Source organism: Rhodoferax sp. U2-2l (genome assembly GCF_020594515.1).
Lineage (GTDB): Bacteria > Pseudomonadota > Gammaproteobacteria > Burkholderiales > Burkholderiaceae_C > Rhodoferax.
The window spans coordinates 172,534-230,204 of sequence record NZ_JAJCTH010000003.1 but is presented as its reverse complement, the minus strand read 5'-3'; the positions used below and the strand labels follow the sequence as shown (position 1 = coordinate 230,204).

41 protein-coding genes (2 of these 41 only partly in view) are annotated in these 57,671 nt (G+C 64.1%); 16 read left to right on the top strand and 25 right to left on the bottom strand.

The features are described from left to right. From LHU53_RS04190 to LHU53_RS04155, 8 genes are all read right to left on the bottom strand, one after another. A protein-coding gene (locus LHU53_RS04190) for a metal-sensing transcriptional repressor (RefSeq protein WP_227330828.1) crosses the window boundary here: on the bottom strand, positions 1 to 264 show its 5' portion. Its footprint begins 27 nt before the window's first position; only the first 264 of its 291 coding nucleotides appear in the window; it begins with the start codon at positions 262 to 264; its stop codon lies beyond the left edge, outside the window. A gap of 81 nt (positions 265 to 345) precedes the next feature. Continuing rightward, complete coding sequence (locus LHU53_RS04185) at positions 346 to 570, bottom strand: DUF2892 domain-containing protein (protein WP_227330827.1); 225 nt, start codon at positions 568 to 570, stop codon at positions 346 to 348. Between the two features lie 19 nt (positions 571 to 589). Further along, on the bottom strand, positions 590 to 1,876 hold the full coding sequence (locus LHU53_RS04180) for an NAD(P)/FAD-dependent oxidoreductase (RefSeq protein ID WP_227330826.1): 1,287 nt from the start codon (positions 1,874 to 1,876) through the stop codon (positions 590 to 592). 26 nt (positions 1,877 to 1,902) lie between these two features. Further along, positions 1,903 to 5,199, bottom strand: coding sequence for an efflux RND transporter permease subunit (locus LHU53_RS04175; RefSeq protein ID WP_227330825.1), 3,297 nt, complete (start codon positions 5,197 to 5,199; stop codon positions 1,903 to 1,905). A gap of 1 nt (position 5,200) precedes the next feature. After that, positions 5,201 to 6,301 (bottom strand): efflux RND transporter periplasmic adaptor subunit, encoded by a 1,101-nt coding sequence (locus tag LHU53_RS04170; RefSeq protein WP_227330824.1) that lies wholly within the window; start codon positions 6,299 to 6,301, stop codon positions 5,201 to 5,203. Positions 6,302 to 6,433: 132 nt separating this feature from the next. Further along, positions 6,434 to 6,946: a single-stranded DNA-binding protein gene (gene ssb / locus LHU53_RS04165; RefSeq protein WP_227330823.1), complete on the bottom strand. Its 513-nt coding sequence runs from the start codon at positions 6,944 to 6,946 to the stop codon at positions 6,434 to 6,436. Positions 6,947 to 7,000: 54 nt separating this feature from the next. Next, positions 7,001 to 8,191, bottom strand: a complete 1,191-nt coding sequence (locus tag LHU53_RS04160) for an MFS transporter (RefSeq protein WP_227330909.1) — start codon at positions 8,189 to 8,191, stop codon at positions 7,001 to 7,003. Between the two features lie 11 nt (positions 8,192 to 8,202). After that, positions 8,203 to 10,713, bottom strand: coding sequence for an EAL domain-containing protein (locus tag LHU53_RS04155; RefSeq protein ID WP_227330822.1), 2,511 nt, complete (start codon positions 10,711 to 10,713; stop codon positions 8,203 to 8,205). 595 nt (positions 10,714 to 11,308) lie between these two features. On the opposite strand from LHU53_RS04155, the gene LHU53_RS04150 reads away from it, so the two are divergent. The 3 genes from LHU53_RS04150 to LHU53_RS19795 all read left to right on the top strand — a co-directional run bounded on the left by LHU53_RS04150 (position 11,309) and on the right by LHU53_RS19795 (position 18,813). Beyond that, on the top strand, positions 11,309 to 14,461 hold the full coding sequence (locus tag LHU53_RS04150) for an excinuclease ABC subunit UvrA (protein WP_370632217.1): 3,153 nt from the start codon (positions 11,309 to 11,311) through the stop codon (positions 14,459 to 14,461). A 286-nt stretch (positions 14,462 to 14,747) separates the two neighbouring features. Beyond that, on the top strand, positions 14,748 to 16,700 hold the full coding sequence (locus LHU53_RS04145) for an acyl CoA:acetate/3-ketoacid CoA transferase (RefSeq protein WP_227330821.1): 1,953 nt from the start codon (positions 14,748 to 14,750) through the stop codon (positions 16,698 to 16,700). 190 nt (positions 16,701 to 16,890) lie between these two features. Continuing rightward, positions 16,891 to 18,813, top strand: coding sequence for a methyl-accepting chemotaxis protein (locus LHU53_RS19795; RefSeq protein ID WP_304621921.1), 1,923 nt, complete (start codon positions 16,891 to 16,893; stop codon positions 18,811 to 18,813). Between the two features lie 99 nt (positions 18,814 to 18,912). Here LHU53_RS19795 and pyrF read toward each other — a convergent pair whose 3' ends face one another. Beyond that, positions 18,913 to 19,773, bottom strand: a complete 861-nt coding sequence (pyrF, locus tag LHU53_RS04135) for an orotidine-5'-phosphate decarboxylase (protein ID WP_227330820.1) — start codon at positions 19,771 to 19,773, stop codon at positions 18,913 to 18,915. Positions 19,774 to 19,890: 117 nt separating this feature from the next. Between pyrF and LHU53_RS04130 the strand changes: the two genes are divergently transcribed. Continuing rightward, positions 19,891 to 20,841 (top strand): cation diffusion facilitator family transporter, encoded by a 951-nt coding sequence (locus LHU53_RS04130; protein WP_227330819.1) that lies wholly within the window; start codon positions 19,891 to 19,893, stop codon positions 20,839 to 20,841. A 113-nt stretch (positions 20,842 to 20,954) separates the two neighbouring features. Here LHU53_RS04130 and LHU53_RS04125 read toward each other — a convergent pair whose 3' ends face one another. Genes LHU53_RS04125 through LHU53_RS04110 form a run of 4 tightly spaced genes read right to left on the bottom strand, consistent with a single transcriptional unit; the run spans position 20,955 to position 24,279 of the window. Further along, positions 20,955 to 21,989: a uracil-DNA glycosylase gene (locus tag LHU53_RS04125; RefSeq protein WP_227330818.1), complete on the bottom strand. Its 1,035-nt coding sequence runs from the start codon at positions 21,987 to 21,989 to the stop codon at positions 20,955 to 20,957. 45 nt (positions 21,990 to 22,034) lie between these two features. After that, complete coding sequence (rimI, locus tag LHU53_RS04120) at positions 22,035 to 22,514, bottom strand: ribosomal protein S18-alanine N-acetyltransferase (protein ID WP_227330817.1); 480 nt, start codon at positions 22,512 to 22,514, stop codon at positions 22,035 to 22,037. Beyond that, a complete protein-coding gene (gene tsaB / locus LHU53_RS04115; RefSeq protein ID WP_227330907.1) occupies positions 22,511 to 23,209 on the bottom strand; it encodes a tRNA (adenosine(37)-N6)-threonylcarbamoyltransferase complex dimerization subunit type 1 TsaB in 699 nt (232 codons plus the stop codon). Before tsaB ends, rimI begins: the two co-directional genes overlap by 4 nt. Before the next feature lie 56 nt (positions 23,210 to 23,265). After that, on the bottom strand, positions 23,266 to 24,279 hold the full coding sequence (locus LHU53_RS04110) for a DMT family transporter (RefSeq protein WP_227330816.1): 1,014 nt from the start codon (positions 24,277 to 24,279) through the stop codon (positions 23,266 to 23,268). Positions 24,280 to 24,368: 89 nt separating this feature from the next. On the opposite strand from LHU53_RS04110, the gene dacB reads away from it, so the two are divergent. Both dacB and LHU53_RS04100 read left to right on the top strand, forming a co-directional pair. Then, positions 24,369 to 25,838: a D-alanyl-D-alanine carboxypeptidase/D-alanyl-D-alanine-endopeptidase gene (gene dacB / locus LHU53_RS04105; protein ID WP_227330815.1), complete on the top strand. Its 1,470-nt coding sequence runs from the start codon at positions 24,369 to 24,371 to the stop codon at positions 25,836 to 25,838. A gap of 66 nt (positions 25,839 to 25,904) precedes the next feature. Beyond that, entirely contained in the window at positions 25,905 to 26,159 is a 255-nt protein-coding gene (locus LHU53_RS04100; RefSeq protein WP_227330814.1) for a SemiSWEET transporter, read from the top strand. A 14-nt stretch (positions 26,160 to 26,173) separates the two neighbouring features. Here LHU53_RS04100 and LHU53_RS04095 read toward each other — a convergent pair whose 3' ends face one another. The 3 genes from LHU53_RS04095 to purE are packed head-to-tail and all read right to left on the bottom strand — an operon-like array spanning position 26,174 to position 29,044. After that, a complete protein-coding gene (locus LHU53_RS04095; protein ID WP_227330813.1) occupies positions 26,174 to 27,319 on the bottom strand; it encodes an L-threonylcarbamoyladenylate synthase in 1,146 nt (381 codons plus the stop codon). A gap of 28 nt (positions 27,320 to 27,347) precedes the next feature. Beyond that, the gene (locus tag LHU53_RS04090; protein ID WP_227330812.1) at positions 27,348 to 28,553 is read right to left on the bottom strand and encodes a 5-(carboxyamino)imidazole ribonucleotide synthase; all 1,206 of its coding nucleotides are present in this window, start codon (positions 28,551 to 28,553) and stop codon (positions 27,348 to 27,350) included. Continuing rightward, positions 28,550 to 29,044, bottom strand: a complete 495-nt coding sequence (gene purE, locus LHU53_RS04085) for a 5-(carboxyamino)imidazole ribonucleotide mutase (RefSeq protein WP_227330811.1) — start codon at positions 29,042 to 29,044, stop codon at positions 28,550 to 28,552. Before purE ends, LHU53_RS04090 begins: the two co-directional genes overlap by 4 nt. A 49-nt stretch (positions 29,045 to 29,093) precedes the next feature. Here purE and trxA point away from each other — a divergent pair, with 49 nt between their 5' ends. Next, positions 29,094 to 30,050 carry a thioredoxin gene (gene trxA, locus LHU53_RS04080; protein WP_227330810.1) on the top strand — a complete coding sequence of 319 codons (957 nt, stop codon included), beginning with the start codon at positions 29,094 to 29,096 and terminating at the stop codon, positions 30,048 to 30,050. An 88-nt stretch (positions 30,051 to 30,138) separates the two neighbouring features. Further along, on the top strand, positions 30,139 to 30,600 hold the full coding sequence (locus LHU53_RS04075; protein ID WP_227330809.1) for a PAS domain-containing protein: 462 nt from the start codon (positions 30,139 to 30,141) through the stop codon (positions 30,598 to 30,600). 19 nt (positions 30,601 to 30,619) lie between these two features. Here LHU53_RS04075 and LHU53_RS04070 read toward each other — a convergent pair whose 3' ends face one another. Then, positions 30,620 to 31,540, bottom strand: a complete 921-nt coding sequence (locus LHU53_RS04070; protein ID WP_227330808.1) for a phosphoribosylaminoimidazolesuccinocarboxamide synthase — start codon at positions 31,538 to 31,540, stop codon at positions 30,620 to 30,622. Between the two features lie 120 nt (positions 31,541 to 31,660). Here LHU53_RS04070 and LHU53_RS04065 point away from each other — a divergent pair, with 120 nt between their 5' ends. Further along, on the top strand, positions 31,661 to 32,863 hold the full coding sequence (locus LHU53_RS04065) for a two-component system response regulator (protein WP_227330807.1): 1,203 nt from the start codon (positions 31,661 to 31,663) through the stop codon (positions 32,861 to 32,863). Between the two features lie 33 nt (positions 32,864 to 32,896). Here LHU53_RS04065 and fba read toward each other — a convergent pair whose 3' ends face one another. Next, positions 32,897 to 33,961, bottom strand: coding sequence for a class II fructose-bisphosphate aldolase (gene fba, locus LHU53_RS04060; RefSeq protein ID WP_227330806.1), 1,065 nt, complete (start codon positions 33,959 to 33,961; stop codon positions 32,897 to 32,899). A 229-nt stretch (positions 33,962 to 34,190) separates the two neighbouring features. Here fba and LHU53_RS04055 point away from each other — a divergent pair, with 229 nt between their 5' ends. Beyond that, entirely contained in the window at positions 34,191 to 35,852 is a 1,662-nt protein-coding gene (locus tag LHU53_RS04055) for a putative transporter (protein ID WP_227330805.1), read from the top strand. A 122-nt stretch (positions 35,853 to 35,974) separates the two neighbouring features. On the opposite strand, the gene fbaA is transcribed toward LHU53_RS04055, so the two are convergent. The 3 genes from fbaA to pyk form a co-directional block, all read right to left on the bottom strand. Then, complete coding sequence (fbaA, locus tag LHU53_RS04050; protein WP_227330804.1) at positions 35,975 to 37,054, bottom strand: class II fructose-bisphosphate aldolase; 1,080 nt, start codon at positions 37,052 to 37,054, stop codon at positions 35,975 to 35,977. Between the two features lie 241 nt (positions 37,055 to 37,295). Then, entirely contained in the window at positions 37,296 to 39,191 is a 1,896-nt protein-coding gene (locus tag LHU53_RS04045) for a phosphoenolpyruvate carboxykinase (GTP) (protein WP_227330803.1), read from the bottom strand. Positions 39,192 to 39,291: 100 nt separating this feature from the next. Further along, complete coding sequence (gene pyk / locus LHU53_RS04040; RefSeq protein WP_227330802.1) at positions 39,292 to 40,722, bottom strand: pyruvate kinase; 1,431 nt, start codon at positions 40,720 to 40,722, stop codon at positions 39,292 to 39,294. A 164-nt stretch (positions 40,723 to 40,886) separates the two neighbouring features. Here pyk and LHU53_RS04035 point away from each other — a divergent pair, with 164 nt between their 5' ends. Beyond that, positions 40,887 to 41,837, top strand: a complete 951-nt coding sequence (locus LHU53_RS04035; RefSeq protein ID WP_227330801.1) for a diguanylate cyclase — start codon at positions 40,887 to 40,889, stop codon at positions 41,835 to 41,837. Positions 41,838 to 41,868: 31 nt separating this feature from the next. Continuing rightward, positions 41,869 to 45,375, top strand: a complete 3,507-nt coding sequence (locus tag LHU53_RS04030) for a response regulator (protein ID WP_227330800.1) — start codon at positions 41,869 to 41,871, stop codon at positions 45,373 to 45,375. A gap of 88 nt (positions 45,376 to 45,463) precedes the next feature. Here the strand turns inward: LHU53_RS04030 and LHU53_RS04025 are convergent, their stop codons facing one another. Continuing rightward, positions 45,464 to 45,868 (bottom strand): response regulator, encoded by a 405-nt coding sequence (locus LHU53_RS04025; protein WP_227330799.1) that lies wholly within the window; start codon positions 45,866 to 45,868, stop codon positions 45,464 to 45,466. Positions 45,869 to 45,981: 113 nt separating this feature from the next. On the opposite strand from LHU53_RS04025, the gene LHU53_RS04020 reads away from it, so the two are divergent. From LHU53_RS04020 to LHU53_RS04010, 3 genes are read left to right on the top strand one after another with little or no spacing between them, the layout of a single operon-like run. Beyond that, positions 45,982 to 49,956 carry an ATP-binding protein gene (locus tag LHU53_RS04020; RefSeq protein WP_227330798.1) on the top strand — a complete coding sequence of 1,325 codons (3,975 nt, stop codon included), beginning with the start codon at positions 45,982 to 45,984 and terminating at the stop codon, positions 49,954 to 49,956. Between the two features lie 38 nt (positions 49,957 to 49,994). Continuing rightward, a complete protein-coding gene (locus tag LHU53_RS04015) occupies positions 49,995 to 53,594 on the top strand; it encodes an ATP-binding protein (RefSeq protein ID WP_227330797.1) in 3,600 nt (1,199 codons plus the stop codon). Positions 53,595 to 53,648: 54 nt separating this feature from the next. After that, on the top strand, positions 53,649 to 54,050 hold the full coding sequence (locus LHU53_RS04010; protein WP_227330796.1) for a response regulator: 402 nt from the start codon (positions 53,649 to 53,651) through the stop codon (positions 54,048 to 54,050). Positions 54,051 to 54,118: 68 nt separating this feature from the next. On the opposite strand, the gene LHU53_RS04005 is transcribed toward LHU53_RS04010, so the two are convergent. Next, complete coding sequence (locus LHU53_RS04005; RefSeq protein WP_227330795.1) at positions 54,119 to 54,541, bottom strand: ABC transporter substrate-binding protein; 423 nt, start codon at positions 54,539 to 54,541, stop codon at positions 54,119 to 54,121. 353 nt (positions 54,542 to 54,894) lie between these two features. Between LHU53_RS04005 and LHU53_RS04000 the strand changes: the two genes are divergently transcribed. Further along, a complete protein-coding gene (locus LHU53_RS04000) occupies positions 54,895 to 55,857 on the top strand; it encodes a TerC family protein (protein WP_227330794.1) in 963 nt (320 codons plus the stop codon). Positions 55,858 to 55,990: 133 nt separating this feature from the next. Here LHU53_RS04000 and LHU53_RS03995 read toward each other — a convergent pair whose 3' ends face one another. Both LHU53_RS03995 and LHU53_RS03990 read right to left on the bottom strand, forming a co-directional pair. After that, positions 55,991 to 57,517 carry a methyl-accepting chemotaxis protein gene (locus LHU53_RS03995; RefSeq protein ID WP_227330793.1) on the bottom strand — a complete coding sequence of 509 codons (1,527 nt, stop codon included), beginning with the start codon at positions 57,515 to 57,517 and terminating at the stop codon, positions 55,991 to 55,993. 46 nt (positions 57,518 to 57,563) lie between these two features. After that, positions 57,564 to 57,671, bottom strand: the 3' portion of a protein-coding gene (locus LHU53_RS03990) for a response regulator (protein ID WP_227330792.1). It continues 276 nt past the right edge of the window; 108 of the gene's 384 nt are visible here — the last part of the coding sequence; its start codon lies off the right edge, out of view; it ends in the stop codon at positions 57,564 to 57,566.

Below are 57,671 nucleotides of genomic sequence, written 5' to 3'. Positions count from 1 at the left end.
CATGTCCTTGAGCATGGTTTCCACACCCTGCGCCTGCAGTTGATCAGGCGACAAGCACTGTTGGAGTTCCTGCTCCATGAAACACATGGTCATGCGCAGGTAGGTGCTGTCCAGCGCCTTGCGCACGGCCGAGAACTGTTGGCTGACTTTCAGGCAGCTCTCGCCCTCCTCGATCATGCGCTGCACGCCGCGGATTTGCCCTTCGGCCCGGCGCAGCCGGTTGAGCACATCGGTGCGTGCCGCTTCGTTTGTCAAGACCGTCATGACACAAATTTCCTTTTCTCAGGTCGATGCTGTTGGCCCTCAAACAGGGCGACAAACCCATTTTGAGGGCAAACGCCCAGTCTAGCGCGCGCAGCCGACCTGATCTTCGGGCACACCCAGCTTCTTCAACAGGATGCCCAGCGGGCAGAAGTTGGTGAAGCCCGATTGGAACAGGTTGGCACCGACAAAAGCCGTGAAAGCCAGCGCCCATTTGCTGACAAACAGCGGGCTGCCTTCCACCCCCAAAGCCAGCGACAGCATCACAAACAGGCCCGCAAACACCAAGATATAACGTTGTACCGTCATGTCAAAACTCCTTTAAAGATCAGTTGTCCAGCCGGTTGATGCCCAGCAAACCCATGATGTATTTCTCGTAAATAGGCTCTGAGGTGCCTTTTTTAAGCTTGCGCATGAAATATTTCTCATACGCAATCTTGGCCAGGTGCACCCACTTGCCCTTCTTGAACCAGTTCACGTTGCGCGGCGGAATCTGCGGCAGCGCCACAAAGGCGGCGCCGGTGTCGCCCATGTCGGCCAGACACACCGCGTTCCAGGTGCCTTTGCCGGTGACCGGTTTGCCCGCCAGTTCGTTGGCAATGTTGTGGCAGATGGCGGTCATCATGCTCTCGATCATGTAACCGGTCTTGGGACAGCCGGTGGGCACGGGCGTCACCTCCACCGGCGGAATCGCCACACAGACACCGGCCGAGAAGATGTTGCGATAGGCCTTGCTGCGCTGGAATTCGTCAATGAGCACCATGCCACGCGGGTTGCACAGCTTGGGCACGGCGGCTACCGCATCCACGCCTTTGAAGGCGGGCAGCATCATCGCCAGCTTGAAAGCGATTTCATGCTCTTTGAGCACGTTGCCCTGGTCGTCGATCTGGGTGACAAACATCTTGCCTTCTTCCACCTTGGTGGTTTTGGCGTTGGTGACCCATTTGATGTCGCGGTTGCGGAACTCCGACTCCAGCATCGATTTGCTGTCGCCCACACCGCCCAGGCCCAGATGGCCCACATACGGCTCGCTGCTGACGTAGGTCATCGGCACCTTGCTGCGTAACTTGCGCCGACGCAAATCGGTGTCGAGCACCATGGCAAATTCGTAGGCCGGGCCAAAACAGCTGGCGCCGGGCATGGCGCCCACCACGATCGGGCCGGGGTTCTTCAGAAACTGCTCATACTCGGCAAAAAACGCCTGGGCGTGGTCCACATGGCAGATCGAGTGGGTGAAGCCACCGCCGCCGGACGCCGCTGGGCCCGCGCCGGGCACCTCGTCAAACGCCAACTTGGGGCCCGTGGCGATCAGCAGGTAGTCGTAGGCCAGCATGTCACCGTCGACCAGCGTGAGTTGGCTGGCGTCGGCGTCAATGTGCGTCACGGCTTTCGGGATGAAGGCGATCTTCTTGCGTGTCAGGTACGGCTCAATCGGCAGGGTGACCTCGTCGCGGCCCCGCCAGCCCACCGCCACCCAGGGGTTGCTGGGCACAAACTGGAAGTAGTCCGTGCTGTTGACCACGGTGATGCGATGCTCTGCGGGAAGCATTTCACGCATCTCGTACGCGGCGGGCATGCCGCCGATACCCGCCCCCATGATGACGATATGAGCCATTTTTGTCTCCTGTTGGAAAAAGTTGTTTACCCCTCTTCAAAAACACCCGCCGCATCTGGGCGCGGCTTGATACGGCGCCAATACAGCGCGTAATACAGGACAGGAATCACCACCAGCGTGAGCACGGTAGACACCAAAATGCCAAAAATCAGGGAGATGGCCAGGCCGTTGAAGATCGGGTCGTCCAGAATGAAAAACGCGCCGATCATGGCCGCCAGGCCGGTCAACGCAATCGGCTGGGCGCGCACTGCGGCCGACTGCACCACGGCCTGCTTGAAGTCCAGCCCGCGGGCCACCTGCAAGTCGATGAAGTCCACCAGCAAGATGGAGTTACGCACGATGATGCCCGCCAGCGCAATCATGCCAATCATCGACGTGGCGGTGAACTGCGCGTTCAGCAGCGCGTGACCCGGCATGACACCGATGACGGTCAGCGGAATCGGCGCCATGATCACCAGCGGCGTCAGGTAACTCTTGAATTGCGCCACCACCAGCAGGTAGATCAGGATCAGGCCCACCCCGTAGGCGGCACCCATGTCGCGGAAGGTCTCGTAGGTGATCTGCGACTCGCCGTCCCACTTGATGGCGTATTGCCGGAACGGGTCGCTCGGCTGGCTGATCCAATATTCACCAACTTCCCCGGTGCCCGGCAGCGCGGCCTGCTGGAGCTTGTCGCGGATGGCAAACAGGCCGTACAGCGACGAATCGAGCTTGCCCGCCATGTCACCAAACACATAACTCAGCGGCTGCAGGTCTTTGGTGAACAGCGGTTTGTCGATCACGCCGCGCTCCACATCCACCAGTTCAGACAGCGGCACCATCTGGCCGTTGGCGGCACGCAGCGGCATGGCCAGGATGGCGTCCAGATCCACCTGGTCTGGCAGCGGCAACTGCAGGCGCACCGGCACCGGGTACTTGGTGTGGCCATCGTGCAGGTAGGCGGCATCGGCGCCAGTCAGGGCGATGGCCGCAGTTTGCGCCACCGCCGCCACCGAGATACCGAGCGACTCGGCGCGCTGACGGCGTACCCGCAGGTAAGCGCGCGGCGCGTTTTCTTCCAGCGAGGTGTCCACACCCACAATGTCAGGCGTGGCTTCAAAAGCTTGGGCCAGGCGTTCGGCCAGCGCCTGGCGGCCCGCTTCATCGGGGCCATACACCTCGGCCACCAGCGGTGACATCACGGGCGGGCCGGGTGGCACTTCCACCACCTTGATGCGGGCCTGGTGGCGCTTGCCGATGTCTTCAAGCGCCGGGCGCAGCCGCTGCGCAATCGCGTGGCTTTGGTCATCGCGGTGGTGTTTGTCCACCAGATTGACTTGCAAATCACCCTGCTCGGCATCCGCACGCAGGTAATACTGGCGCACCAGCCCGTTGAAGGTGATCGGCGAGGCGGTGCCGGCATAGGCTTGCAAGTTCAGCACCTCGGGCTGCTGCGCCAGAAAGGCACCCAGTTCGTGCAGAGTGGCGGCGGTTTCTTCCAGCGGCGTGCCCGCCGGCATGTCCACCACCACCTGAAACTCGCTCTTGTTGTCAAACGGCAGCATCTTCAACACCACCCACTGCACCAGGGCCAGCCCAACCGACAGCGCCAGCGCCACCAGAATGCCCGCCAACAGCAACCAGCGCTTGGAGGCACTGTCCAGAAACGGCGTCAACACCCGCGCAAAAAAGGCTTGCAATTTGGCGTCTTTGCCGGAGCTGGCACCATGATCCGCGCCATGACCCGGGCCGTGTGAGCGCATCAGCTTCAAGGCCAACCAGGGCGTGACGGTGAAGGCAATCCCCAGCGAGATGGCCATGCCCAGGCTGGCGTTGATCGGGATCGGGCTCATGTAGGGGCCCATCAAACCGCTGACAAACGCCATCGGCAGCAACGCGGCAATCACCGTGAAGGTGGCCAGGATCGTCGGGCCGCCGACCTCATCCACCGCCTGCGGAATGATCTGGCGCAAGCTCAAATCGGGATGCAACTGCTGGTGCCGGTGGATGTTTTCCACCACCACAATCGCGTCGTCCACCAGAATGCCGATCGAGAAAATCAGCGCAAACAGCGACACCCGGTTCAGTGTGAAGCCCCAGGCCCAGGAGGCAAACAAGGTGGCGGTCAGGGTCAGGATCACCGCCGCACCCACGATCACCGCCTCACGTCGGCCCAGCGCAAACCCCACCAGCAGAATCACCGAACCGGTGGCAAACGCCAGCTTCTGGATCAGCTTGTTGGCTTTTTCGGCGGCGGTTTCACCGTAGTCACGGGTGATGCTGGTCTGGATATTGGCCGGGATGACCGTGTTCTGCAGCTCAGTGATCCGCGCCCGCACCGCGCTGGACACATCGACCGCATTGGTGCCGGGCTTTTTGGTGACCGTGACGGTCAGGGCCGGGTACACCCCCCCAGCCGCCGGGGCAGTTGCGCCGGACGCCGCCACCGCAGCTTGCGCCACACCGGGTGTGAACCACACATACCGCTGCGGCAACTGGGCACCGGCCTCGATGCGTGCCACTTCGCGCAGGTACACCGGGCTGCCCTTGCTGGTGCCCACAATCAGCTCACCGACATCCTCGGCCGAGCGCAAAAATTCGCCGGTTTCCACCTGGAGCATTTGCCCGTCCAAGCTGCCGCCCTGGATCACCGCGCCGGACGGCATGCTGACATTGGCCGCTGCCAGAATCGATTTGAGCGACAACACGTCCACACCGCGTTCACGCAGGCGCACCGGGTCGAGCCAGACATGCACCGCACGTGCCGGGCCGCCCAGGGTGGAGACTTCACGGGTACCCGGCACGCGCTTGAGTTCAGCTTCCATGGCGTGGGCCACGCGCTCCAGGTCCACGGCGGGCGTGGCCTCATCGCTCCACAGGGTGACGGCCAACACCGGCACGTCGTCGATGCCTTTGGGTTTGACGATCGGCGGCAGGGTGCCCAGTTCGCGCGGCAACCAGTCCTGGTTGGCATTGAGCACGTCGTACAGGCGCACCAGCGCCTCGGTGCGCGGCACCCCCACCTTGAACTGCACCGTCATCACCGCCATGCCCGGGCGCGCCACCGAGTACGTGTGTTCCACGTCGGCGATCTGGCTCAGCACCTGCTCGGCGGGCCGGGCCACCATGTTTTGCACGTCGACACTGCTGGCCCCGGGGAACGGGATCAGCACGTTGGCCATGGTCACGTTGATCTGCGGTTCTTCTTCGCGTGGTGTCACCAGCACCGCAAAAACGCCCAGCAGCAAGGCCACCAGCGCCAGCAAGGGCGTGATGGCGTTGCGCTGGAACGCTTTCGCCAGTCGGCCCGAGATGCCCAACTCAGCGTCAGCCTGGGTACCCATGTCACTGCACCGCCGTACCGGAAGCCGCCGCCTGGGCGCCGCTCAGGCCCGCCTTGATCGGGTCCAGCGCCACCTGGTCTTTCTCATCCAGACCAGCCAGCACTTCAAATCCCTGCGCACCGTGGTCGGCACCGAGCCGGATCGCCTTCAGCACAAACCCCCTGGGGCTGGCAACATACACCGCCGTCAACTCACCCCGGCGCAACACGGCTGCCGCCGGAATCACCAGCCGCTGCTTTTGCCCGGCGGCGGCGAACCGCACGCGAATCTGCTGGCCCGGCATCAGTCGGGACGCCGCTGCCGTGGGCAGTTCCAAGCGCCATTCGATGGTTTGCGACACCGGGTCGACGCCGGGCATCGGGCTGGCGTTCACCGGGCGAATCCAGGTCTTGGCACCATCCGCAGCAGGCACCTCGACGTCGATCACGCTGGTAGCCGTCAGCAGGGTTGAGCGCGACACCGGCATCTGCACCACCGCGCGCAAGGGCGTGGGGGCATAAATCGTCAACAAAGGGGTGCCGGGCATGGCCAGGTCGCCAACCTCGGCCAGGGTTTGCAACACGGAGCCGTCAAACGGCGCCGTCACCCGGGTGAAACCTTGCGACAAACTCGCCTGGCGGGCACCGGCTGTGGCCTGATCACGGCTCGCCTGCGCGGACTTGAGCTGTGCCTCGGCGGTGTCCATGGCCGCCGAGCTGATGAAACCCTTGCTCAGCAAATCACGCGTGCGCTCGAAATTGGCGCGTGCGTTACGCAACTCGGCATCGGCCTGCGCCACTTGCGCCTGGCTGCGTTGCACGCCGGTCTGGGTTTCGCTGTCGTTGATGGTGGCCAGCAGCTGCCCGGACTTGACCTGGTCACCCGCCTTCACGGCCAGCGACAGCAAACGTCCACCCGCCTGCGCCGAGATGGTGCTTTGTTTCACCGGCTGAACCACGCCGTCGATCTCAAAGCCTTGGCCCACAGCCTGCAACTGCACCGCCACAACAGGAACCTGGATTTGCGCCATGGCCGAGGCGCCCGCCAGCAGTCCGACAGCGCACACCGCACCTCGCCCCCACAAGGAGAAGTCAACCCAACGGGACAAACAAGTACCTGCCATGACGCTTCCTTAAAAATACAGTGGGGAGTATAAAAGAACGCCATTTTTTGTGTGGTGATTTTCAAAAACACACAAAAAAAGGGCCGTGGCATTGAAGCCACGGCCCTTTTTTCGAAAATCAAAACGTTCTATTTAGAACGGAATGTCGTCATCCATATCGTCAAAGCCGCTGGCCGGACGCGCGGGCGCGGGTGCCGGCGCGGGACGGGCCGCCGGGGCGCTGGGGCGGGGCGGCGGAGCCGAGCGCGGCGTGTAATGGCTGCCGTCATCACCACCGTAGCCCTGGTCGTCACCGGAAGGCGCACCCCGGCCTTCGCGACCACCAAGCAACTGCATCTCGCTGGCGATGATGTCGGTGGCGTATTTTTCAATGCCGTCCTTGTCGGTGTATTTGCGGGTTTTGATGCGCCCTTCGACATACACCGGGTTGCCCTTTTTCAGGTATTGGCTGGCAATCTCGGCCAGGCGGCCAAAGAAAGTCACCCGGTGCCATTCGGTTTCGTCGACCATTTCACCGGCTTTGTTCTTGTAGCGGCTGCTGGTGGCGATGGTGATGTTGGCGATCGGGTCCCCGCTGGGCATGTAGCGTACCTCCGGGTCGCGGCCCAGATTGCCTAACAAAATCACTTTATTTACCGAAGCCATACATTTCTTTCAGGTTGAGGCGCAAGCGGGTCTTGCTTGCAAACGGACACTTTATCAGGCTTTAACCTGCGCCTGCAGCGCCTGGACCTGCGGTATTTGCATGCGCCAGGCCAGCAGCAGCCAGATCGCCATGAAAACGCCGCAGCCGGCAAAAAGCGCCTGGGCGCCACCCCACTGCATGGCCCAGCCACCCAGCAGACCACCGGCAAAAAAACCCAGCGATTGCAGCGTGTTATAGACGCCCAGCGCTGCACCGCGCGTCTGCAGCGGGGCCAGCCTGGAGACCATGCTGGGCAGGCAGGCTTCCAGCACATTGAAGCCATAAAAGAACAAGAACAACAGCGCGCCAACCAGGTAAACGGGGGGCTGGCGCTCGACTTGCCACCACAAACCCAACTGCACCAGGCCCATCAAGGCCACCGAAGTCAAAAAGGCCCCGCGCACCCACCCGCGCTTTTCCAGCTGGAAAAAGCTGCCGCCCATCACCACAAACGAGCCCACCAGCACCGGCAGATAGACCTGCCAATGCGCACTTGGCGGCAAACCCGCCTGCACCAGCATCGCAGGCACGGCCAGCCACATGGCCAACTGCACCCCGTGCAGCACAAAAGCGCCATAGTTCAGGCGCAACAGATCCGGCAAACGCAGCACCGCCAGCACCCCACCCGGCTGCTGGCGGTGCAGGGCAGGCTCGGGCGGCACCCACCAAATCACGGCCGCAATGCCCAGCAGCGCCAGCACACCGGTCAAGCCAAAAATGGCCGCCAGACCGCCCCACGCGGCCAGCACTGGCGCCACCACCAGCGAGAGTGCAAAGGTCAGCCCCATGCTGACCCCCAACAGCGCCATGGACTTTGTGCGCACCCCATCGCGCGTCTGATCGGCCAGCAAAGCCGTCACCGCGGCCGACACCGCACCGGCACCCTGCAGCGCCCGCCCGACCGTGAGCCACAGCAGCGACGGCGCGACAGCGGCCACCAGACTGCCGAAGGCAAACACCAGCAGTCCCGCCACGATGACCGGCTTGCGGCCAAAGCGGTCGGAAGCCAGGCCATAGACAAACTGCAGCGCGGCCTGTGTCAGACCGTAGATGCCCATCGCCAGCCCGATCAGGCGGGTGTTGTCACCGCCCGGGTAGTGCGCCGCCTCTTGGGCAAACACCGGCACGATCATGAACAGGCCCAACATGCGCAGGCCAAAAATCGAGGCCAGCGAGAGGTTGGCGCGCAGCTCCAGGCGCGTCATCGTGCCGGGCATCATGACCGGACAGCCTGCAGCAGCTCACCCAATTCTGACGCCGGCATCGCCTTGGCATACAGCCAGCCCTGGTAGGCCTCGCAGCCGTGCTGGCGCAAAAAGGCCAGTTGCGCATCGGTTTCCACGCCTTCGGCAATCAATGTCATGCCCAGGCTCTTGGCCAGCGCAATGATGGCGCGCGAAATGGCGGCATCACTGGCATCGTCGGGAATGCCATCCATGAAACTCTTGTCAATTTTCAGCTTGTGAATCGGCAGCAGCTTGAGGTAAGCCAAGGACGAATAGCCGGTACCGAAGTCATCCAGCGCCACGCTGCAGCCCATGGCCGCCAGGGCCTCGAACTGTTCGCGCGCCTGGTCGGGTCGGGTCATGGCCACCGATTCGGTGATTTCAATGGTCAGCCATTGCGCCAGGGCACCGGTGCGCTCAAGCACCCGGCGCACCTGCTCAGGCAAATCACGCTGGCGAAACTGTTGCGCCGAAAAGTTCACCGCCACCTGGATCGGTGTGCCCGCCTGCGTCCACGCGGCAATTTGCCGACAAGCGGTTTCCAGCACCCACTCCGACAGCGGCAGGATCAAGCCCGTGGCCTCCGCCACCGGAATGAAACGGGCCGGCGAGATGGGGCCCAGCTCCGGGTCAAACCAACGCAACAAGGCCTCGGCCCCCACCACCTCGCCCGTTGCCACGTCCACTTGCGGTTGGTAGTGCAGCTGCAGACCTTGGCGGGCGATGGCGGCCTTCAAATCGGTGTGCAGTTGCATGTTGTGATGCGCCAACTGGTCCATCTCCTTGGAATAGAAGGCGCACCCACCGCGACCGTTGGCCTTGGCTTGGTACATGGCCATGTCGGCGTTACGCAGCAGGGTTTCGCTGGTGTCGGCATCGCCGGGGTAAAACGCCAAGCCTAAGCTGGCCCCCGAATACACCTCCTGATCTTTCAGGACATAGGCCGTTTTGAGGATGGCAAGCAGCTTGTTGGCGACACCCAGTGCGTCCTCAGGGCTGTCCAGATCGGCCAGCAGCACGGCAAATTCATCCCCACCCTGGCGCGCCAGCGTGTCATGTTCACGCAGCACGCTGCGCAGGCGCGCACCGGCCTGCACCAGCAGCATGTCGCCGGTGCTGTGGCCAAAACCGTCGTTGATGTTCTTGAAAAAATCCAGGTCGATGAACATCACCGCCACATGCTTGCCTGAACGCGCCGCGCGCGCCAGCGCCTGGTCAAGCTGCAGGCGAAACAGCCAGCGGTTGGGCAAGCCGGTGAGGTTGTCGTGGGTGGCCTGGTGTCTGAGCGAATCTTCAAACTGCTTGCGCTCGGTGAGGTCGCGGATGTAGGCAATGGCGTAGGGCGTGCCACCATCCTCCCAGTGCCCCAGGGAGATGTCCACGGGCAGCTTCTGGCCATCACGGCGCATGAGGGTCAAGTCCATCATGCCCATGGCCCTGTTGCGCGGTGCCAGGAAATGCGCCTTGATCGACGCCGCGTGGCGCCCGCGCAGGTGGGCGGGCAAGAAAATGTCAACGTTTTGCCCCCGCAACTCGTCTGCCGTGTAACCCGACAAGGTGGTCATGGCGGGGTTGGCCAGCAGAATTTTGCCGCTGTGGTCAACCCACAAAATGCCGTCCGGGGCCACGCTCAACACCTGTTTCTCGCGCAATTGCTGCACTTCCAGGCGTTGCAAAGGGCGCTTCAGGGCCTCGTTGAAGATGGCGTGAAACACATACAGATAAGCGGCCACTTTGTAGACATGGCCGATGGCACTCGCCGCATCGTGGCCCACCTGGGTCAGCAAGGTGAGAAACAACGCTGACACCGCCGACAAGCCCGCAGCGAAGACCATCGCCATGAAAAATTCGTGCTGCAACGCCCGGCGGCGCTGCCAAAGCACCCCGATGGTGCTCAAGTGGATGGCCATGATCAGCCATTCCAGACCCATTTTCAGCGGCGTCAAACCAGCGTCGGGCACCAACAGCGCAGGCACCTGCTGCGGCCATCTCCAGCCAAGGGCCGCCAGCAAGCCAACCACCCCCAGCATCCCAAGCAACGCGACGCGCCTGCGCCGACGGCTGACCGCGGCAGCCTCCCCCTGCCAGACGTACATCAGCAAGGCAACGGCAGCCAGCAAACGCGCCGCCAAACAGAACAACATGGCTTGGTGCTGGCTGTCGGGACGGATGGCATCGGGCATCCCCACAAAGCTCATCAGGTGGAAAAAATCGAGCAGGCCAACCCCCAGGAACAGGATGCCCAGCAGCATCGCCGCAGGGGCCCGATTCGACACGATGGCGCGATAACCGGTGACAAAAACCAGCATCGCCACCACCACGGCAAAAAGCTCCACGGCCATGTGAAAAAAAACAAAGCTGCGCGACGCCATCACCGGCTGCGGCACAGACTGTGACACCCACCACCACAACGGGATCGCCAACCCCAGCAGGGCCAGGCCAAACGCGTTCGGGTAGGGGTGAGCGTGCCGCGCCAAGGTCATGGCCTGACCTGGTTGCAAGGGGCTGGCCTCTTCCTTCAAACGGAAACGACCTTCACGACATCAACCAGCCGCGAGCCGACGGCCGCCTGGCTGACCCAGCTGTCCATCAACGCCTGGCTTTCCTTGGCAACCACCGCCGGGCGCCCCGGACTGCGGCGGGCTGCCGACCTTTGACCGGACAAGCCGGTGGGTGTTTTCGGGTAGTTTGGACACATGAACGCAGATTTCAACAAAGGCCAGCGCGTGCAGCGGTTGCACCGGGCAGCACGACCAGGCGGGACCAGGGCCTGACGAACGGGTTGCCGGGGGTGCGGGCAAACACGCCCAGTTTGAAAATGAGTTTACATCAGTGACTTGGACAACAGACGGGCAACCACACCGCCCATCCTGGGCCCAACACCGCTTGGGGTGCCCGGTATTGAGGGCTTGCGCCGCCGCAATGATGCACTGCGCTGCCCAGTCAGTTTGCGACGTCAGCAAGTCATTGTCAGGTTTTTGCCGGGCAGGCGCACGTCCAGAATCACCGGTTGCAGCCGTTGACACCCCTGGGAATGACTATCATGGCAGGTTTTCTGGTGCATTTTCACCGGCCCTCTTAGAAGCCCCCAACGCCTTGAATACCCCGACCGACGGCCTTCCTTTTGAACACGCGGAAGACGGCAAGTACCTCGCCCGTGCGCTGCAACACCAGCACATCAGCATCCGCGGTGCGCGCACGCACAACCTGAAAAACATCGACCTCGACATCCCTCGCAACCAGCTGGTGGTGATCACCGGCCTCTCGGGCTCGGGCAAGTCCAGCCTGGCGTTTGACACCCTCTACGCCGAGGGCCAGCGCCGGTATGTGGAGAGCCTGTCCACCTACGCGCGCCAGTTTTTGCAACTGATGGACAAGCCCGATGTGGATGTGATCGAAGGCCTGTCGCCGGCGATTTCCATCGAGCAAAAGGCCACCAGCCACAACCCGCGTTCCACTGTGGGCACGGTGACCGAGATCCACGACTACCTGCGCCTGCTGTTTGCCCGCGCTGGCACACCGTATTGCCCGGACCACCAGCTGCCGCTGCAATCGCAGACCGTGAGCCAGATGGTGGACACCACGCTGGCGCTGCCTTCAGAAACACGGCTGATGATCCTGGCCCCACTGGCGCGCGAGAAAAAAGGCGAGTTTCTGGACGTGTTTGCCGACATGCAGGCGCAGGGTTATGTGCGCTTCAGGATCAACGGTGTGGCGTATGAGTTTGACCAGTTGCCCGCGCTCAAAAAAACCGAAAAACACGACATCGACGTGGTGATTGACCGCATCAAGGTGCGCCACGCGCCCCTGGCCAGCGCAGCAGCCGACAAAACGGTGGATGGTGAAGATGCGGTGATTGACCCCGACACACTGGCCGCCCACGCCGACTACACCGCCCTGAAACAGCGCCTGGCCGAGAGTTTCGAGGCCGCGCTGCGGCTCGCCAACGGTCGCGCCATTGTTGTTGAAATGCCAGGCAGCGCAAGCCATCAGGACACGAGCGACAAGCCCAACGAGCACCTGTTCAACGCGAAATTCGCCTGCCCAGTCTGCAGCTATTCGATTGCCGAACTGGAGCCACGGCTGTTCTCGTTCAACTCGCCGGTGGGCGCCTGCCCCAGCTGTGACGGCCTGGGCCAGCAGGACTACTTCGACCCGGCGCGGGTGGTGGCCTTCCCCAGCCTGAGCCTGGCCAGCGGCGCCATCAAGGGCTGGGACCGGCGCAACGCCTATTACTTTGCCATGCTGGAAAGCCTGGCCGCGCATTACAAGTTTGACATTGACGCGGCGTTTGAGTCGCTGCCCCAAGCCATCCAGCACGCGGTGTTGTTTGGCTCGGGTGAGGAAGAGATCAAATTTGCCTACGCCATGGACGCCAGCGCGGCGGGCAAGAAGGTCAGCAAAAAACACCCGTTCGAGGGCATCATCCCCAACATGCAGCGGCGCTACCACGAGACCGACTCCAGTGTGGTGCGCGAAGACCTGGCGCGCTACCGCGGGACCCAGCCCTGCCCGGACTGCGCTGGCAGCCGCCTGCGCAGGGAAGCACGCCACGTGAAAATTGGCGAGGCCACGCAAGCGCGCGCCATCTTTGAGCTGAACCACCTGACGCTGGCCGAGTGTTTTGGCTATTTCAGCGCCTTGAAAATGGCCGGCGCCAAAGGCGACATCGCCGCCAAGATCGTGCGTGAAATCAGCCTGCGCCTGAAATTTTTGAACGACGTGGGCCTGACCTACCTGAGCCTGGACCGCAGCGCCGAAACGCTGAGCGGCGGTGAGAGCCAGCGCATCCGCCTGGCCAGCCAGATCGGCAGCGGACTGACCGGTGTCATGTATGTGCTCGACGAACCCAGCATCGGCCTGCACCAGCGCGACAACGACCGCCTGATCAGCACCCTGCAGCACCTGCGCGACATCGGCAACAGCGTGCTGGTGGTGGAGCATGACGAAGACATGATGCGCGCCGCCGACCAGATCATCGACCTCGGTCCCGGTGCCGGCGTGCACGGCGGGCGCGTCATGGCACAGGGCACGTTTGATGAAGTCCTGGCCAATCCCAACTCGCTGACCGGCCAGTATCTGGCGCAAACGCTCAAGATTGAGGTGCCGGACAAACGCACCGCCTGGTTACCCACCCAGGCGCCCAAAGCCTTCAACGGTGGCAAAGCCAGCCGCTTCGCGCCCAGCCCGGCAGCGGTGCGGCGCGCCGAGCGGGAAGCGTTACACAACGCCACACTGGGTGACATGCAGGCGCTGAAAGTCATTGGCGCCAGCGGGCACAACCTGAAAAACGTGGACGTGGCGTTTCCAGTTGGCCTGTTCACCTGTGTCACCGGTGTGTCGGGCTCAGGCAAGTCCACGCTGGTCAACGACACGCTCTACAAAGCCGTGGCGCGCACCATCTACCGCGCGCATGACGAGCCGTCCGAACACGTCGCCATCGAAGGCATCGAGTATTTCGACAAGGTGATCAACGTCGACCAGTCGCCGATTGGCCGTACACCGCGCTCCAACCCAGCCACCTACACCGGCCTGTTCACCCCGATCCGCGAGCTGATGGCCGAGGTGCCGACCGCCCGTGAACGTGGCTATGGCCCGGGTCGCTTTAGCTTCAACGTCAGCCAGGCCAGCGGCGGCGGGCGCTGTGAGGCCTGCGAGGGCGACGGCATGGTCAAGGTGGAAATGCACTTTTTGCCCGACGTGTATGTGCCCTGCGACGTGTGTGCGGGCAAACGCTACAACCGCGAAACCCTGGAAGTGCTCTACAAGGGCAAAAACATCGCGCAAATCCTGGACCTGACGGTGGAAGCCGCGCACGAGTTCTTCAAAGCCGTGCCCACCATCGCGCGCAAGCTGCACACCCTGCTGGACGTGGGCCTCTCTTACATCCGCCTGGGGCAGGCCGCCACCACGCTGTCAGGCGGTGAGGCGCAGCGCGTCAAACTGGCCCTTGAATTGTCCAAACGCGACACCGGCCGCACGCTCTACATCCTGGACGAACCCACGACGGGTTTGCACTTTGCCGACATCGCCCTGCTGCTCCAAGTCTTGCACCAGCTGCGCGACGCGGGCAACACAATCGTGGTGATCGAACACAACCTGGACGTGATCAAAACCGCCGACTGGTTGATCGACATGGGCCCCGAAGGTGGCAGCGGCGGTGGCACCGTGGTGGGTGTGGGCACGCCCGAAGCCCTGGCGGCAAACCCCGCCAGCCACACCGGGCGGTATCTGGCGCGGCTGTTGTGACACCGCGCAGCGTTTGGATGTTTGACGCAACACCACCAAGCTGTCGTCCCGGTCATCAACTGTGACGCAGGTAGTCGGGGCATGGAGGGCGGGTCGGAGACCGCCGTGACAGCCGGGTTTCATGCGTCGGGTGGTTGGGCCGCCATGACGGACTGGCCGGATGCGCCGCCCAAGGATTAGACTGCGGCCAGAGCGACCGCCAGCACATCGGGGCCAGCGTGTGCCGCGTGCCACAGGCTGCATCGGCCGGCGCTCTGCAGGATGTCGACTTTTTTAGGAGCTGCCTGTGCACACCCAGATCGATGACCTCCACCACCCCGGCGCGCGGCGCAACAAAGTGGTCAGCGCGGCAGAAGCCGTGCGCCTCATCCACGACGGCGACACGGTGGCCACCGGCGGCTTTGTTGGCATCGGTTTTGCCGAAGAAATTGCCGTGGCGCTGGAAGAACGTTTTTTGCAAACCCAGATTGAAACTGGCCTGGGTGCCCCGCGTGACTTGACGCTGATCTACGCCGCCGGTCAAGGCGACGGCAAAACCCGCGGCCTCAACCATCTGGGCCATCAGGGCCTGGTGGCACGGGTCATTGGCGGGCACTGGGGGCTGGTGCCGGCGCTGCAGCAGCTGGCCATCGACAACCAGATCGAGGCCTACAACCTGCCACAAGGCGTGATCACCCACCTGTTTCGTGACATCGCGGCGGGCAAGCCCGGCACGCTGACCCACGTGGGGCTGGACACCTTTGTCGACCCGCGCCATGGCGGCGGCAAGATCAACGCGCGCACCACGGTCGACCTGGTGCAGCGCATGACCATCGACGGGCGCGACTACCTGTTCTACAAGGCGCTGCCGATCCAGGTGGGCATCATCCGCGCCACCACTGCCGACCCCGACGGCAACCTGAGCATGGAGCGCGAAGCCCTCACACTGGAAGCGCTGGCGATTGCCATGGCGGCGCGCAACAGCGGCGGCATTGTGATTGCGCAGGTGGAACGGCTGGCCGAGCGCAACACCCTGCACCCGCGCAGTGTCAAGGTGCCCGGCGTGCTGGTGGATGCGGTGGTGGTGGCCAGCAACCCGGCTTACCACATGCAGACCTTTGTCGAGGCCTACAACCCGGCCTATTCGGGCGAGATCCGTGTGCCGATCGACCTGATGGCGTCGATGCCGCTGAGTGAACGCAAGGTGATTGCCCGCCGCGCCGCGCTCGAATTACGCCCCAACAGCGTGGTGAACCTGGGCATCGGCATGCCCGAGGGCGTGGCGGCGGTGGCGGCGGAAGAAAAGGTGTTTGAGCTGCTCACGCTCACCGCCGAGCCCGGCGTGATTGGCGGCATACCCGCCGGTGGCCTGAGTTTTGGCGCCGCCATCAACGCCCAGGCCATCATTGACCAGCCGAACCAGTTTGACTTTTACGACGGCGGCGGGCTGGACATTGCCTACCTCGGGCTGGCGCAGGCCGACGCGCAGGGCAATCTGAACGTCAGCAAGTTCGGTGGCCGCCTCTCCGGTGCGGGCGGCTTCATCAACATCAGCCAGAACGCCAAAACGGTGGTGTTTGTGGGCACCTTCACGGCGGGCGACCTGGTCACCCGCGTGGCGGAGGGTCACCTGCACATTGATGCAGAAGGCAGCCAGCACAAGTTTGTGCAGCAGGTGGAGCACCGCACCTTCAGCGCGCGTGAGGCCCTGCGCCGCGGCCAGCGGGTGCTGTATGTGACCGAGCGCTGCGTGCTGCGCCTGATCGGCACGGTGGAGGCGCCCGCGCTGGAACTGATCGAGATCGCGCCCGGCGTGGACCTGCAGCGCGACGTGCTGGCGCAAATGGATTTCGCCCCCGCCATCAGCCCCCACCTGAAACTGATGGACGCCGCCCTGTTCCAACCCGAACCGCTGGGCCTGCGCGAGCGGCTGCTCAGCACCCCGCTGGCGCAGCGCCTGGAGCTGGACCGTGCGCAACGCCTGCTGTTCGTCAATTTTGAGGGCCTGGCCATCGACAGCCTGGAGGACATCAGCGCCATCGAGACGGCTGTTACCGAGCTGCTGCAGCCGCTGGGCCACCGGGTGGCGGTGGTGGTCAATTACGACAGCTTCACCATCCTGCCGCCGCTGCTGGAAGCGTATTCCGCCATGGTGCAGGGCCTCAAACGCCGCTTTTACAGCCGGGTCACGCGTTATGGCACGGGCGGTTTTTTGAAGGCGCGACTCGAAGTGGGTGGCGGACCGGTACCCTTGCCCTGAGCTGGTCTGCGCCGCGTTCGCGCCCTGAACCGTCGTCAATTTTTATAGCTCGTTACCCTTTAAATTCGAGGATCAGGGCCAGATTTTTGTCGTGTTTTGACAGCTTTTCAAATGCCGCATGGCGACCGGGGCGGTTGTCGATATCATGCGAACAAGCCACCCCAAAAAAATGTCCCCAGGAGGATTTTCCATGCCGCTGCTGCACCATATGAAGCTCGCCCACAAGTTCCTGATTCTGGGTCTGGTGGCCCTGGTGATGATCGCCATCCCGTCGGGGCTGTACTTCAAGGGCTCGCTCGCCGACATCACCGTGGCGCAGCGTGAGCTGCAAGGCACCGCGCCGCTGGTGGCGCTGAACAAGGTCATCCAGTTCAGCCAGACCCACCGCGGCATGTCGGCCAGCATGCTCAGTGGCAACGAGGCGCTGGCCGCGCGCCGCCCGGCCCTGCGCGACAAGCTCAACACCGCCATCAGCGCCATGGAGGGTGAATTCAGCACCGCCGGGGTGTCACCCGGCCTGCAAAAACGCTGGAGCGACCTCAAGGCGCTATGGATGGCGCTGGAGCAAAACGTGGCCAACCAGGGCATCACGGCGGCTGAGAGCACCCAGCGGCACACGCAAATCATCACCGGCCAGCTGCAACTGGGCGAAGAGCTGCTGGACGAATTCGGCCTGAGTCTGGAGCCCCAGGCCGACACCTATGCGCTGATTCGCGCCACCATGGCCGACATGCCCTGGCTGGCCGAAAATATGGGCATCATGCGCGCCATGGGCAGCGGTTTCCTGACCAAGCGGGAGGCCCCGCCCGAAGGCAAAGCCACGCTGGCGGCGCTGCGCAAACGCGCCACCGAATTGCAGGCCAGCATGTTTCGCCAGGTGGCGATGGCCACCCAGGCCAATCAGCGCATGAGGGCCGCCCTGGAGGCCGCCGCCGAGTCCAACCGTCTGGCGGTGGACAAGACGCTGGCCTTGGCCCATGACAACATCATCCTGGCTAACGAGCTGACCCTGCCTGCGGTGGACTATTTCGACACCTTCACCCGCACCATCGACGGGCTGTTCGAGTTCAATGCCCTGGCCATGACGACCCTGGTGGACGAGCTCAACGCGCGTTTGCACAACGAATACCGGACCGCGATCATCGTGGCGCTGGTGCAGCTGAGCGGTCTGATGGCCGCGCTGTGGCTGTCCTGGGTGTTCATCCGCAGCGTGACCGAGCCGGTGGCCCAGGCGCTGCAAGTGGCCCACGCCGTGGCCGAGGGCGACCTGCGCATCCGGGTGCAGGCGCACGGTGACAACGAACTGGGCCAGCTGATGCAGGCGCTGGCCACCATGCGCGACAAGCTGGCGGGCGTGGTGCAGCAGGTGCGCCAGGGCTCGGAGAGCGTGGCCACCGCCAGCGCCGAGATCGCCCAGGGCGACAACGACCTGAGCAGCCGCACCGAATCCCAGGCCAGCGCGCTGGAGCAAACCTCGGCCAGCATGGAAGAACTGGGCTCCACCGTGCAGCAAAACGCCGCCAACGCGCAGCGCGCCAACCAGCTGGCACAAACCGCCAGCGCGGTGGCGCTCAAAGGTGGCGAGGTGGTGGGCCAGGTGGTGCACACCATGAAGGACATCAACGAGTCCTCCAAACGCATTGCCGACATCATCGGCGTGATCGACGGCATTGCCTTCCAGACCAACATCCTGGCGCTCAATGCCGCCGTGGAAGCGGCGCGCGCCGGTGACCAGGGGCGCGGTTTTGCGGTGGTGGCAGCTGAAGTGCGCTCGCTGGCCGGGCGCAGTGCCGAGGCCGCCAAAGAGATCAAGGGCCTGATCAGCGCCAGCGTGCAGCGCGTGGCACAAGGCACGGCGCTGGTCGATCAGGCCGGCAGCACCATGGATGAGGTGGTCAGCAGCATCCGCCAGGTGACCGACCTTGTGGGCGAAATCAGCACCTCCAGCAACGAGCAGGCCTCGGGCGTGGCGCAGGTGGTGGAAGCGGTGGCGCACATGGACCAGGCGACCCAGCAAAACGCCGCGCTGGTGGAAGAAATTGCCGCCGCCGCCAGCAGTATGGAGCAGCAGGCGAAAAGCCTGGTGGACACCGTGTCCGTCTTCAAATTGTGAGACTTTTCAGCCCCCAGCCCCGCTTGCTAGGGGGCGCACAGCAATCTATTCAAAAGCTGCCAGCCACCTCGCCCGACATGGATCCGTCGGCGCTGACGCTCAGGCTGCCAGACGCGCCGCCTGCAACAGCTCGCGGGTGGCCAGTGCTTCGGCCCGCGCCGCATCGGCAAAGTTGTCGCCGCTGGACGCATACAGAATCGCCCGCGACGAGTTGACGATGATGGCACCCGTGGTCTCGCTGGTGCCATCGGCCCCGACCCGGCTGCGCCAACCGGCTTTGACGGTGGCCAGCGCGTCGCCGCCCTGCGCGCCTACACCGGGAATCAGCAGCGGCAGCGTGGGTGCGAGTTCCCGCACACGCTCAATCTCCGCCGGGTAAGTCGCCCCGACCACCAGGCCCAGCTGGCCGTTCAGGTTCCACGGACCCTGCGCCAGTTGCGCGATGTGTTCGTACAACCGTGGCTCACCGGCCACGCTGGCCAGGCGCTGGTTCTGGAAATCGTCACCCCCCGGGTTGGAGGTGCGGCACAGCAAAAACGCGCCCTTGCCGTGGTGTTTCAGGTAGGGCTGCACCGAGTCAAACCCCATGAAGGGTGACAGCGTGACCGCATCGGCCCCAAAACGCTCAAACGCCTCGACGGCGTATTGCTCGGCGGTGCTGCCGATGTCGCCGCGTTTGGCGTCCAGAATCACCGGCACCTGGGGTGCGGCGCGGCGGATGTGCGCAATCAGCTGCTCCAGCTGCGCTTCGGCGCGGTGGGCGGCAAAGTAGGCAATTTGGGGCTTGAAGGCGATCGCCAGGTCCGCCGTGGCGTCAACGATGGCTGCGCAGAAGTCGTAAATCTTGCTGGCATCGCCCTTGAAATGGGCGGGAAAGCGCGCTGGATCGGGGTCCAGGCCCACGCACAACAAAGACTGGTTTTGGCGCTCGGCGCGCTGGAGCATGTGGGTGAAGTTCATGACCAGATTGTAAGAATCAGCGCAGGTCGGTGCGCATGGCCCGCCCCAGGTCAACCCGCCAGCCCGTCAAAACACCTAAACTGCCCTGCCTTTCCCTGTAGCGCCACGATGTCACCCATGCAGCACGACCCACTCTCTGATCACCAGAACCACCCGCAGTTCACCTCTGCCGAGCGCGCTCGCGCCGCGTCGCGCAGCACCTGGGTGAGCGTGGGGGTGAATCTGGTGCTGACCGTGCTGCAGCTGGTGGTGGGGGTGTTTTCCAAATCGCAGGCGCTGATTGCCGACGGCGTGCATTCGCTGTCCGACCTGATCGCCGATTTTGTGGTGCTGTTTGCCAACCACCACAGCCAGAAAGCCGCCGACGACGACCACCCGTACGGGCACCAGCGGTTCGAGACCGCTGCCTCGCTGGTGCTGGGCCTGCTGCTGCTGGTGGTGGGGCTGGGCATGTTGTGGTCGGCGGTGAGCAAACTTCAGACGCCCGAGACGATTGCGATCGTGCATATCTCTGCGCTGTGGGTGGCGGGCGGCACGCTGGTGGCCAAGGAGCTGCTGTTTCGCTACATGCTGATGGTGGCCAAAAAGGTCAAGAGCAGCATGCTGGTGGCCAACGCCTGGCATGCGCGCTCTGACGCGGCCTCGTCGCTGGTGGTGGGCGTGGGCATCATCGGCAACCTGATGGGTTACCCGATCCTGGACCCGATTGCGGCCGCGCTGGTGGGTTTCATGGTGACGCGCATGGGCTGGAGCTTTGGCTGGAACGCGCTGCATGACCTGACCGACCGCGCGGTAGACGACGCCGAGGTGCAGGCCATTCGCCAGACCATTCTGGAAACCCCCGGGGTGAGCGGCGTGCACGATGTGCGCACGCGCAAGATGGGCGACATGATTGTGGTGGACGCGCACCTGGAGGTGCTGGCCACCCTGACCGTGGAGCAGGCCCATGACATCACCGTGGCGGCGCAACAGCGGGTCACGCAACACCACCGGGTGTTGCACCTGCTGACCCACATCGATCCCTACCATCGCCCGGACCGGGACCACCTGACACCTGCCCGGCCTTGAGCCGCCGACGGTCTCAGCCGTTAAAGAGAAAGCACAGGGTTGTCATCCCGGGCGACAACCCGGCATCCATGCCTTCTTCCATCAGGGTCCGGGGTGCTTGGAGGCCGCGTCAGTTAACCTGGCCGGGCCGCGCCCCGCGCCACATCGGCCGCCAGACACAAATCTGCCCAGGCGCGGGCCTTGTCGGGCGCGTTACGCAGCAGGTAGGCGCTTGGATACGTCACCACCACCGGCACGCCCTGGTAGTGCCAGACCTGGCCACGCAGCTTGCCCAGCGGCAGCCGCAATCCTTGGGGATGGTCTTCACTGAGCAACACCTGCATGGCCAGGCGGCCCATGGCCAGAATCACTTTGGGCCGAACCAGCGCGATTTCGCGCCGCAAATAATGGGCGCAGGCCGCCAACGCTGGTGCGTCCGGCGTGGTGGGCAGGGCCGGGCGGCATTTCAGCACCAGGCTCAGGTAGGCGGTGTGGGCCGGGTCGGGTAGGTCTGCGGCGTGTGGCTCGGCATCGGGCGCGACGGCGGGCAAAACACGTTGGACACCCACCGCTTTGAGCATGTTGTCCAGCAACAGCCCCGCGTCGTCGACAAAGGGTTCGGCGGCGCGCTCCTGGGCGTCATCCGGCGGCTCACCCAGTACCAGCCAGTCAGCGCGCAGATCGGCCCGAGTCGCCGCCAGCACCGGTGTGCGCCGCCCCAGGCACATGCGGCAGGCCTGGCAGGTGGCAACGCTGGCGTGCAGCGCAGGCCAGTCCATCTGCGCGATACCGGGGGCCAGCTGGGTGACCAGGGTCGGCGCAGGTCCGCGAACTGTCGCACGGCGGGTTGTTTGCGCTGGCGGTTGCAGCGGCAGGGGTTCGGCGGGCGCAGCCGGGGCCGGTGTGGGCGCCGGGGTCACCTCTGCGGCGGCGGATGGCGCAAGCGCCCTGGCAGACGCCGGGTCTTGGCGAGCTTGATCTGCCGCCGCCACGGCATCCAGGTGACTTGCCACAGCCACCGAAGCGGGTCGAGGGTCGCTGTCAACCGGCGGGTCAACGGTGAGCACAGGCGCCAGCGCCGCCTGCGGTGCCGCGCTGGCGGGCCGCCAGACGTGCACTCCCATCTCGGCCAGCATGGCGCGTTGACGGGAATCGAGGTCGAGGTTCATGGCTTGATTTTCACCCACCGGGCGGGCGGCATTTGTCAGCGTGTATCAGGCTGCGGCGTCCAGCTTGAGGCTCATCACCAGCGCGTCCTCACGCTGGCCCAGGCTGGCCGGGTAGTACTGCTTGCGCGTGCCCACACAACGAAAGCCGTGCGCCTGGTACACCTGCACCGCGCGGGTGTTGCTGACCCGCGCTTCCAGCCAGACCCACTGCAGACCCTGGCCGCGCGCCCACAGCACCAGCGCGTCCAGCATCACCTGGGCCCAACCCTGGCGTTGGTGCTCGGGTGCCACCGCCAAATTGAGCAGATGCACCTCTTCAAAACCGGGCATGGCGACAAAATAGCCGAGCAAGGTGTCACCCGCCATCAAGCGCTGCGCCTGGTAGCCACCCGCCAGGCAGTCGGCAAAGTGGCGCCGCTGCCACGGGTGTGGGTAGACCTGCCGCTCCACCACCAGCACGGCGTCCAGGTCGGACTCGCACATCGGCTCAAAACGCGCCTCCAGGGGTGAGAGTTGGGCGTTCATGCACCCGCCTTGGCCGCCGCACGCTCCAGCGTGGTTTGCGCCACCTTGTCGCGGATGTAGGTGGGCAGGGCCTCGGCGGCGCTGACCGCGGCACCGGCGGCCAGCAAAGCCGGTGCGAGGCGCAGCATGGCGCTGGCCGTCGGTAGCGCCAGCAGCCGCTGGCCCGGGCCATCGGGCAGCCGCGCGCCGTAGGCGGCAAACACATTGCCAGCCAGCACACCGCGGCCGTCCCAGGCCAGGGCTTCCGGCTTGATCAGGCGGTAACCCTGGTGCTGCGTCCATGAACCACTGCCAAAGTCGTAGCTGGCGGCATACAACTCGTCCATGCGCGCGTCCAGCAGCGCGGTGACGCGCAAGCCGCCTGCGCGGCCCAGTTGCCACCGCGCGTCTTCGGCCACGGCCAGCAGCGTGTCCACCGGCAGCACCGGCACCCCCGCGCCAAACGCGAGGCCCTGCGCCACCGAGCAGGCGGTGCGCAGGCCGGTGAACGAGCCCGGCCCGGCGCCAAACACGATGGCATCGAGTTGGTCAAACCGCAGGTCGGCTTGCACCATCAGGCGCTGGATCTCTGGAATCAGGTGCGTGGAGCTGTGCGCGCCACCCGCCGCCGTGTGCTGCCAGGGCGCTGCCACACCGCGGCGCTGCACCGCCATCGACATCTGCTCGGTGCTGGTGTCCAGCGCCAGCAGATTCATGACCAGCACCTGGCCGACAAATAAACATGACACATCACATCGGTCTCCAACGTTATCTAAGCGGCAGTGGCAGCTACTTTTTTCGAAGCAACCGGCACGCCTGCCCGCACGCCAAACAATATGCCCGCCGTGACCAGCAGCAGGCCCACGGCCAGGTTCCAGTGCAGCGGCTCGCCCAGCAGCAGCACCGCACCCAGGGCGGAGAGGCCCGGCACCACGGCGGTGATCATGGTCGAGCGCACCGGGCCAAAGTGGCGGATCATCTGGGTGAACGTCACCCCGGAGATCACCACCGAGCCCCAGCCCTGGAACATGGCCTGAAACGCGATATCCGCCAGCGGGGCATGGAACAGGCTGGACTGGATGATGCCGGTCAACGCCAGCGCGGTGTACATCGGCAAAAAGGTGACTGCGGCCAGGGTGGTGATGGCGATGGTGGCGCGCACCGCGTCAAGCTTGTAGTGCCGCGCCAGCACGCTGTAAACCGCCCAGCACATGGCTGCCGTCATGAACAACACGTCACCCAGCCAGACCGAACCGCCGTCAAACGCCCCGAGCAGGCTCAAACCACCCACCAGCAGATCGCCCAGCACAATCAGCGCCAAACCCAGCGCCCGGGCCGGGGTGATGCGTTCACGCAGCAGCCACAGCGCCAGCAGCGCCGTCCACAGCGGCAGGCTGCCCGGCATCAACACCGAGGCGTGCAGCGCCGGTGCGTGCGCAAACCCGCTGTACGCCAGCAGGGCATACAGCAACCCACCAAAAAAACCCAGCTTGACGGTGATGTGGGCAGGCAAAGGCGACACCCGCAGCCAGGACGCACCCAGAACGCCACGCGCACGGTCCTGGCGCACCAGCCAGGCGCCCCAGGGCAGCAGGATCAGGCTGGCGCCCAGAATGCGGCAGTAGGCGATGTCAAACGGGGTCAGCACACCGCCGCGCGCCGGGTCACTGGATGCGCGGGCGACCAAAATAAACGAGGTCCAGATCAGCACCGTGACCACAGCCGCGGCGATGCCCACCGTGCGGGGTGAAAAACGCGCAAGAACGGGGTGTCGGACATCAGGCATGCCCCGCATTATCCGTGGGCGCGCCACAACCCGGCCAGCCGCCACGTCACAGCTGCAGAACCGCCTGCCTGGCCTCGCATAATCCAGCCATGACCCCCTTTTTGAACCGACCTCTGCGCCAACTTCTTCCCTGGTCCACGGCGCTGGGCCTGACCCTGTTCAGCCTGATGACGCTGGCTCAGCCGCTGCCAGACAGCTTTCAAAGCGCTTTGGCGCGCGCGCAGGTGCCGCCAGAAGCCGTCAGCCTGCTGCTGGTGGACGCCGATGGGCTGAGCCCCCCTCGCCTGAGCCACCGTGCCGACGTGCTGGCCAACCCTGCCTCGGTGATGAAACTGCTGACCACCACCGCCGCGCTGGACCTGCTCGGCCCGGCCTACACTTGGCGCACCCCGGTGTGGGTTGACGGCCAGGTCAAGAACGGCACGCTGTACGGCAACCTGGTGATCGCGGGCCAGGGCGACCCGGCTTTGAGTGTGGAAAAACTCTGGCTGCTGCTGCGCCGGGTGCAGGGGCTGGGCATTCGCCGCATCCAGGGCGACATTCTGCTGGACCACAGCGCCTTTGCCCCGCCCGCGCTGCAGCCGGGCGACTTTGACGGCGAGCCGCTGCGCCCTTACAACGCCACGCCCGAGGCGCTGCTGGTCAACTTCAAGTCGCTGGTGATGCACTTTGTGCCCGACGCGGCGCAGCGGGTGGCGCACATCCACACCGAGCCACCGCTGGCCCACCTGCGCCTGCCAAGCCGCGTGCCGTTGGCTGACAAGCCGGAGGCACCCTGCGGCGATTACCGCGCAGGCCTGCAGGCCGACTTTTCGGATCCGAGCCGCGTCGTGCTCAAGGGCAGCTACCCGGCCAGCTGCGGTGAAAAGTCCTGGCCGGTGGCTTATGTCGACCCGGCCAGCTACGCGGCGCGCGCCGTGGCGGGCATGTGGCTGGACCTGGGTGGCCAGCTCAGTGGCGAGGTGCGCGCGGGCAACGCACCGGCCACACCACCCACGCTGGAAGCCACCTCGCCCCCACTGGCTGACGTGCTGCGCGACATCAACAAATTCAGCAACAACGTCATGACCCAGCAGCTGTTTTTGACGCTGGCGCGTGAGGCCACACCGGGCAGCCCAGCTACCTTTGAGGGCGCGCGCGACGTGCTGCAGCAGTGGTGGGGGCGGCGCGTCGGCACCCTGCCCCCACCGGTGCTGGACAACGGCGCCGGTCTGTCGCGCCAGGAGCGTATCAGCGCAGCCGGTCTGGCGCGGCTGTTGCAGGTGGCCTATGCGTCGCCCTTCATGCCCGAGCTGATGGCCTCGCTGCCCGTGGTGGGGCTGGATGGCACGCTCAAACGTAGTCGCGCCGCGCTGGCCAGCGCCCACCTCAAAACTGGCAGCCTGCGCGATGTGCTGGCGCTGGCCGGCTATGTGCATGCAAGCCACGGCCGCCATCTGGTGCTGGTGGCCCTCATCAACCACCCCAACGCCGGTGCCGCGCGCCCGGCCATGGATGCGCTGGTGGACTGGGCGGTGGGCGTGGCCAACCCATCCAGCACCATCACTGTGGGCCGCTGACAACGCTGCGCTGCGGTTGCAGGGGCGCTTGTCCGACAATCGGGCCCTACTTCACCCCATGACCCCATGACTTTGATTGACATCATTGGCTCGATCGCCGCCACGCTGACCACGGTGAGTTTTTTGCCCCAGGCCTGGCACACTTTTCAGACCAAGGATGTCAGCGGTATCTCGCTGGGCATGTACAGCGTGTTCACCGCCGGGGTGGCGGGCTGGCTGGTTTATGGCCTGCTGCTGCAGGCGTGGCCGATCGTGATTTCCAACGCCATCACCGTGTCCTTGGCGGCGGCCATTCTGGTCATGAAGCTGCGCTACCGCTAAGCCGCGCCAGCGCCTCAATGCGCTGCGCGCTGCAGCCTGTCGCGCACGCCGTCCCAGTCCGGGCTGGCGGGTGGCGCCTCCACCCAGATTTGGCTCACGCCCAGCGCGTCGAGCTCGCGCAAGGTGGCAAACAATTGCTGCGCTGCGGCCGCCGGATCGGCCGGCATGGCCTGGCCGATCACCCGTCCTGCCGGTAGTCGGACGGCCGAGCGTGACCAAACAGCGGTATCGGGCGGCGCGCTGCGTTGAGCCGCATCAACCCGAGCGGCTGACGTGGCGAGCGCGTCCAGCTCAGCCTGCAGCGATGCCGCCGCCATCAGCCGCACCCGGGCGCGCGGCGCGTAGTGGGACTCCAGGGTGCCCGAGGCCTTCGGCGCTGGCGCCTTCTGGTCGGCCAACGCGTCCTTTTGCCGCACCGGCATGCCGCACACGGCTTCGATCTGCCGCGGCGTGATGGCGCCCGGGCGCAGCAGCACCGGCTGGCCACGGGTGCAGTCGACAATGCTGGACTCGATGCCCACGCTGCAGGGACCGCCATCCAGGATCAACAACGCCGCGCCAAACTCGCCTTGCACATGCGCCGCGGTGGTCGGGCTGACCCGGCCAAACAGATTGGCGCTGGGTGCGGCCAGACCCCAGACGCGAGAACAAATGGAGTCACAGGAGCAATTGGGGTCAGATTCCAATTCTTTTTCGCGCACAGCCGAACTCGCAGATGCCACTGGCACCTGTCCCTCATTCAGACCCCGATGGACCTCTGGCCCGCCCAGCAGAGTGTGCAACAAGGCCTGCGCCACCGGATGCGACGGACAACGCAGCCCCACCGTCGGGTTGCCACCCGCCGCGGCGTTGGCGATGCCGGGGCGGCGCGGCAGGATCAGCGTCAGCGGACCGGGCCAGAAAGCGGCCATCAGCGCATGGGCAAAGTCCGGCACCTCACTGGCGTAATGATCCACCGCTGACGCATCCGCCACATGCACGATCAGTGGGTGGTCAGCCGGGCGGCCCTTGGCGGTGAAAATCTGAGCCACGGCGGCATCGTTGTCCGCATCGGCCGCCAGGCCGTAGACGGTCTCGGTGGGCAAGCCCAGCAGCCCGCCAGCCCGGATGCATTGCGCACCGGCAGCCAGGGAGCTTGCATCACCGCCAGGCAGGATCACCGGCGCACCTCAGGTGACAACCAGGCGCTCAAAATGCGGCGATGCCCAGCAGACGCGCCGCGGTCAGGGCGGTGGCGTTGGCCTCGGACGCGGTGGCGGCGGTCACGGTCAGGTGCCCCATCTTGCGGCCCTTGCTGGCGGTGAGTTTGCCGTACAGGTGCAAATGCACACCCGGCAGCGCCAAGACCTGGTCCCAGCAAGGCGTGGCACCATCCACCCACAAGTCACCCAGCAGGTTGAGCATGACGGCGGCGCTGTGCTGGCGCGGCTGCACCAGCGGCAAGCCCGCCAGGGTGCGCACCTGCAGGTCAAACTGCGACACATCACACGCGTCCAGCGTGTAGTGGCCACTGTTGTGCGGGCGCGGGGCCATCTCGTTGACCACCAGGGCGCCCAGCGCCGTGCGCTCAGGCGAACCGTCGGCCAGCACAAAAAACTCCACGCACAACACGCCCACATAGTTCAGGTCGTCAGCGATCTTTTTGGCAGCCGCCACTGCTTGCTGCGCAAGGCCTGCCGGCAGATTGCCTTCATACGCCTGGGTTACGGCCAGGATGCCCTGACGGTGCAGATTGAGCTGCGGCGCGAAGTGCACACGCTCACCAGTCCAGCCACGCGCCACGATCACCGAGCACTCGGCGGCCAGCGGCAACATGTGTTCCAGCACGCAGGGCACCTGCTTCAAGGTGTCCCAGGCTGCGGCCAGCTCGTCGCGGCTGCTCACACGCACCTGGCCCTTGCCGTCATACCCCAGACGGGCGGTTTTCAGAATGCCGGGCAGCAGCGCGTCCGTCACCGCCGCCAAGTCAGCCGCGCTCTCAATCACCGCATAGGGTGCCACCGGCACACCACTGCGTGCCAAGTGCGCTTTTTCCTTGATGCGATCCTGCGCGATGGCCACCGCATCCGCACTGGGCGCGGTGGGCCGGGCCGCGCCCAGGGTCACCAAGGCACCCGCGGGCACGTTCTCAAACTCGGTGGTGATGGCGGCGCAGCGCTGCATCAGCTGCGCCAGGCCTTGCTGGTCGAGGTAATCGGTCTGGATGTGGTAGTGGCTCACCAGCCCGGCCGGGCTGATGACATCGGGGTCCAGCACCACGGTGAAATAACCCATGCTTTGCGCCGCCTGCACAAACATGCGCCCGAGCTGACCACCGCCCATCACGCCCAAGGTCACAGGTTGGCCGTCGCCGTTGACGCCGGTGGCACCCGGCAGCAGGATCGGGCCGCTCATAACACCGGGGGCAGCGTCATGTCGCGTGCCATCTGGGTTTGTTCAGCGCGGAAATCTTCCAACCTGGCGCGCAGCACGATGTCGCTGCCCGCCAGCATGGCCACCGCAAACAGCGCCGCATTGGCCGCCCCTGATGCACCAATGGCAAAGGTGGCCACCGGAATGCCCTTGGGCATCTGCACGATGCTGTGTAACGAATCCACCCCGCTCAGGTGCTTGGAGGCCACCGGCACACCGAGCACCGGCACCGTGGTTTTGGCCGCCAGCATGCCCGGCAAGTGCGCGGCGCCACCGGCCCCGGCGATGATGGCTTTCAAACCACGGCCCACCGCGCTCTCCGCATAGGCAAACATGTCATCAGGCATCCTGTGGGCAGACACCACCCGATACTCGTGGCTGATGCCGAACTGTTGGAGAATATGGATTGCGTGTTGCATGGTGTCCCAGTCCGAGCTGGAACCCATGAGCACACCGATTTGGATATTTTTCATCCCTGAATTTTACGTTTGACCCCGCCCAACCCCAAGCCCCCGCACCGCCATGATTGACATTACCCTGCAAAACTTCGAGACCGAGGTGATTGCCGCCTCCATGACCCAGCCGATCCTGATCGATTTCTGGGCCCCCTGGTGCGGCCCCTGCAAGTCACTCGGACCGCTGCTGGAGCAGGCCGAAGAAGACTACCAGGGCCGTTTCACGCTGGCCAAAATCAATTCGGATGACGAGCAGCAACTGGCCGGCGCTTTCGGCATTCGCAGCATTCCCACCTGCATTTTGATGATGGGCGGCAAACCGGTGGACGGCTTCACCGGTGCGCAAACGGCCGGGCAAATCAAGGCCTTTCTGGACAAACACCTGCCCAGCACCGGCGAGGTGATGGCCGAGGCTGAAACCGACGAAGCCATGGCCTTGCTGGAATCGGGCGATGCCCAGGCGGCGCTTGAAAAACTGGCCGATGCACTGGCCACCGACCCCGGCAACGACGACACCCGCTACGACTATGTGCGCCTGCTGATCCAGCTCGGCGGCCACGAAGAAGCTGAGGCCGCGCTGGCGCCCAAACTGGCCGAGATTCCGCGCAAGTTACGGTTTGAGGCGCTGTCGCAGTGGCTGGGCGCCATCAAATACACGGCCACCAGCCCCTATGCCATGTGGGACGAAGCCCAGTTTGACGAACGCATTGCGGCCAACAAGCGCGACTTTGAGGTGCGCTTTGCCAAAGCCCGGCTGCTGATGGCAGTGGGTGAGTGGACCGCCGCCATGGACGAGCTGCTGGAAATCATCATGCGCGACAAGAAGTGGGCCGATGAAGCCCCCCGCAAGGCCATGGTCGCCATTCTGGAACTGATGACCCCACCCAAACCCAAAGCTGCTGCGCCGGTGCCCGGTAAAACCGCCGCAGGGATCGAGGTGCTGGGCAAGGCCGCCGTGCAGGAAGACCCGCAGGTCGCGCTGGTGTCCACCTACCGCAGACGCCTGAGCATGATGCTCAATTGATGCACCTTCGGGCCGCAGCCGCCACACCGTCGACACATCCACCCGCCACAGTGCGGCGCTTGGGCGCCGCCCTTGAAGGAGATCCGAGATGAGCCAGTTGCGCCCCGACGCCATGCGCCAGCCTCTGGCGGAACAGGCCACCGACCCGAAGGCGCTGTTGCAATCGACACTGGACGCCGTGGCAGACAACGTGGCGGTGCTGGATGCCCGTGGCACCATCGTTTTGACCAACGTCGCCTGGCGGCAGTTCGCCATGGCCTACAGCCCGTTGGCCGGACACACCACCCCCCACTCGGATGTCGGCACCAACTATCTGGACGTGGCCTCGCGTGACCCGCAGGCGCCAGACGAGTCCCGCCGCGCTGTGCAAGGCATCCGCGACGTGTTGACGGGCAGCCTGGAGGCTTTCAGCATGGTTTACCCCTGCCACACCCCGGATGACCAACATTGGTTCACCATGACGGTGACACCGCTGCCCTGGGACGGTGAGCGCGGCGCCTTGGTGATGCACACCGACACCACGCCGAGCCACCACTTGCACCGGCGCTGACCTGGCTCAGGGGGGCGCCTCAGGTGGTCAGCCGGGTCAGTGCCTCTTGGTACTTGGCGGCGGTTTTCTCGATCACCTCGCGCGGCAGGTGCGGCGCGGGCGGGGTTTTGCTCCAGGGCTTGCCCGCCACCTGGGCGGTTTCCAGCCAGTCACGCAAAAACTGTTTGTCGTAGCTGGGCGGGTTGATGCCTTCCTGGTAACTCTCGGCGGGCCAATAGCGCGACGAATCGGGCGTGAGCACCTCGTCCATCAGCACCAGGGTGCCGTCGGTGTCCAGGCCAAATTCAAATTTGGTGTCGGCAATGATGATGCCCTTGGCCACCGCAATCTCGCTGGCGGCCTGGTAGATGGCGATGCTGATGTCGCGGATGCGGCTGGCCAGGTCCAGACCGATCATCTCGACGGTTTTCTCAAAGGTGATGTTTTCATCGTGCTCCCCCATCTCGGCCTTGGCGGCCGGGGTGTAGATCGGCGCGGGCAATTTGCTGGCGTTTTTCAGGCCGGGGGGCAGCGGCACGCCGCACACACTCTGGCTGTCCTGGTACTCCTTCCAGCCGCTGCCAGCCAGGTAACCGCGCACCACGGCTTCCACCGGAATGGGTTTCAGGCGCTTGACCAGCATGGAGCGGCCCTCGACCTGCGGCACCTCGGCCGGGGTGACCACGCTCTCAGGCGCCTCGCCGGTGAGGTGGATCGGGCACAGGTTCAGGCCCTTGGGGCCGAGTTTGTCAAACCAGAACAAAGCCATCTGCGTCAGCAGCTTGCCCTTGCCGGGAATCGGCTGGCCCATGATCACGTCAAAGGCGCTGATGCGGTCGCTGGCCACCATCAGGATGCGATCAACGCCCACAGCATAGTTGTCACGGACCTTGCCGCGCGCCAGCAAGGTGAGCGAAGTCAGGGAAGAGGTGTGAACGGTGGGTTCGGGTGAAGTGGTCATACAGCGGGTGCCAGTCAGTAACAATCGGGAATGGGTTGAAGTTTAGGGTCAATCGAGCTGATTTCCAGCAACTTTTCTTGTGGCATGATGACGCCGAAACCATTCCTTGGACATCTGGTCATGACTGACACCCCCGCGTCCCTCGCGCAGCCGTCGGACGATACCCCCCGGCTAGAAAAAGCGCGTCTTCTGATCATTGACGACTCGTCAGACTCCCTGTTCATGATGCACGGGCTGCTGTGTGAGCACTACCGGGTGATGCTGGCGGACAGCGGGCCCAACGGCCTGGAGATGGCCCGCTCAGCCACACCGCCCGACTTGATCCTGCTCGACATCCTGATGCCCGACATGGACGGCTACGAGGTGTGTCAACAACTCAAGGCCAGCGCCGCCACCCGCGACATCCCGGTGATTTTCCTGACCGCCAAGACGGCCGAGGACGATGAGCAACTGGGGCTGGACCTGGGTGCGGTGGACTACGTCACCAAACCGATCAGCCCGGGGATTGTGCTGGCACGCATTCGCACCCAGCTCGCGCTCAAGGCTTCGGCCGATTTTTTGCGCGATCAAAACGCGTTCCTGGCGCAGGAGGTCAACCTGCGCACGCGGGAAGTCAGCGCCATTGAAGACGTCACCATCATGGCCATGGCCTCGCTGGCGGAGACCCGCGACGTCGACACCGGCAACCACATCCGGCGCACGCAGCACTATGTGCGCGCGCTGGCGCGGCAGTTGTCGACCCACCCGCGCTTTGCAGCGTTTCTGGACAACCACACCATCGGGCTGCTGTTCAAGTCCGCGCCCTTGCACGACATTGGCAAGGTGGGCATTCCGGACCGTATCCTGCTCAAGCCCGGCAAACTCACGCCGGAAGAGTTCGAGGTGATGAAAACCCACACCACACTGGGGCGCGATGCCATCGAACACGCCGAGCAAATGCTGGGTTGCGAGGTGGCGTTCCTGAAGATTGCCAAAGAGATCGCTTACTCGCACCAGGAAAAGTGGGACGGCAGCGGCTACCCGCAAGGCCTCAAGGGCGACCAGATTCCGATTTCGGCCCGCCTGATGGCGCTGGCCGATGTGTACGACGCGTTGATCAGCCGGCGCATCTACAAGGAACCCATTTCGCACGAGGCGGCCATGCACATCATCGCCATGACCCGTGGCCGACATTTCGACCCGGATGTGGTTGAGGCGTTCCTGGTCATCCAGGACACGTTCAAGGCAATTGCCTTGACCTACGCCGATTCACCTGCTGACTTATATGGCAAGCGGGTTTATCTGGACCTGGCGCAAGGCAAGGCATCCAAAGCCGCTGCCTGAGGCCACCCGACGGTGGCCTGGCAAGCTGGCTGATCAGTTGACCACCTGGGACAACTCGCCGCGGGCGTATTTCGCCGCCACCACACTCAGGCTGTCGCCCTTGATCTTGGCGGCCTGGCCTTCGCAGCCGAACTCGATGTAACGCTGTTTGCACAAGGCTTTGGCGGCTTCGCGGGCGGGTTTGAGCCAGTCGCGCGCATCAAACTTGTCAGGGTTTTCAAACAGGAATTGGCGCACGGCGGCGGTCATGGCCAGGCGGATGTCGGTGTCGATGTTGATCTTGCGCACGCCGTACTGGATGGCTTTCTGGATTTCTTCCACCGGCACGCCGTAGGTTTCTTTCATCTTGCCGCCGTACTGGTTGATCAGCGCCAGCGACTCCTGCGGCACGCTGGATGAGCCATGCATCACCAGGTGGGTGTTGGGCAGGCGGGCGTGGATTTCCATCACCCGGTCAATCGCCAGAATGTCGCCGGTGGGCTTGCGGGTGAACTTGTAGGCGCCGTGGCTGGTGCCAATGGCAATCGCCAGCGCGTCGAGTTGCGTGCGTTTGACAAATTCGGCGGCCTGCTCGGGGTTGGTCAACATCTGCTCGCGGGTCATGGTGGCGTCGGTGCCGTGGCCGTCTTCCTTGTCGCCCTTCATGGTTTCCAGACTGCCCAGGCAACCCAGTTCACCTTCCACCGTCACGCCCACGGCATGCGCCATATCGACCACCTTGCGGGTGACTTCCACGTTGTACTCAAAGCTGGCGATGGTTTTGCCGTCGCCTTCGAGGCTGCCGTCCATCATCACCGAGCTGAAGCCCAGGTTGATCGCACCCTGGCACACCGCCGGGTTCTGGCCATGGTCCTGGTGCATCACCAGCGGAATGTGCGGGTAACTCTCGATGGCGGCCTGGATCAGGTGTTTGATGAACGCCTCTCCGGCGTATTTGCGGGCGCCCGCGCTGGCCTGCAAAATCACCGGCGAGCCCACTTCATCAGCAGCCGACATCACGGCCTGCACTTGCTCCAGGTTGTTGACGTTAAACGCCGGGATGCCGTAGCCGTTGACAGCGGCGTGGTCCAACAATTCGCGCATAGAAACAAGAGCCATGATGGGGTCCTTTAGGTTGGATAACAAAGATGAACGCAAAAACTCTCAGAAATTCTATCGACGCCACCCCCTCAGGAGTTAATCCATCGCAAGTCGTGGCTCGATTTCATGCGCCTTGGCCACCTGGCGACAAGGTGTCGCCCCAGACAGCGTCGGTAACGGCGCCAGGTTGGCATGTTATGTGTATGCCTTAAGCTCGCCTGTCGTTGGCTATACAAGGATCTGATTCATGAGTGACGTGGCGATATCTGTCAGCTTGCTGGCCCTGGTGGCCGTTTTGGGCCTGTGGCTGGGCGGTTTTGAGTTCAAAGGCGTGGGCCTGGGCATTGGCGGGGTGCTGTTTGGTGGCCTGTTTGTGGGCCACTTCGTGCACCAGAACGGGATTGCGCTGGACCTACACACCCTGCACTTTGTGCAGGAGTTTGGCCTGATTTTGTTTGTTTACAGCATCGGCATCCAGGTCGGGCCGGGGTTTTTCGCGTCGTTGCGCAGCACCGGGCTCAAGCTCAACGGCTTTGCCGCACTGCTGGTGTTGCTGGGCTGCGCGGTGGCGGCCGCGCTGCACAAGCTGTTTGATGTGCCGCTGCCGGTGATTCTGGGCATTTTTTCAGGCGCGGTGACCAACACGCCGTCACTCGGTGCGGGCCAGCAGATCCTGACCGACCTAGGCTCCTCGGTCGCCAGCGTCTCCAGCATGGGCATGGCCTACGCCATGGCCTACCCGTTTGGCATTTGCGGCATTTTGTTGTCGATGTGGCTGATCCGGCTGTTTTTCCGCATCAACGTGGACCAGGAAGCCCGGGCCTTTGACGAGCAGTCCGGCTTGTCGCGCACCAGCCTGGCCACCATGAACGTGGCACTGCGCAACGTGAACCTGAGCGGCCTGGCGCTGCAAGACGTGCCGGGACTGACGGCCGGCCAGGTGATCTGCTCGCGCATGAAACGCGGCGACACCCTGACCGTGCCGCGCCCGCACACCACCCTGCAAGTGGGCGACCTGCTGCACCTGGTGGGTGAGCCGCAAGCCCTGCGCAGCGCGCAACTGGTCATCGGCGAAGAGGTAGAGGCGTCGCTGTCCACCCACGGCACCGACATGCGGGTGGAACGCATTGTGGTGACCAATGTGAAGGTGATTGGCAAGCGCATCTCCGACCTGGCCCTGACGCAAACCTATGACGTGGTGATCTCGCGCCTGAACCGCGCCGGCATCGAGCTGGTGCCCACTGCGCAAACGTCGCTGCAGTTTGGCGACATCCTGAACATTGTGGGCATGCCTGACGCCATCGAGGTGGTGGCCGGCCTGATGGGCAACTCCAAACCCAAGCTGCAACAGGTGCACATGCTGCCGGTGTTCCTGGGCATTGGCCTGGGGGTGCTGCTGGGCTCGCTGCCGTTCTATTTGCCGGGCATCCCGGGCGCGTTGAAGCTGGGTCTGGCCGGTGGGCCGCTGGTGGTGGCGTTGATTGTGTCGCGCATTGGCAGCATCGGCCGACTGCACTGGTTCATGCCACCGAGCGCCAACCTGGCGCTGCGCGAGCTGGGCATTGTGCTGTTTTTGTCGGTGGTCGGCCTCAAATCGGGCGGCCAGTTTCTGGACACGCTGCTGCAAGGCCCCGGCGCCACCTGGCTGATGTATGGCGCGCTCATCACCCTGCTGCCTCTGATGATCGTGGGGGTGCTGGCGCGCGCGTTCGGTCACACCAACTACCTGACCCTGTGCGGGCTGCTGGCCGGCTCCATGACCGACCCACCGGCGCTGGCCTTTGCCAACGCCCTGCACCCCAGCAACGGCGCCGCCGCGCTGGCTTATGTCACGGTCTACCCCCTGGTGATGTTCATGCGTATCGTCGCGCCGCAGTTGCTGGCGCTGATGCTGTGGGTGCCCGGCTAACGACGGCGTCAGACGGGCTTGTCAAGGCGATGCTAAGCGGGCGTTGTGCCGCTGGCACGACGCTTGGACAAAAAAAAGGCCGATGTCAGCATCGGCCTTTTGGTTGACGCTGCCTGCCCGGGTTACAGCGTGTTGACGGCGTTGAGCTCCTGGAAAGCCTGCTCCAGCCGGGCAATCATGCCAAGCTGACCGGCGCGTTGCCAGACGCGCGGGTCGTAGTACTTCTTGTTGGGCTTGTCATCCCCGTCCGGGTTGCCGATCTGGCCTTGCAGATACGCTTCGTTCTTTTTGTAGAAGGCCATCACACCGCCCCAGGTGGCCCACTGGGTGTCGGTGTCAATGTTCATCTTGACCACGCCGTAGCTGATGGCTTCCTTGATCTCATCGGCGCTCGACCCGGAGCCGCCGTGGAACACAAAGTCCAGCGTGTTGGCCGCCACCTTGTATTTCTCGGAGACAAACTTCTGCGAGTTGTCCAGAATCTTCGGGGTGAGTTTGACGTTGCCCGGTTTGTAGACACCGTGTACATTGCCAAACGAGGCGGCAATGGTGAAACGGTTGCTGATCTTGCTCAGTTCTTCATAAGCGTAGGCCACATCTTCGGGCTGGGTGTACAGCAGCGAGGCATCCCGGTCGCTGTTGTCCACGCCGTCTTCTTCACCACCTGTCACGCCGAGCTCAATTTCCAGCGTCATGCCCATCCTGGCCATGCGCGCCAGGTACTGGCCGCAGATCTCGATGTTTTCTTTGAGCGACTCTTCCGACAAGTCCAGCATGTGCGAACTGAACAGCGGTTTGCCGGTTTCGGCAAAGTGCTTTTCACCCGCATCCAGCAGGCCGTCAATCCAGGGCAGCAGCTTTTTGGCGGCGTGATCGGTATGCACAATCACCGGCACACCGTAGGCTTCGGCCAGCAGGTGGATGTGTTTGGCGCCAGATATGGCACCCAGAATAGCGGCTTGCTGACCTTCGAGCTTCAAACCCTTGCCAGCCACAAAACCCGCCCCACCATTGGAGAACTGGATCACCACCGGGGCCCGGGCCTTGGCGGCGGCTTCCAGAACGGCATTGATGGAGTCGGTGCTGATGACGTTCACCGCAGGCATCGCAAACTGGTTGTCTTTGCAGATGGCAAAGATTTTTTGCACATCATCACCGAACACCACACCGGGTTTCACCACATCCAAAATTTTTGACGCCATTGCCGAATCCTTTTCAGTTAGTTGAGGAAGAAAAATCCGAGCCTTCCTGAGCCGGGCGGCCCAGGAAGGCCATCACATTGTGTGGGTGTCCTGAATCGATTCTAGGACCGCAACCAAGCCGAAGCTTAACCTACATCAAACATCAACGTAATCGTTTACATGAGCCAACGGCGCTGACAAAAAAACCACCTCACGGTGGTTTTTTCATGGCCGCTCAGGGCTCGGGGCTGTCGCAACGGGCCTATGCCGCCAACTCCTCTTCAATGCGCGCCTTGGTGTCGGCCAGTTCCTTGGGCAGGTGATAAGCCAGTTTGTCAAACAGCTCGTCGTGCAGGGCCATTTCTTCTTTCCAGGCAGCCTTGTCGATGCTGGTCACGGTCTTGAACTGCTCGGCCGAGAAGCTCAGGCCGCTCCAGGTCAGATCGGCGTATTGCGGGCTGATGCCAAACACATGCGCCACACCGTCGGGTGCCGTACCGTCCAGACGGTCCAGAATCCACTTCAGCACGCGCATGTTTTCGCCGTAGCCCGGCCAGACAAACTTGCCGTCGTCGCCCTTGCGGAACCAGTTGGTGGTGTAAATCTTGGGCAGCTTGAAGCCGCTGGCTTCGAGCTTGGCACCCAGGGTCAGCCAGTGCTGGAAGTAGTCGCTCATGTTGTAGCCGGTGAACGGCAGCATGGCGAACGGGTCGCGACGCACCACGCCCGCTTGACCGACCGCCGCTGCGGTGGTTTCCGAGCCCATGGTGGCCGCCATGTAGACGCCGTCGACCCAGGTGCGGGCTTCGGTGACCAGCGGCACGGTGGTGGCACGGCGGCCACCAAACATGAACGCGTCAATCGGCACACCCGCCGGGTTGTCCCATTCGGGGTCCAGCGCCGGGTTGTTTTTGGCCGACACGGTGAAGCGTGAGTTCGGATGCGCCGCCTTGGCACCGGTGGCCTGGGCGATCTCAGGCGTCCAGTCGTTGCCCTTCCAGTCGATCAGATGGCTGGGCAGGACTTTGCCGGGCACGTCATGCTCCAGGCCTTCCCACCAGACATCGCCGTCGTCCGTCAAGGCCACGTTGGTGTAAATCACGTCCTTGTCCAGGCAGCGCATGCAGTTCGGGTTGGTCAGCATGTTGGTGCCGGGCGCCACGCCAAAGTAGCCCGCTTCCGGGTTGATGGCGTACAGCTTGCCGTCCGCGCCGGGTTTGATCCAGGCGATGTCGTCACCCACGGTGGTGATCTGCCAACCTTCAAAACCAGCGGGCGGCACCAGCATGGCAAAGTTGGTCTTGCCGCAGGCGCTCGGGAACGCTGCTGCCACGTAATGTTTTTTGCCTTGCGGATTGGTGGCGCCCAGAATCATCATGTGTTCGGCCAACCAGCCTTCATCACGCGCCATGTTGGAGGCAATCCGCAGCGCAAAACACTTTTTGCCCAGCAACGCGTTGCCACCGTAGCCCGAGCCGAAGCTCCAGATTTCACGCGTTTCAGGGTAGTGAACAATGTATTTGTTGGGGTTGCAGGGCCAGGTCACGTCTGGTTGACCGGCAGCCAGCGGTGCGCCCACGGTGTGCACACAGGGCACAAATTCACCGTCGGCACCCAGCACGTCGTACACGGCCTTGCCCATGCGGGTCATGATCTTCATGTTGACGGCGACATAGGCGCTGTCAGAGAGTTCGATGCCGATGTGCGCAATCGGGCTGCCCAGCGGCCCCATGCTGAACGGGATCACATACATCGTGCGGCCCTTCATGCAGCCGTCAAACAGGGCTTTGGTGCCGTCGGCCTGGCCGGTCTGCAACAGGGCGCGCATCTCGGCGGGCGCCATCCAGTTGTTGGTCGGGCCGGCGTTTTCTTTTTTCTCGGAACAAATGAAGGTGCGGTCTTCGACGCGGGCGACATCGCTGGGGTCGCTGCAGGCCAGGAAGCTGTTGGGACGCTTGACCGGGTTGAGTTTCTTGAAGGTGCCAGCGTCGACCAGTTGCTGGCACAAGCGGGCATATTCTTCATCCGAGCCGTCACACCAGTAAACGGCGTCGGGCTGGGTCAGGGCGGCAATCTCTGCCACCCAGGAAATCAAACGTTGATTGGCCACATAAGCGGGGGCTTTGCGGGACGTGTCATGCTGCGTGTCGGTGTTCATCGAACCTCCTGGTAAAACCGTTTTCTTGCATAGAGCAAGTGTCATTTTGACCAAACCGGCTTACCAGAACCTGTTCAAACGCAAAGAAAACGGTTTCTGGTCACTCCACCAGGCAAATTTTCAGCATGTTGGCGCCGCCCGAGGCCCCCATGGGCTCGCCGCAAGTGATCACGTACACGTCGCCAACGGACACGATGTTCAGTGCTTTCAGGTCGCGTTCGGCCTGCGCCAGCGCCGTGTCACGGTCCATGCTGGTGTCAATCAGCAGGGGGCGCACATTGCGGTAAAGCGTCATGCGGCGCTGTGTGGCAATGTTCGACGTCATCGCGTAAATCGGCACCCGGATCAGGTGGCGACTCATCCAGCGCGCAGAAGACCCGCTTTCGGTCAACGCCACAATCGCTTTGGCACCCAAATGGTGCGCCGTGAACAGGGCCCCCATGGAGACAGCATACGGCACCGTGGTGAACGTTTTGCCGGTGAAATCTGATTCGAGTTCGAAGGCGTCACCACTTTCGGCTGCGTGACAGATCTTGGCCATCTCAATCACGGTTTCAAGCGGGTACTTGCCGGCGGCGGTTTCGGCCGACAACATCACCGCGTCGGTGCCGTCCAGCACGGCGTTGGCCACGTCGCTGACCTCGGCGCGGGTGGGCACCGGGTTGGTGATCATCGACTCCATCATCTGCGTGGCCGTGATCACCACGCGGTCATGCTCACGCGCCAGCTTGATCATGCGTTTTTGCAAGGCGGGCACCACCGCGTTGCCCACTTCCACGGCCAGGTCGCCACGCGCCACCATGATGCCGTCGCTGGCCAGCAGGATTTCTTCGAGCAGCGGAATGGCTTCGGCGCGCTCGATCTTGGCAATCAGCCCCGGCCGATGGCCATCTGCGGCCGCCACATTGCACAGCTGGCGCGCCATTTCCATGTCGGTCGCGCTCTTGGGGAAACTCACCGCCACGTAGTCCGCCTTGAACGCCATCGCGGTGCGGATGTCATCCATGTCCTTGGCCGTCAAGGCGGGCGCGCTCAAGCCGCCGCCCTGCTTGTTGATGCCTTTGTTGTTGGAGAGTTCGCCACCGAGCTTGACGGTGGTGTGGATCGCCGAGCCCCGCACCGCGTCCACCGTGATCACGATCAAGCCATCATTGAGCAACAACACGTCGCCGACCTTGACTTCCTGTGGCAAGGTCTTGTAATCCAGCCCGACGCCGTCGATGTCACCCAGCTCAACGCGGGCAGCGTCCATGACAAACTTCTGGCCCGGCTCGAGAAAAATCTTGCCGTCAGCAAACTTGCCAACGCGAATTTTGGGGCCCTGCAAATCAGCCATGATGCCCACTTCGCGCCCGGCGCGGCGCGCTGCTTCGCGCACCATCTGTGCGCGGTTGGTGTGATCCTGAGCGGTGCCGTGGCTGAAATTGAGTCGGACCACGTTCACGCCCGCCCGAATCATCTGCTCCAGAATCTGGGGATCGTTGGAAGCTGGGCCAAGAGTTGCAACGATTTTGGTAGCGCGACGCGACATAAAACAATCTCCATGTAATTTTGTTTCCGGATTTTCCCACGATTTGGTTACATGTAAGCAACAAGAAAGCAATTAGATCGTCCTGGCACCCTAAGATCACGTTTTCCCCGCGCGCTGGCGGCAGGCCAATCGCTTAATATCGAGGGGCCTTCGCCCCCACTGACATGTCCCAAGATCAAGACGCTTTGACCACCCTGATGAACGTGCCTGCGACCAGGGCGCGGCTGCTGGTGGTGGACGACCAGCCCATCAATATCCAGGTGATGAACCAGATATTTGCCGAGCAATACCAGGTGTTCATGGCCACCAGTGGCCAGCAGGCGCTGGACTTCTGCCATCGCACCCCACCGGATCTGGTGCTGCTTGACATCGTGATGCCCGGCATGGACGGTTACGAGGTGTGCACCGCCCTCAAGGCGGCGCCCGACACCTGTGACATCCCGGTCATCTTTGTCACGGCCCACACCGATGCCACCCAGGAAACCCGTGGCCTGGAGGTCGGCGCGGTGGATTTCATTTCCAAACCAGTCAACCCGGCCGTGGTGCGGGCACGCGTCAAAACGCAGCTGATCCTCAAACGCCAATCCGATCTGATGCGCCGTCTGGTGTTCCTGGACGGGTTGACGGGCGTGTTCAACCGCCGTTACTTTGACCAGCAACTGGCCACCGAAATGGCCCGGGCGCTACGTGCCCAGAAGCCGCTGGCGCTGATCATGCTCGACGTGGACTTTTTCAAACGTTTTAACGACCACTACGGCCACCAGGCGGGCGACGACTGTTTGCGCCAGGTGGCCCAGACCCTGAAGGCCAGCTTGCGTCGCCCCGCCGATCTGGTGGCCCGTTACGGCGGCGAGGAATTTGCCTGCGTGTTGCCGGAAACCGAGTTTGAGCAGGCCATGACGATGGCCCGCGAGCTGGAGGCCGATGTGCGCCAAAAAGCCATCGCCCACATCCACTCCGACGTGGCGCCTGTGATCACCGTCAGCCTCGGCGTCGCGGGTTTCACGGCCAGCGCCAGTGGCGACGCCACGGCCCTTCTGGCCTTGGCCGACGCACAGCTCTACCTGGCCAAAGCCAGTGGCAGAGGGTGCGTTCGCGGCCAACAGCTCGCCTGACGCGCCGCGCGCCAGCCCATCCAAAATCAGCATGACGGTTGATGCTCCGTTGGCCACCCTGACGCGCGGCACACTGCGGCGCTGGCTTCCCCGCAGCCTTGAAGTCCAGCTGCTGTTGCTGACCACCTTCTGCCTGGTGATCTCGATCCTGGGTTACGGCTACTACACAGCACGCCAACAAACGGACAACGCCCGGCGCACCGTGACGGCGCAGCTGTCGGCGCTGGCACAGAACCTGGCCACCGTCGACGCCCATTTCCTGGCCACCAACGAGCCCCGGCAGATCGAAAAACTGACGCTGCAAACCGCCACGGTGGACGGCATCTATTCGGTGCTGGTGACGGATCTGGCGGGTCGGCCGATCTCGGAAGTGGTCAACAAAAACGGCACCTGGTCACCGCGTTACAGCCGTCAGCCGGTGCGTCTGCCCGATCCGCAGGCGCCTGACGCGATTCTGGAAGAAACCCCCGACCCCGGCAGCCAGCGGGACTTCCTGGCCGGCAGCCGCGGCACCCTGTCAGCCTGGCACCGGATCGTCGGGTCGCAGCCCTTGGGCTGGGTCCGGGTCAATTACCGGCTGGACACCTTTGAAACCCTCGCCCATCGCATCCGTGTGCAGGCCTTCAAGGCGATCGGGCTGGCGTTGGTGGTCACCTGGCTGCTGCTGTGGCTGCTGCTGCGCCCCATGATGCGCGCCCTGCGGCAGGCCACCGCGTTTGCCAGCCAGTTGGACCGCTCCGCTGGCGCGGTCCTGAAGGTGTCGCACCAGACCTCGGAAATCGCCGCGCTGGGTCAGGCCCTCAATGTGGTGTCGGCGCGGCTGCTGGTTCAGAACCTGGATCTGAACAACCAGAAATTTGCCCTGGACCAGCACGCCATTGTCAGCATCACCAACTTGCAGGGCAACATCACTTACGCCAACCAGCGCTTTTGCGACGTGAGTGGCTACCGCCAGGACGAGTTGTTGGGGCAGAACCACCGCATCATCAAGTCTGACGAACATCCACCAGCCTTGTTTGAAGACCTCTGGCGGACCATCACCGAGGGCAAGGTCTGGCGCGGCGACATCAAGAACCGCACAAAAAGCGGTGGTTTTTACTGGGTCAATGCCACCATCGTGCCCTTGCTGGGTGTGGATGGCCTGCCGCACCAGTTCATTGGCATTCGCACCGACATCACGGTCAACAAAAATCTGGAGCAGTCGCTGCAGTTCGCCAAGGACCAGGCCGAGAGTGCGGCCGTGGCCAAAGGCCAGTTCCTGGCCAACATGAGCCACGAAATCCGCACACCAATGAACGCGGTGCTGGGCATGTTGCGGCTGATGCACAACACGCCGCTGACCGAGCGCCAGCTCGACTACGCCAGCAAGGCCGAAAGCGCCGCACAGTCGTTGCTGGGCCTGCTCAATGACATTCTGGATTTCTCCAAGATTGACGCCGGCAAGATGACCCTGGAGGTTCACCCGTTCCGGCTGGACAAACTGCTGCGCGATCTGTCGGTGATTGTGTCGGCCAACGTGGGCAACAAGGATGTCGAGGTGTTGTTTGATGTGGCCCCGGACACACCCCAGGCGCTGTGCGGCGACATGTTGCGCCTGCACCAGGTGCTGCTCAACCTGTGCAGCAATGCGGTGAAATTCACCCCCCGCGGGGACGTGGTGGTGGCCATCCGCGTGGTGCGCCAGACCGATCAGGACGCCACCCTGCACTTCGCCGTCACAGACACCGGCATCGGCATCGCGCCAGAAAACCAGCAGCATATTTTTGAAGGCTTCTCCCAAGCCGAAGCCTCCACCACCCGGCGTTTTGGCGGCACCGGGCTGGGGCTGTCCATCTGCCGCCGTCTGGTGGCGCTGATGGGTGGCGAGTTGGCGCTGCAAAGTGAACTGGGTCAAGGCAGCACCTTCTCGTTCCAGATCACCCTGCCCATCAGCCCCGAGCTGCAGCCCCCGGTGGCGACGCAGGTGGTGCACGTCGGCCTGAGCGGGCTGCGTGTGCTGCTGGTGGATGACAACCCGATCGCCCGGGATGTGCTGGCGGCCCTGTGCCGTGCGCTGGGTTGGCAGGTGGATGTGGCAGCCGATGGTGCCCAGGCGCTGGCCATGTTGCAGCCCCAAGCCAGCACCGGGCAAATGCCCTACCAGGTGCTGCTGATGGACTGGCACATGCCTGGCATGGACGGCTGGCAGACCTTGGAAAAGTGGCAGGCCTTGTCGCTGCCGCCGCCCGCCCCGGCGGTGATCATGATCACTTCCAGCGGCCGTGACATGCTGACCCAGCGCAGCCCGCAGCAACAGGCCCTGTTGCAGGGCTTCCTGGTCAAGCCCGTGACCGCCTCGATGCTGCTGGATGCCGTGTCAGACGCGCTGGCCCGCAGCCCGGACCTGATGCATCCGATGCCAGCGCCGCTCACACAGCACAAGCCGCTGGCAGGCCGACGGCTGCTGGTGGTTGAGGACAACGCCATCAACCAGCAGGTGGCCCAGGAGATGCTCACCAACGAGGGTGCCGAGGTGGTCTTGGCCGACAACGGACAACTGGGCGTGGCGGCTGTGCGCCAGGCGGTTGCGGCAGGCACCCCGTTTGACGCGGTGCTGATGGACATCCAGATGCCGGTCATGGACGGCTACGCCGCCACCCGGGCGATCCGCGAGACTTTGGGCCTGCGTCAGCTGCCGATCATTGCCATGACCGCCAACGCCATGGCCGCCGACCGCGCGGCCTGCCTGGCCGCTGGCATGAACGACCATGTGGGCAAACCCTTCCGGCTGGGACTCTTGACGCAGCTGATCCTGCACCCGACACCGCTGGCAACCGCCACCGACCACACGCCGGGGGTGACCCCGCCCGACCTGGCATCAACGCGCCTGCCGGGCCCGCCCCCGGCCACGGCCTTGCCGCCTGAGGGCGCGGTCGACAGCGTGGCCGCTCTGGAGCGCCTGGGCGGCAACCAGGCCTTGTATGTGCGGGTGCTGCGCGCCTTTCTGTCAGAAATAACCCGCCTGCCCGAGCAGTTTGATGCCCAGCTGGCAGCCGCCAACCTGATCACCGCAGAACGCATGCTGCACACCCTCAAGGGGCTGGCCTCCACCGTGGGTGCGGTCCACCTGGCCGCGGTGGCGCACCAGGCACAGGTCACCGTCTGGCAGACGCTTGACAAAAACCAGCCGCTGGATGCGCTCAGCCTGACCGGCGAGTTGTACACCGCCCTGGCCACCACCCAGACCGTGTTGGAACGCGTCGCCGCCAGCCTCGAACAAACAATCACCGACCTGGCCAGCACCACACCCACCCCGCTGCAGCCGCTGCCCAGCCAGGGCGGCGCCGACACCCGCTTGCTGCAGGAGTGGCTGGGCTTGCTCAAAGCGTCCGACATGCGGGCCGTGGCCGTTTTTGACCAGCTGCGCGACCAGGCGTCGAGCGCCGACCCGGTGGTCTGGCAGGCGCTGCAGCAGGCCATGGATGATTTTGATTTCGAGCGAGCGTCCCGCCTGGGCAGACAGCTGCTTCAAACAACGCACCACAAACCAAGCGCCTGATCCCGGATCGGGCCCGGGATGACGCCCTGTTCTTTCACGCTGAACACCACCAGCAAACGGGAGGGCCTGCGTCGGCCCCGGTGCATCGTCAGATCAACTCGGCCAGGTCCGCCTTGCCCACCGGTTTGCTGACCGAGCCCAGCAAACTGAAACGCCGCAATTTGGCCACCAAGCTGGCGGCGTGCAGCACCTCGTCGCTTTGGCCCGACACAATGATCAGGCCACCGGTAAAGCCGGCGCTGGCGGCCTGCGCCATGAACTCAAAGCCATCCATACCAGGCATGTGCAGGTCCAGCAACATCAGGTTAAAGCGCTCCGGATGCTCACCCAACAGGTCCAGCGCCTGCGCACCGCTGGCCACGGTGGTCACGTCCGTCACCCCCAGCGCCTGCAGGATGTCGGCCAGCAACTCCAGCTGAAAGCTATCGTCGTCCACCACCAGCACCTGGAGGGTGTGGCGGGGTGCGGTGGCCTTCGGGTTCGAAAATTTCACAATCCAGAGTCCTTGACGTGGGGCGGAGCGTAGACGGCTTGGGATGATAAACGCGAGATGGCTCTCGCCTCGCCCGCGCGGGCAGGCGCACGCACCGTGGCCATAATTGCGGCATGAAAGCAACGTTGAAGTGGGTCAATCCGTTGTCGTGGCACGCCTTGCAGACGCGCATCACGGTATGGTCACTGGCCATCTTGTTGCTTTTCATCTGGTCGCTGACGTTGTTGGGCGAGCGCGCGCTGCGCCGCCATCTGGAACAACAAATCAGCGACCAGCAGTTGGCCGCGGTGTCCCTGCACGCCAGCGAAATCCAGCGCGCCATGGCAACCCGCCTGCACGCGCTGGAAGAGCTTGCCACGGGCATCTCGCCCGCGCTGATGGCGCAGCCCGCGCAGCTGCAGGCGTTTTTGACCCAACAACCCCATCTGAACTACCTGTTCAATGGCGGCCAGGTCGTCACCGACACGCAAGGTGTGGCGGTGGCCTCGCTGCCGCTGGCGGCCCATCGCCTGGGCATCCGTTACCTTGGGCTGGCGCACGTGGCCGCTGCGCTGCAACAGGACCAAAGCACTTTCAGCCACCCTCACCTGGACCCCGCGCTGGCTGCGCCTGTGGTGGCCATCGCGGTGCCGCTGCGCGATGCGCGGCAACAGGTGATGGGAGCATTGGTCGCAGCGATGGATCTGAACCTGCTGCAACAGGTGATGGCGTCGCACAGCGAACACCCCGGCAGTTTCCTGCTGGTGGCCGACGATGACCGCCAGGTCATCACCGCCACCGCGCAGCCGCAGGCACGACAAGCGCTGCCTGCACCGGGCGCCAACCCGGCCATGGACCGTTTTCTGGCCGACTTCAATGGCTCGACCGTGCTGAACCTCGATGGCCAAGAGGTGCTGGCATCGGTGCGGCACATCCCGGTGACCCACTGGCGCCTGGTGGCCACGCTGCCAACCCAGGATGCCTTTGCGCCGATCAACCAGTTGACGCGGCACATGACGCTGGCAGCGGTGCTGGCATCGCTGCTGGCCGCCGGGCTGACCTGGTGGCTGCTGCGCCGCCAGTTACGGCCCCTGCACCTGGCGTTTGAGGCGCTGAACCAGCAGGCCGGGGCCAACTCGCCGCTGCAGCCGCTGCCGCAAACCAGCCAGGACGAGGTGGGCCAGCTCATTGGTGGCTTCAACCAGGTGTTGAGCAAGTTGTCCGAGCGCGAAGCCGCCCTGACCCGATCGGAGCAGGCGGCACGCGCGCTGGCCCAGCGCCTGGACGAGGCCCAGCGGCTGTCGCAGATGGGCAGCTGGACGCTGGACATCGCCACCGGCCAACTCGACTGGAGCGATCAGGTCTACCGCCTGTTCGAGGTCGACCCAGCCCGATTCGAGGCGACCTACGACGCCTTTCTGGCTGCCATCCACCCGGACGATCGCAGCGCGGTCCATGCCGCCTACCAGCACTCGTTGGCCACCCGCACGCCCTACCAGATCGAGCACCGGCTGCGCATGGCCAACGGCGACATCAAATGGGTGCAGGAGCGCGGCACCTCGCGGTTTGACGCGCAGGGCCAAGCGGTGCAGTCGATGGGCACGGTGCAGGAGATCACCGCCAGCAAACGCTCGGAAGCCGCACTGGAAGCCGCGCACCAGTTGCTGATGACGGTGATTGACACCATCCCGATGCGCGTGTTCTGGAAAGACGCCGAGCTGCGCTTCCTGGGCTGCAACACCGCCTTTGCCCAGGATGCCGGTCGACAGGCCCCGCACGAGCTGATCGGCCAGGACGACTACCAGATGGGCTGGGCCGAGCAGGCCGAGCTGTACCGCAGCGATGACCGCCAAGTGATGGTCAGCGGCGTGCCGCGGCTGTTTTATGACGAGCCCCAAACCACCCCGGGTGGCCAGACGATCTGGCTGCGCACCGCCAAGATTCCGCTGAAAAACCAGCAGGGCGAGGTGTTTGGCGTGCTGGGTATTTACGAAGACATCACCGAGTCCAAACGCCTCAACGCCGAGCTGGACCTGTACCGCCATGGCCTGGAGCGTCTGGTGCAGGAGCGCACCCGCGAGCTGACCGAGGCGCGCACCCTGGCCGACGCCGCCAACCGGGCCAAGTCGGCGTTTCTGGCCCACATGAGCCACGAGATCCGCACCCCCATGAACGGTGTGATCGGCATGCTCGACGTGCTGGCGCAAACCGGGCTCAACCCCGAGCAGCACCGCCTGCTGGACACGGTGCACCAGTCCACCATGTCGTTGCTGGGCATCCTGAACGACATTCTGGATTTCTCCAAGATCGAGGCCGGCAAGCTGGAACTGGAGCGCCTGCCCACCGCCCTGCGCGAGCTGATCGAGGGCTCGGCCCTGCTGATGCACAACCTGGGTGACGGCCAGGCGGCCCAGTTGTCGGTGTTTGTCGACCCGCGGCTGCCCGAGTGGATCCTGACCGACCCGACCCGGCTGCGCCAGATTGTGGTCAACCTGGTGGGCAATGCGCTCAAGTTCGTGTCCAGACGCAGCGGGCAGGCCTTGCTGCAGGTACAACCCTTCACCGCCGCAGATGCCAGCGCCTGGCTGCGCATCCGCGTCATGGACAACGGCATTGGCATGCAGCCCGAGGTGGTGGACAAGTTATTTCGCCCGTTCACCCAGGCCGACGCCAGCACCAACCGGCGCTTTGGCGGCACCGGCCTGGGGCTGTCCATCACCCAGCGGCTGGTGGCCCTGATGCAAGGGCACATCACCGTGCGCAGCGAGCCGGGGGTCGGCTCCGAGTTCATGGTTGAGCTGCCGCTGCAACCGGTGGCGCCGCCGTCCACGGCCCGACCGACCGTGTTGCCCGACCTGACTGGGGTGCAGGTGCTGGTCATCAGCTCGCACTTGGCCAGCCTGACCATGCTGCAGGCCTATCTGGGCTCGGTGGGCGCCCGGGTGCTGCCACTGCCTGACAGCCCCACCGCCCAGCAGGCGCTGGCCGCGGGGGATGACACCACGGTCTGTCTCATCGACATGTCGGCACCCGATGCCAACGTGACCGACGCAGTGGACCTGACCCGCTGGCCGGTGGTGCGCCTGTGGCCGCGCCGCACCCCTGCCGACGCCACCACGGGCATCCACGTGCCTTGTCGGCCACTGCTATATCTGGAACTGCTGCAAGGGGTGGCCATCGCTTGCGGTCGTCTGACCACCCCGCCAGCCGCCCCGGCTGCACCTTGGCAGCCCACCCGCCAGCGCCCGGCTCCCAGCGTGTCACAAGCCATGGCGTCTGGCCAGCTGATTCTGCTGGCCGAAGACAACCCAACCAACCGCGATGTGCTGCAAGAGCAACTGCGGCGCCTGGGCTACGCCGCTGAGACCGCCTGCGACGGCCAGCAAGCGCTGGCGATGTGGCGCCGTGGTCACTACGCCCTGCTGCTGACCGACTGCCACATGCCGCACCTGGATGGGTTCGGGCTGACCGCGGCCATTCGCGCCAGTGAAGCCCCGGGCCAGCGGCGCCCGATCATTGCGGTCAGCGCCAACGCCATGCAGGGTGAGGCGCAGCGCTGCCTGGCACAAGGCATGGACGCTTACCTGTGCAAGCCGCTGCGCCTGCGCGAACTCAGCGACACACTGGCGCGCTGGCTGCCGCTGGATGGCCACCCGGTGGCACCGGTCGATGTGTCCCAAGCGATCACCGCCAGCCCGTCCGAGGCACCGTCACCAGCCACGCTGGCCATCTGGAACAGCCAGCTGCTCGCTGATCTGATCGGCGATAACCCCGGCGCCCAGCAGCGGCTGCTCAAGCGTTTTCTGACCAATGCCCAACAGCAGCGTGAGGCCATCACACGCGCCGCGGCGGGTGGCGACTTCAGCACGCTGCTGACGCAGGCCCACACCCTCAAATCGGCCGCGCGCAGCGTGGGCGCGCTGGCGCTGGGGCAGCTGTGCCAGCAACTGGAAACCGCCAGCAACAACCAGGATCTGACCCGCTGCCAGCACCTGGCACAGGCGCTGCCCGGGACACTGGCCCAGGCGCAGGCGCGCATCGACGTGCATCTGGCCGTGATGGACGCCACCCCACGGCACACCCACCAGCATGAACCGATGAGCGCTTAACCCGACGGCGACAATGCGCATCCGGCCAAGCCCCTGACATGACCCTGCAACCCAAACCCATCAGCCGGTATTCCTGGCGCTCGCTGCAAGCCCGCATCACGCTGCTGACGCTGGCGGTGTTTCTGTCGCTGCTGTGGTCGCTGGCCTGGTACGCCGAGCGGGCGCTGCGCAGCGACATGGAGCATCTGCTGGGCCAGCAGCAACTGGCCACCGTGACGCTGCACGCCCAGGAGCTCAACCGAACCATGCACACCCGGCTGCGCACGCTCGAAGACGTGGGCAAACTGGCCATACCCCTGATGCAGGGAACTCCCCAGGTGCTGTCCAGCTTTCTTCAAACCCGGCTGACGCTGGTGGATTTTTTTACCGGTGGCATGACCTTTGTGGACGTCACGGGCCGGGCTCTGGCGACGTACCCGATGCAAAGCACCTACCGCGATGTCGACCTGAGCCAGCGCCCCACCACGGGCACGGCGCTGCGCGAGGGCCGCAGCGTCATCGGCACGCCCGTGATCAGCCCGGAGTTCAAGGCGCCGGTGGTGTCGTTTGCCAGCCCCATCCGGGATGCCAATGGCACCATCATCGGCGCCCTGGTTGGGCTGGTTGATCTGGGTAAACCCAACTTTTTGACGCCGGTGCTGGCCTCGCGTTATGGTCAGAGCGGCAGCTACCTGGTGCTGGCCGGTCCGGCGCGGCTGCAGCAAAGCGGCACCGAGCAAGTGCCGCTGCTGCAAGACCTGCCCCCATCCGGCGTGCCCCGGACACTGGACCACTTTGCCCAAGGCATGGCGGGCTCCGCCTTGCTGCACGACCCCCAGGGCCAACCGGTGCTGGCCTCCGGCGCGTTGATCGAAGCCACCGGCTGGCGGCTGTTGGCCACCTTGCCCACCCACGAAGCCTTTGCACCGGTCAACAAATTGACCCACCGGATCCTGCTGGCCACGCTGCTGGTGTCGCTGCTGGCCACGGCGCTGACCTGGTGGCTGTTGCACCGCCAGCTGCAGCCGATTCACACCGCGTTTCGCGCCCTGCTGCGCCAGGCCCAGACCGGCCAAGCCATCCAAGCGCTGCCCACCGCGAGCAACGACGAGGTGGGCCAGCTCATCCATGGCTTCAATTACCTGCTCGACACCCTGGCGCAGCGCGAAGCGGCGTTGCAGCAGAGCGAGGCCACCACCCGCCAGACCCTGGCCAAGTCACAGGCGCTGACGCACAAGCTGGAGCGCTACCAGCAGGCCATGGACAACCATGTGCTGATCACCATCAGCGACGCCCATGGCCGCATCACCCACGCCAACCCGCGTTTTTGCGAGGTCAGCGGCTACACGCTGGCAGAGTTGCTGCAGAACGACTTTCGCCTGCTCAACTCCGGCTTTCATCCGAAGTCGTTTTTTGCCGCCCTGTATGAGAACGTGATGGTGGGCAAAACCTGGCAGGGCGAGGTCTGCAACCGCGCCAAGAACGGTCAACTGTTCTGGCTGGCCATGACGGTGGTGCCGTTCATGGATGAAGACGGCCAGCCGGTTGAGTTCCTCTCGATGAACACCGACATCACCGAACGCATGGCCAACGAGTCCGAGTTGCAGAACTACCGCGAGCACCTGGAAGAACTGGTGCAGCAACGCACCCACGAGCTGCACCGCGCCGAAACCAGCGCCAAAGCCGCGGCCTTGTATGCGCGCAGCCTGCTTGAGGCCAGCGTCGACCCGCTGTTGACCATCAGCCCGCAAGGCCAGATCACCGACGTGAATGAAGCCACCGAAGCCGTGACCGGTGTCCACCGCGACGAACTGGTGGGCAGCCATTTTTCAGCCTTTTTCACCGAGCCCGCGAAGGCGCAGGCGCTGTCGCACAAGGTGATCGCGCATGGCCGCGTCAACAATTACCCGCTGACCATTCGCCACCTGACCGGCGGCCAGACCGAGCTGCTGTTCAACGCCAGCGTCTACCGCGACCAGGAGGACCAGGTGCTGGGTGTGTTTGCCGCGGCGCGCGATGTCAGCATCCTGAACGCGGCGCGGGAAGCGGCCAACGCTGCCAACCAGGCCAAGTCGAGTTTTCTGGCCAACATGAGCCACGAGATCCGCACCCCCATGAACGGCGTGATCGGCATGGTCGACATGCTGCAGCAAACCCCGCTCACCGACGCGCAGCGGCGCATGCTGGGCACCGTGCACCAGTCGTCGCTGGCGCTGCTGGACATCCTCAACGACATCCTGGATTACTCCAAGATCGAAGCCGGCAAGCTGGCGGTGGAAAGCCTTCCCACCCAGTTGCACGAGGTGGTGCAAGGCGTGGTGCAACTGATGCAGACGGCGGCACGGGCCAAATCCATTGAGCTGTCGCTGTGGGTCTCGCCGCAGTTGCCGACCTGGGTGTGGTGTGACCCGACGCGGCTGCGCCAGGTGCTGCTCAACCTGGTGGGCAACGCGCTCAAGTTCACCCACAGCACCCCAGAGAAAACCGGCCGGGTCAATGTGCGGGTGGCCAGCGGACACCGCGCCAACGGGCAGGCCGGGCTGTACCTGCGCATCAGCGACAACGGCATTGGCATCGCCCCGGCCACGCTGGCCAAACTGTTCACCCCCTTCACCCAGGCCGATGCCAGCACCGCGCGCCGTTTTGGCGGCTCCGGGTTGGGCCTGTCCATCAGCCAGCGGCTGGTGGAGCTGATGGGCGGGCGCATCAAAGCCCACAGCACCGACGGTGAGGGTTCGGAGTTCACGGTGGAACTCCCGCTGCGCGAAGCACCGGCCCAGGGGCCTGCGAATTCCCCCTTTTTGACCGAGCCCACCCCGGCCCGGCTGCCCGTACCACACCGCCCGCTGGCCGCTGATGCGCCGCTGATCCTGATCGCCGAGGACAACGAAACCAACCGCGACGTGCTGCGCGAGCAACTGCAGTTGCTGGGCTACCGCGCCGAGGTGGCGGTGGATGGCACCACCGCCCTGGCGATGTGGCAGCGCGGCCACTACGCCCTGCTGCTGACTGACTGCCACATGCCCAACATGGACGGCTTTGAGCTGACCGCGGCGATCCGCCAGCTGGCGCCGGACGGCGTCCACCACCCCATCATTGCCGTCACCGCCAACGCCATGCGGGGTGAAGCCGAGCGCTGCCGCGCCGCGGGCATGGACGACTACCTCATCAAGCCGCTGCGGCTGCAGGACCTGCGCCCGATGCTCGCCAAGTGGCTGCCCAACCCGGCCAGCCCCCCGCCACAGCAGCCCCCCGAGGCGCCGCAGACCTCGCCGGCGGCGGTGGCGCCCGGCGAGCCGCCGGTGTGGGACAGCCTGGCCCTGAGCGAGATCGTGGGCACCAACCTGGCCATGCAGCAGCGTCTGCTGGCCAAGTACCTGGTCAGCGCACGCGCCCAGGCGGCCAGCCTGCACCGCGCCGCCCAGGCGCAGGACACCACCACCGTGACCGGCGTGGCGCACACCCTGAAGTCAGCCAGCCGCACCGTGGGCGCCATGGCGTTGGGTGCGTTATGCCAACAGCTGGAGGCGGCCGGGGCGGCGGACGACGGCCCGCTTTGCACCACCCTGGGTGCCCAGGTGCCCGCGGCCTTCATGCAGGCAGAGACAAAGATCGCGGCAGCGCTGAGATTTCCGGTGTCAACCCCGGTTGGGTCATAGACGCCCAGGCGTCATACGGGAATAATGTGTCGAATTATTTGACACGACGCACACATGGCCCCTCACACCTCTCACAAGCTGATACCGTCCGTCATGGTGGTGGATGACGACGCCTTCAGCCGTGACGTCTTGCAGGAGATGCTGGCAGCACAGGGCATCCTCGACGTCCAGACCGCCGACAACGGCCGCAGCGCCTTACGCGTGCTCGAAGCCATGGCCACCCCGCCCGACCTGCTGATTTGCGATGTGTTCATGCCCGACATGGACGGCATTGAGTTCATGTCCGAACTGGCGCAACGCCAGTACCGGGGCGACGTGGTGCTGGTCACCGGGGTGGACGTGGAAACCCTGTCGCTGGCACGTGAAATAGCGGCCGGACAGGGCCTGCGCTTGCTGGGGTCATTCACCAAGCCGCTGCACCGCGAGGTGCTGGCCCAGCTGCTGGCAACGCGCTGACCCGGCTGGGGCAAACGCCAGCCGCGCCCACCACACGGTGGCACCCGGCCCGCGTCACACACTTCAGCTTATTGGACGGCGGCGCGGGCCGCATCGGCGCGGCGTTTGGCTTCATCGGCTTGGCGCTGCAATTCCTTGGCTTCTTTTTCAGCCGCCAGCGCCTGCGCCTCTTTGGCCTGGGTGTCCTTGTCGGACGACAGGCCCCCAGCTATCGCGCCACCGGCCAGGGTGCCGACCGCAGCGCCCACCGCCACGGCACCCACGGTGCCCAGCATGCCCGGGCTGCGCGCTGCTGGCGCGGCGGCGGCGGCCGGTGCCACAGGGGCCACGGGCGGCGCCGGGGGTTGGGTGACACTGGTACGCGGCGCCGATTTGACACCGCCGAACAGGCGCTTGGCATGTGCCAACGAGGGCAGCGTCAGCGACGCGATGGTCAGCGTGAGCACCGCAGTCACGGTGCGCAGGGAAGTAAAGCGAATCGGGGTGGGCATGGTGTCTCCTGACGTCAAAACGGTTGAACAAAGTACGCTACCGCCGCAGCGGACAGACAACGGCCAGCGCATCGTACCGACTCAGATAAAGGCGCCATGTTGTAAGGATTTGGGTGGGCGCTCAGCGCCGACTGGGGCCGTCCAAACAGGCGGACGATCCCGGTAGGCGATCTCACCCGCAGGAATTTTCGCTTGAACACTCCCTTTTTTACGAACATTAACGACGCAAATATCAGATTAAACATGGCCATTTACTTTTAGACTCCAGCCTTGCCCGGGCAGCGCTACGTTCTGGTTGACGTGTTCACGCCGCGCCCGCTACAGGTTGTCAGGTTCTAACTCGTGAGGTTTCCATGCAGACTATTGCCCCCCTCTGGCTGTGGGCCACTTTCGGTGGCATCGTGCTGGTGTCGCTGTTCATTGACTTTGTGGTGCTCAAAAAACAGGGCTCGCATGACATTGGCGTCAAGGAGGCGCTGAACTGGTCGCTGGTCTGGATTGGCTTGAGCTTCTTGTTCAACGGCCTGTTTTGGTGGGCGGTCAAAGACAGCACCGGCTCGAGCGAGATCGCCAACACCAAGTCGCTGGAATTTCTGACCGGCTACCTGATCGAGAAATCGCTGGCGGTGGACAACATCTTTGTGTTCCTGATGATCTTCACCTACTTTGCCGTGCCCACGCACTTTCAGAAGCGGGTGTTGATGATTGGCATCATCGGCGCGATTGTGTTGCGCACCATCATGATTTTGGTGGGCGGCTGGCTGCTGGCCGAGTTCCACTGGATCTTGTATGTGTTTGGCGCCTTCCTGATCCTCACCGGCGTGAAAATGTGGTGGGCCGCTGGCAAGGAGCCCGACCTGAACGACAACCCGGCGCTCAAACTGCTGCGCAGGGTGCTGCCGGTCAGCCAACACTACGATGGCGAAAAGTTCTGGACCGTGGAAAACGGCAAAAAAATTGCCACGCCGCTGTTCATGGTGATCTGCCTGATTGCGCTCACCGACGTGATTTTTGCGGTCGACTCGATCCCCGCCATCTTTGCCATCACCAGCGACCCGTTCATCGTGCTGACCAGCAATGTGTTTGCCATTCTGGGGCTGCGGGCGATGTACTTCTTGCTGGCCGCAGTAGCCAACAAGTTCCACCTGCTCAACTACGGGCTGGCGGTGATTTTGGTGTTCATCGGCACCAAGATGTGCCTGATCGACGTCTACAAGATCCCGGTGCTGTTCTCGCTGGGCGTGGTGGTGGGCATCCTGGCGCTGACCATGCTGCTGAGCGTGCGCACCGCCAAGCCTGAACGGCTGGAATCGTGACCGCAGCGGGCAGGCGGGCCCGGCTCAGGCGCTCACGCTGGGTGAGCAACGCCGCCTCGCTGGCGGCGCCAGCGCCTCCAGGCTAGCAGGCATCATCTGCTCACTGGCTGTGCGTGGCCCGCGACACCATCGGTCATGCATGGCGCCATTGTGAGTTGAGATAACAGCCGCATCCCAGCAGATGGTCCTCATCCAGCGGCACCACATACGAGGTTTTGGCCTGGGTCTCCCCCGAGACCGGGTTGGTGATGAGGTAGTTGACCCAGCCACCCTGCGCCTGATCACACGCCGCCCACGCATCGGCCAACAGTTGCTCGGCGTCCAAACCAGGGATGGCACGCAGATCGCTGTTGTCTTTTTCAGGCGACGCGCCATGCACCTGATAAATGCCGCGGCGGTCAAAAATGAAGATGTACATGTCCCGGTCGATGAACGGGCCGCTCTTGTCGTGGAAATCACGCACCGCCTGCGCGTAGCCCACGTTGCGTAGGTGCGCCATGGCGTCAAACACCATCTGGCGTGCCTGGTCGGCCGTGCCCTGGCGCAAACGGATGTCTCCCACGGAGGTTTCCAGTGTGGCGGCCTGGTTGATCAAGCGATCCGAGTTGCCCGCCGCGCGGCCAACCAGAGCGGTGTTTTCCTGGGTCAACACATCCAGGTCACCCACCGCGTGCACCACCTCTTCCAGGGCCGCACTTTGCGAGGCGCTGCCCTCGGCCATCACATTGACATTCATGGCGATCTCGCCAATGCCCGCGATCAGGCTCTCCAGGGTGGCATGGATCTGCCTGATGCCGTTGACGGTGTCGCCCACCCGGCTGGACGACTCGGCAATCAGGCCCCGGATTTCAGCCGCCGCACCCTGACTGCGTTTGGCCAGGTTGCGCACCTCGGCCGCCACCACGGCAAAACCGCGCCCCTGCTCGCCCGCACGTGCCGCTTCCACCGCCGCATTCAGGGCCAGCAAATTGGTCTGAAAGGCGATGCCATCGATCACCCCGATGATCTCGGACATGCGTTTGGAGGTCACCTCCAGCGGGCCCATGCTCTGCATGGCCTCGTTCATCATCTTGCCGGCCGTGTCGGCCTCCCGGTGCAGGCTCGACGTCATCCTGCTGACCTGTTGCGCCGCCTGGGCGTTGCGCGCCACGGTTTCACTGACGTGCTTGACGTGGACGGAGGTCTGTTGCAGATGCTGCCCCTGGGCCTGGGCGCGCTCGGCCAGACTGCGGGTGTCTTCCTCCAGCTTTTTGCCGGTGTCGCCCAGCAGCACGGCGGCGGTGCGGATGTTGGCCACCATGCTCGACATGTTGGTGATCATCAGCTCCAGATGCCGCCCGAAATTGCCCAGGGTCAGGACGCTGCCAGACACCTTCTGAGCCAGGTCGCCTTGGGACACCTCGGTCATGGCGAGGTCCATGCGGTCGCGCTCTGTGCGGGTAAGGCTGAGATAAGCCAGCTGCAAATACAGCCACAGCATCAGGCCCGCGATGGAGATCAGCACAAACAGCCGCCCCTCTTGCTCGCGCGAGACGGCTTGTGTGAGCGACATGACCACGATGGACAGCAACACCAGCACCATCGGCATCGGCAACACCCAAAACCGCGTCCGGCCCGACAGGGGCCGAAGCAGGGCGATGGCAGGTGAAAGCAGGTTCATGGCAACGTTTCCCCTGGTAGCGTGAACAAATTGGCGGTTGCAGGACTTACTTCAGGGCCAGCTCAATTTTGGCTTGCAGGATTTCAAGGCGTGGTGGTTTGACGATGTAGCCAAACGTACCCAGCGGCAGGGCCTGCTCCAGCGTCTCGGTGCT

Excerpts from the sequence above, each read along its gene's own strand:
- LHU53_RS04070 (WP_227330808.1), bottom strand. The coding sequence starts at position 31,540 with ATGACCACTTCACCCGAACCCACCGTTCACACCTCTTCCCTGACTTCG.
- LHU53_RS04130 (WP_227330819.1), top strand. The coding sequence starts at position 19,891 with ATGCAGCACGACCCACTCTCTGATCACCAGAACCACCCGCAGTTCACC.
- LHU53_RS04015 (WP_227330797.1), top strand. The coding sequence starts at position 49,995 with ATGACCCTGCAACCCAAACCCATCAGCCGGTATTCCTGGCGCTCGCTG.
- LHU53_RS04020 (WP_227330798.1), top strand. The coding sequence starts at position 45,982 with ATGAAAGCAACGTTGAAGTGGGTCAATCCGTTGTCGTGGCACGCCTTG.
- LHU53_RS04000 (WP_227330794.1), top strand. The coding sequence starts at position 54,895 with ATGCAGACTATTGCCCCCCTCTGGCTGTGGGCCACTTTCGGTGGCATC.
- pyrF (WP_227330820.1), bottom strand. The coding sequence starts at position 19,773 with ATGAACTTCACCCACATGCTCCAGCGCGCCGAGCGCCAAAACCAGTCT.
- LHU53_RS19795 (WP_304621921.1), top strand. The coding sequence starts at position 16,891 with ATGCCGCTGCTGCACCATATGAAGCTCGCCCACAAGTTCCTGATTCTG.
- rimI (WP_227330817.1), bottom strand. The coding sequence starts at position 22,514 with ATGAACGCCCAACTCTCACCCCTGGAGGCGCGTTTTGAGCCGATGTGC.
- LHU53_RS04055 (WP_227330805.1), top strand. The coding sequence starts at position 34,191 with ATGAGTGACGTGGCGATATCTGTCAGCTTGCTGGCCCTGGTGGCCGTT.
- dacB (WP_227330815.1), top strand. The coding sequence starts at position 24,369 with ATGACCCCCTTTTTGAACCGACCTCTGCGCCAACTTCTTCCCTGGTCC.
- LHU53_RS04010 (WP_227330796.1), top strand. The coding sequence starts at position 53,649 with ATGGCCCCTCACACCTCTCACAAGCTGATACCGTCCGTCATGGTGGTG.
- LHU53_RS04030 (WP_227330800.1), top strand. The coding sequence starts at position 41,869 with ATGACGGTTGATGCTCCGTTGGCCACCCTGACGCGCGGCACACTGCGG.
- fba (WP_227330806.1), bottom strand. The coding sequence starts at position 33,961 with ATGGCTCTTGTTTCTATGCGCGAATTGTTGGACCACGCCGCTGTCAAC.
- LHU53_RS04160 (WP_227330909.1), bottom strand. The coding sequence starts at position 8,191 with ATGACGCGCCTGGAGCTGCGCGCCAACCTCTCGCTGGCCTCGATTTTT.
- LHU53_RS04065 (WP_227330807.1), top strand. The coding sequence starts at position 31,661 with ATGACTGACACCCCCGCGTCCCTCGCGCAGCCGTCGGACGATACCCCC.
- ssb (WP_227330823.1), bottom strand. The coding sequence starts at position 6,946 with ATGGCTTCGGTAAATAAAGTGATTTTGTTAGGCAATCTGGGCCGCGAC.
- LHU53_RS04090 (WP_227330812.1), bottom strand. The coding sequence starts at position 28,553 with ATGAGCGGCCCGATCCTGCTGCCGGGTGCCACCGGCGTCAACGGCGAC.
- LHU53_RS04045 (WP_227330803.1), bottom strand. The coding sequence starts at position 39,191 with ATGAACACCGACACGCAGCATGACACGTCCCGCAAAGCCCCCGCTTAT.
- purE (WP_227330811.1), bottom strand. The coding sequence starts at position 29,044 with ATGAAAAATATCCAAATCGGTGTGCTCATGGGTTCCAGCTCGGACTGG.
- fbaA (WP_227330804.1), bottom strand. The coding sequence starts at position 37,054 with ATGGCGTCAAAAATTTTGGATGTGGTGAAACCCGGTGTGGTGTTCGGT.
- LHU53_RS04075 (WP_227330809.1), top strand. The coding sequence starts at position 30,139 with ATGAGCCAGTTGCGCCCCGACGCCATGCGCCAGCCTCTGGCGGAACAG.
- LHU53_RS04185 (WP_227330827.1), bottom strand. The coding sequence starts at position 570 with ATGACGGTACAACGTTATATCTTGGTGTTTGCGGGCCTGTTTGTGATG.
- pyk (WP_227330802.1), bottom strand. The coding sequence starts at position 40,722 with ATGTCGCGTCGCGCTACCAAAATCGTTGCAACTCTTGGCCCAGCTTCC.
- LHU53_RS04175 (WP_227330825.1), bottom strand. The coding sequence starts at position 5,199 with ATGGGTACCCAGGCTGACGCTGAGTTGGGCATCTCGGGCCGACTGGCG.
- tsaB (WP_227330907.1), bottom strand. The coding sequence starts at position 23,209 with ATGAATCTGCTGGCGCTGGACACCAGCACCGAGCAGATGTCGATGGCG.
- LHU53_RS04125 (WP_227330818.1), bottom strand. The coding sequence starts at position 21,989 with ATGAACCTCGACCTCGATTCCCGTCAACGCGCCATGCTGGCCGAGATG.
- LHU53_RS04170 (WP_227330824.1), bottom strand. The coding sequence starts at position 6,301 with ATGGCAGGTACTTGTTTGTCCCGTTGGGTTGACTTCTCCTTGTGGGGG.
- LHU53_RS04035 (WP_227330801.1), top strand. The coding sequence starts at position 40,887 with ATGTCCCAAGATCAAGACGCTTTGACCACCCTGATGAACGTGCCTGCG.
- LHU53_RS04100 (WP_227330814.1), top strand. The coding sequence starts at position 25,905 with ATGACTTTGATTGACATCATTGGCTCGATCGCCGCCACGCTGACCACG.
- LHU53_RS03995 (WP_227330793.1), bottom strand. The coding sequence starts at position 57,517 with ATGAACCTGCTTTCACCTGCCATCGCCCTGCTTCGGCCCCTGTCGGGC.
- trxA (WP_227330810.1), top strand. The coding sequence starts at position 29,094 with ATGATTGACATTACCCTGCAAAACTTCGAGACCGAGGTGATTGCCGCC.
- LHU53_RS04005 (WP_227330795.1), bottom strand. The coding sequence starts at position 54,541 with ATGCCCACCCCGATTCGCTTTACTTCCCTGCGCACCGTGACTGCGGTG.
- LHU53_RS04110 (WP_227330816.1), bottom strand. The coding sequence starts at position 24,279 with ATGCCTGATGTCCGACACCCCGTTCTTGCGCGTTTTTCACCCCGCACG.
- LHU53_RS04180 (WP_227330826.1), bottom strand. The coding sequence starts at position 1,876 with ATGGCTCATATCGTCATCATGGGGGCGGGTATCGGCGGCATGCCCGCC.